Genomic DNA, 54,774 nt, shown 5'->3' with positions numbered 1-54,774 from the left:
GGTTCACGGTGACGCCTTTGACGACGAATTCCTGCCCGACCACGATGATATCGGTGGTTTCAGGCAGACCGTCGATCCAGACACCTTGGGCCGTGTCGCGCAACACGCGGACCGGCATGAAATCGACCACATCGCCCGCGCCGACGGTGCGCACGCCCAACTGCCCCTCATTGCTGAGGGTCAGGGCTGATTGCGGCAGCAGATGCGCCTTGGCCCCCTCGGCTGAGATACGGATTGTCGCTGTCTGGCCATCGCGAATGGTCAGGTCTTCATTCGGCACGGTGATCTCGACCTCGAAGGTGCGGGTCGTCTCATCAGCCGAGCGGCTGAGGAAGGTCACGCGGCCTTCGACCTGACGACCTGTGACCAGCTGGGCCGAGGCCAGCGCCCCGACCTGAACGCGGTTAACTTCGGTCTCGGGCACGAAACCTACCAGCTTGATCGGGTTCAGCTGGATGATCGTAGCGCAGAGCGTCCCCGGCTGCATCAGGCTGCCCAATTCGGCGGTGTCGCTTTCCAGCAGGCCCTGAAACGGAGCGGTGATTGTCAGCCGATCCATTTCACGCTGTGCGGCCTCAACTTCGGCGGCTGCAGATTCGATGCCGGCGCGGGTGGCCTCCAGCCCGGCCTCGGCGGATTTGATGCCAGCCTCGGCGGTGCTCATCGCGGCCTCGGAGGAGACGCGGCGGGTTTCCGAGCCAAAACCCGTCTCGGACAATTTGCGGGCCGCTTTCAGGTTGATATCGGCCTCGGCCACAAGGGCATGTGCCTCTTCCAAGCGCGCCTCGGCCTCGGGGATGCGGCTTTCGGCCTCCAGCTTGCCTGCCTTGGCTTCGGCCAGACCGGCGGGGCGGGTGCCGGGATCAAGTTCACACAGCAGATCGCCTGCCTCAACAAAGGCACCACGGCGTTTGGGCTCCGAGGTCACGGTCGAGGTCGTCTCAGCCAGCACTTCGACCTGTCGGTTGGCTTTGGTCTGGCCGCGCAGCAGGACGGCGCTGTCAATCTCACGCGCGACCGAGCGCAGGGCGACCACGCGCACAGCATTTTCATCGGCCAGCGAAACGGCGGCCCTTTCGGCCTCGGGCGGGTTGCTTTCCTCGACGTCACCTCGGCCAGCAAAGGCAAAAAGCGAGTCACGCTCAAAAACAAGGAAGTACAGCGCGACAATCACCAAGGCGGCATTGATGAATGAAATCAGACGCATAAAGCTGGTCTCCTTGAAAAATATGCCCACGTGGACCGGACCGGTATTATGAAAGATGGGCGTCGGTTTGTATAATTTCTACGCTAAACTGATTAGTTCGGTTTATTTTTTTTCGCAAGGGTGCAGACAGTCGGCGAAAATGTGCAAAAACCGGCCCTTGGCTTGGACGTGGTGCCGGGGTATGACATGGCCCACCAAAACAGGATACACAGCCCGGGGGCAGGTATGAGCGATACCGACAGTTTCATTGATGAGGTCACGGAAGAGGTGCGGCGCGACCGGCTGTATCTGCTTTTGCGGCGCTGGGGCTGGGTCGGTGTTGCTGCCGTTGTGCTGATCGTCGGTGGGGCCGCGTTCAACGAATACCGCAAGGCGCAGGATACGTCGCAGGCCCAGAAGCTGGGCGACGAGATACTGGCCGCGCTGGCAGAAAACGACACGACTGCGCGTGTGGCTGGCCTAGAGCAGGTAGACGTGTTGTCGCCGGGCGGTGAGGCTGTGCGCAACATGCTGCTGTCCGCCTCGCAGCTGGATGCTGATTCCCGGCAGGACGCGGTCGACAGTTTGAATGCGGTGGCCGTTCAGGGCGATTTGCCCGAGATTTACCGCGCCATTGCCAGCTTCAAGGCGCTGCTGCTTCAATCCGACACGATGCCTGCCGCAGATCGTCAGCAACAGTTCGAGGCGCTGGCCGCACCCGGCGCCCCGTTGCGCCTGCTGGCGCAAGAGCAACTGGCGCTGATTGACATCGCTGAGGGCGACGTCGACGCCGCGTTGGAGCGGTTGCAGGCGCTGCGTCAGGATGCAGAGGTCAGCGTGGATCTGCAGCAGCGCGCGGCGCAATTGATTGTTGCACTGGGCGCTGAGCCCGAGCCATTGGTCGCTCAGCAGGGCTGATCGGGCGGAACACAGGTTAATGACAGGCGAGTTCGGACTAAAATGGTAACAAGACTTTTCTCTCGCGTGGGACTGCCGATTGCGGTACTGGCCCTGACTGCTCTGGCCGCTTGTGAAGAACCCGAAAAGATCTTGCCGGGTGAGCGTGAGGATATCCGCCCCGTCTCGGATCTTGAAACGGTTGCCAAAACCGGCTCGCAATCGATTAGCCTGCCATCGCAAAGCGCCAATGCAAGCTGGCCGCAAAGCCCCGGCACGGCAGCGTTCCGCACTTCGAACGCGGCGCTACGCGCTGCACCTCAGCGTGTATGGTCGGCCTCGATCGGGGATGGTGATTCACGTAAGCAACGGATTACGGCCGATCCGGTTGTCGCGGGTGGGCTGGTTTACACGCTCGATGCGGGGGCGACGGTTTCGGCTGTATCACAGCAAGGGCAGGTTGCCTGGAGCACCAATCTGATTCCAGCAACCGACGGAGATTCGGACGCCACGGGTGGCGGCATGGCCTACTCGGAGGGTGTTCTCTATGTCTCTTCCGGATTTGGACGTCTGACCGCGCTGGATGCCAAGACAGGCGCGATCCGTTGGCAGAAACGCCTGAATGCAACCGGCAGCGGTGCGCCCTTGGTCAGCAACGGGTTACTGTACCTCGTGGCGGGGGATGAGACCGGCTGGGCCGTTGACACCAAGGATGGCCGTATCCAATGGCAGATCGACGGCACCCCAAGCGTCGGTAACGTTCTGGGCGCGCCTGCGCCTGTTGTGACCTCGGATCTGGCTGTTTTTGCCTTTGGATCGGGGGATATCGCCGCAACGTTCAAACGGGGCGGGATCAGCCGGTGGAATGCCTCGGTTGCAGGGGGGCGTCGTGGGCGCGCCACAGCTCAGATTGTCGATGTGACGGGCAGTCCGATGGTGGTGGGGAATACCATCTTCATCGGCAACCATTCGGGCCGTACCGTTGCGTTTGACGCGGGGACCGGCGAGCGTCGCTGGACTGCGGATGAAGGCGCGGTCGATACTGTCTGGTCCGCAGGCAATAGCATCTTTCTGATCAGCGACCGCAGCCAGCTGGTGCGCTTGAACAGCGCCGACGGTTCGGTGATCTGGGCACAGGACCTGCCAGGTTTTGTCAAAGACAAGCCAAACCGCCGCGGTCCTATCGTCGCCCACTACGGCCCGATCCTGGCCGGAGGGCGCATTGTAGTCGCCTCGAATGACGGGTTCCTGCGGTTCTTCAACCCGGTGAACGGAGTGCTGGTGCATCAGGTCGAAGTTCCGGGAGGCGCGACCACCGCGCCAGTCGTTGCCGGGCAAACACTGTATGTCGTGTCGACCAAAGGTGATCTACACGCTTTCCGTTGACCGAAAGATGCGCTAAAGGGCGCGTCTGAGTCTTGAAAGTTGAGTATCATGTCGCTGACCCTCGCCATCGTGGGCCGCCCGAACGTGGGCAAATCCACTCTGTTCAACCGCCTTGTGGGCAAACGTCTGGCCTTGGTCGACGACCAGCCTGGCGTGACGCGCGACCTGCGCGAGGGCGAAGGACGGCTGGGCGATCTGCGGTTCACCGTGATCGACACGGCGGGTCTTGAGGACGCGACCGATGACAGCCTTCAGGGCCGCATGCGCCGCCTGACCGAGCGCGCGGTGGATATGGCCGATGTTTGCCTGTTCATGATCGACGCCCGCACCGGTCTGACGCCGACAGACGAGATGTTTGCCGAGATTCTGCGCAAACGTTCCAAACACGTGATTTTGGCCGCCAACAAGGCCGAAGGTTCCGCCGCTGACGCTGGTGTTCTTGAGGCCTATAACCTTGGCCTTGGCGAACCCGTCCGCCTGTCGGGCGAGCATGGCGAGGGGATGACCGACCTTTACGCCCAGCTGATGCCTCTGGCGGATGCGGCTGAGGAAGAGGCCGAAGACGACGCCCCCGTAGTGGATATTGAGCTGGACGAGGATGGAGAGGGCGAAACCCCTCTGATCACCGCCGCGAAGCCTTTGCAGGTTGCTGTTGTCGGTCGCCCGAACGCGGGTAAATCCACCCTGATCAACAAGATCATGGGCGAGGACCGTCTTTTGACCGGTCCCGAAGCCGGAATCACCCGTGACGCGATCAGTATTCGGGTCGATTGGGCAGATCCGGAAGGCGACAGCACTCCGATGCGGATTTTCGACACGGCTGGGATGCGCAAAAAGGCCAAGGTGCAGGAGAAGCTCGAAAAGCTCTCGGTCTCGGACGGTCTGCGTGCGGTGAAATTCGCCGAAGTGGTTGTCGTCCTGCTGGATGCCGCCATTCCGTTCGAGCAGCAAGACCTGCGCATCGCCGATCTGGCCGAGCGGGAAGGCCGTGCGGTCGTGGTTGCCGTCAATAAATGGGACGTTGAGGAACACAAGCAGGAGAAGCTGCGCGAACTCAAGGAGTCCTTCGACCGGCTGCTGCCGCAACTGCGGGGCGCGCCGCTGATCACCGTGTCGGCCAAAACGGGTCGGGGGCTGGAGCGTCTGCGCGCCGCCATCCTGCGTGCGCATGATATCTGGAACCGCCGGGTGCCCACCGCCGCGCTGAACCGCTGGTTGACCGCCATGCTCGAACAGCACCCGCCGCCAGCCCCGCAAGGCCGCCGCATCAAGCTGCGCTACATGACCCAGGCGAAGACGCGCCCACCAGGCTTTGTCGTAATGTGTTCGCACCCCGACAAGATGCCCGCCAGCTATACCCGCTATCTGGTCAACGGCCTGCGTGAGGATTTTGACATGCCCGGTTCGCCGATCCGCCTGACGTTGCGCGGGCAAGGTGATAAGAATCCTTACAAGGGGCGTCGCAAGAAAAATGCGGGTGCCTTGGCCAAACACCTCAAGGGACGCGCGTAACTGCGCCAATTTTCAGCATTTTCGGTGCAAGGGCGTGACAGCGCCCTTTCTGCACGCTAGCATTCGGTAGCGTGCATTTGTTTCCTGTGCGCGGCCTGTCCTGCGGCGGGTCTGAATTCCTTTTGCATCTCATTTAACCGGGCCATCGTGGGAGAGGGCTTGATGAATCTCAGAGACTACACACGGCAATACGCGGTTCAGGACAACAGGCTTGCAGCCCTGAGCTATTTCGGAACCTTCGCCGTTTATTTCGCTTCGCTTACACTCGCTATCGTCAATGTGGACCACTGGTATGTCATGATCCCGGCCGGGGTCGTCTTCGCGTTTTCGGCCGTGCGGCTTTACGTTCTGCAGCATGATTGCGGCCATCATTCCCTGTTTGAAACGCGCCAGCAGAATGAATGGGCAGGGCACGGCGTGTCGCCTTTCACATTTGCCCCCTTTGAGGTCATGAAACAGAACCACAACCTGCACCATTCCGGCATTGGCAACCTTGAGCATCGGGAGACTGGTGAAATCCATACCATGACCTTGCGGGAATGGAACGAGGCGGACTGGCTCAAGCGTCTTGTCTATCGCCTGTACCGCAACCCGTTCATTCTGGTGCCGGTGGGCGCTCTGGTCACGTATTTCATTCGTTACCGGTGGCCCAAAAACACGATGCGGTTTGGTGTGAAGGGGGTCCTGCTGCACAACCTCTCGATCGTCGTTTTTCTTGGATTGGTTTACATGATCGCCGGGATGACCGGTATTCTGGTCTGGCTTGTGTTTTCTCTGCTGGGCGGAATGCTGGGCGTGTTCCTCGTCTACCTGCAGCACAATTTCGAGGACACATATTGGGATCGTCGCCCGGATCTGGACCCGCAGATTGCGGCGCTTCAGGGTTCGTCCGCGCTGGATTTCGGGTGGTGGTTCGATAACGCGGTGGCTTGCATCACCTTGCACGACATTCACCATTTCAACGCGCGTATCCCGTCCTACCGGTTGCGTGAATGCCACTATAACCTGCCGCCCGAATACACGCCGCGTCGGATCAAATTCCCCGAAGCCGTGGCCGCATTGAACCTGAAATTATGGGACGAAGACGCCAAGCGGCTGGTGCCTTTTCCGAAAAAGGGGCAGGCGGCTGATCTGGCCCATGGATCGTCATAGTCGCAACCATGCTTGAAGATCGTATATCTTGTGTATATACAAGCATTCAGGCAGACCAGAGAAAGGACCCAGAATGACCGCATTGACCGAGATAAAAGGTGTTGGCGAAACACTTGCCAAAGGTTTGGCTGAAAACGGTTTCAAGACCGCCGAAGCCGTTGCGAAAGCGAAACCGGAGGATCTGGTCAAGGTCCCCCGTGTCGGTGTGGCGCGCGCAGCCGTCCTGATTGCCGCTGCAAAAGAGGCGACCGCTGCGAAACCGGCGGCTGCCAAACCAGCCCCGCGTCGCGCAGCGACCCGCAAGCCTGCTGCCCCAAAAGCTGCAACGCGTAAACCCGCAGCCCGTCGCCCTGCGGCACGCAAGACAGTTGTTGCTGCCGCGGCCGAGAAACGCGCGGCTGAGGCTGCGCGCAAAGCGGCCGAGGAAAAAGCTGCTGCAGAAGCCGCAGAGGCGAAGGCAAAGAAAAAGGCCAAGGCAAAAGCCAAGGCTGAGAAAGCCGCGAAAAAGCGGGCCGAGATGGAGGCTGCATTCTCAAAGGCCAAGGACAAGGTGAAGGCCAAGTCCAAGAAAGGGAAGAAGTCCAAGAAGGACGATAAGTCCAAAAAGGCCGACAAGAAGAAAGATTCTGGCAAAAAAGATGCAAAGAAGTCGGACAAAAAAGCTGACAATAAGAAGGATAAGAAAAAGGCGAAGAAGTAACCCTTCCTCGCCCTTTCAAATGTTTCGGACCGGCACCGCGCAACGCGGATGCCGGTTTTCTTATGCCAGTGTTCCGTCCAGCTGCAGCGTAAGCTTGCCGCCCAGATAGGGGGCGAGGACATCGGGCAGGGTGACCGTGCCATCCGCGTTCTGACCGTTTTCCAGCACGGCGATCAGGCAGCGACCCACCGCAAGGCCCGAGCCGTTCAGCGTGTGGACATATTCCGGCTTGCCACCACCTTCGGGCCGGAAACGTGCATTCATGCGGCGGGCCTGAAAATCACCACAGGTTGAGACCGAGCTGATCTCGCGATAGGTGTCCTGACCGGGAAGCCATGCCTCGATATCAAAGGTGCGGCGGGCGCCAAAGCCCATGTCTCCGGTGCACAGGATCACAGTGCGGTACGGCACGCCCAGTTTTTCCAGAATGCCCTCGGCGCAGCGCACCATGCGTTTCTGTTCGTCATCCGAGGTCTCGGGATGGGTGATCGAGACCATCTCGACCTTTTCGAACTGGTGCTGACGCAGCATCCCGCGGGTGTCTTTGCCCGCAGAACCGGCCTCGGACCGGAAGCAGAGGGAATGCGCGGTATAGCGGCGGGGTAGGTAGCTTTCCTCGACCAGCGTGTCGTTGACGATGTTGGTCAGCGAAACCTCGGAGGTCGGGATCAGCCACCAGCCTTCGCGGGTCTGATAGCTGTCCTCGCCGAATTTCGGCAGCTGGCCGGTGCCCTGCATCATCTCGGACAGAACCAGAACCGGGCCGTTGACCTCGGTCAGGCCGTTTTCGTTGATATGCGTGTCCAGCATGAACTGCGCCAACGCGCGGTGGATGCGGGCAACGCCACCAGACAGCAGCACAAAGCGCGAGCCAGAGAGTTTGGCGGCGGTTTCGAAATCCATACCGTTTTGAACGGCCTCGATCTCAAAATGTTCTTTCGGGGCAAAGTCCAGCTCGCGCGGGGTGCCCCAGCGGCTGACTTCGACATTGTCATCCTCATCCGCACCTTCGGGCACATCCTCGGCCGGCAGGTTGGCCACGCCGATCAATTGATCTGTCAGCAGAGCGTCCAGATCCTTGGCCTCGGTCTGCATCCGGGCGATTTCGGCCTTCTTTTCGGCCACCAGCGCACGCAGGCGTTCAAATTCGGCCTCATCACCGCGGGCTTTGGCAGCGCCGACCTCTTTGCTGGCCTTGTTCTGTTCGGCCTGCGCGGTTTCTGCGGCCAGAATCTTGGTGCGGCGGCTTTCGTCCAGGCGCAGCAGGTCTGACGACACCGGCGCGTCCCCGCGGCGCGCAAGTGCGGCGTCGAAAGCGGCTGGGTTTTCGCGAATGGCGCGGATGTCGTGCATAGTTCAGATCCTTGAATGCAGTGAATCACTGCCACTGCTTATGCACCATATATCGCGGAGGGTGTAGCGCTGGTTAACCAAACTGCACCTAACTGTCCGGCGCCTCATCGTGATGAGCCAGATGTCCGTCCCATTCCCCGGGCGGGATCTTTGGTTCGGGCGGATCCGCGATGTATGAGGGGGTCATGATCTGTACGTTGTTTTCGTTGAATACCGCCACAATGTTGCGATGCAGATCTGACCGGATCCTGGGAATGATGCTGCCCCGCGTTGTGTATCCGTTGATCTGGTAGTTGATCGCGTAGTCGGCCAGCGCGGTCCACAGGACAAAGGGTTCAGGCTTGGACTTGATCCCCTTGGTGCGATTGGCGGCTTCGATCAGCATTGCCTCGATCTTTTCGGGCGGCTCTTCATAGCCGATCCCGACCGTTGTATGGAGCAAAAGCCCACTGCCATCGGTTTTCTTCGAGAAATTCACCACGTCCGAATTCATCAGTTGCGCGTTGGGGATCGAGATCAGTTCGTTCTTGATGGATTTCAGGTGCGTTTCCATCAGCTTGATCTGCACCACGTCACCGATGTGATCCCCGATCTGAATCCGGTCCCCGATCGAGGTCGAGCGGCGATAGATCACGAACAGCCCGGCCAGCATGTTCGACACGACCGAGTTCGCCCCCAGTGACAGCATCGCACCGACCAGAATGGTCAGGCCCTGAAACGCCGCCGAATCCGAGCCGGGAATGTAGGGCACGGCAAAGACCAACGCGATCATGATCGTCACGACGCGGGCAATGTTGAAGGTCGGATTGACCCAGTGTTTTTCGAAATCGCCCATTTCAAATGACCCGGCTTCGACCGCGTCAAAGAACACTCGCATCCCGCGAATGATATAGAGCGTGATCCAGGTGATCAGCGCCAGCATGATCATGTTGGGGATATAGCTGACAACGCCCCTGACGATCTGCAACACGGGTTGCGTCAGGTAGGTCAGCAAAAGCTGCGCGAAATAGCGGGTTTCGGCAAAGGCCAGCAGAACGAAGGACAAGTAGTAGTAGAACCCCAGAAAGAAGAACGCCAACAGTACGAAGTTCAGCCCATAACGGATCAAGGCAGCGATCGCCTCGGCCTGAACGCTTTTGGCGGTGACGGTTTCCACATCTTTCAGGTAGCTCGTTACAAAATTCAGAGTTCTGCGCCGGATATGGCGGTGCAGCCAGAGATTGACCAGAATGAACAGGATGAACCCAACGGTCCATGCCAGTGCCTCAAGCGCGCCCGAGACGCGCGCCTCTTCTGTGCGGTTCGCGCGATAGGATTCGATGGCTTGCTTAATTGCATCGCCATGCAACAGGCTCAGGACTTCCAGGTCCAGCTGCTCCAGTTCCGCATCGGCGTCGGTGACCAGCGACACATAGAAACCATCGACCAGAATCTCGGTTCCCAGTTCAGTTTGTTCAAAGGTGATTTCAACATTTGGCGTGTCCGAGGATTCAGCGGATTCGATGATCCGGTTCTGGACCTCCTCGGCCCGCTCATTGGCGGGCAAAGCGCTGGCCCCGCGCAACCGAAAGAGCGTGTCGCCATCCACAATGACCGGGGCTTTGAAAATCTCTGCGTCCATCTCGGATGCGGCAGGCGCGTCAGAGGGCGCGTCCTGCGCCAGAACCGGCATGCACAGAAGCGCAACCAAAAGGCCAACCGCCGATAAAAGAGTCAGCCTCTGCAAGGGTTTGTGTAGATACGTCATAGCCCCTCCTGTGTGCTGACTATACCGCAGTTGCTGTGACAGCCTAGGACATATCTGCAACGGTTGGGACGATGTTTTTCTTCCCCGGTATTAACTTGGCCGGACACATTGCCCCCATTGCTTGCAAACAGGCATATCAGCGCATAGGTTCCCGCCAAATTTGCGGAACGATGCCGCAGGTCAAAGAAAAAGGAATATCCCATGGAAGGTGGCGCAATCGCCCAGTTTCTCCCGCTGATCCTGATCTTCGCGATCATGTATTTCCTGCTGATCCGTCCGCAGCAAAAGAAGATGAAAGAACATCAGGCCATGGTCGAAGCCGTGCGCCGGGGCGATCAGGTCGTCACTCAGGGCGGTCTGATCGGCAAGGTGTCGAAGGTCAAGGAAGGCGAAAACGAGATCGAGGTCGAGATCGCCGAGGGCGTCAAGGTTCGCGTGGTCAAGTCGACCGTTGCTCAGGTTCTGAACAAGACCGAACCTGCGAAGTAACTTCGCCTTACAATCCCTTGAAAAGGCAGGGTTATGCTGCAAATTGATACCTGGAAGCGGGTTCTGATCTGGCTGGTCTGTGTGACCGGCCTGCTCTTGGCTCTGCCGAATGCGTTTTACACGCGGGTCGAACAATCCAACGACGCCAAGGCCGCGATTGAGCTGGGTGCGGACACACCCGAAAATCAGGCCGAGGCGGCGCAGTGGCCAAATTGGATGCCGTCCTCTCTGGTCAATCTGGGCCTCGATCTGCGGGGCGGTGCGCATCTGCTGGCCGAGGTCAAGGTCGAGGATGTCTACGAATCCCGGATGGAGGCGATGTGGCCCGAAATCCGCGATGCCCTGCGGGATGAGCGTTCCACCGTCGGCACGATCCGCCGTCAGGACTCCGACCCCGATCAGATTCGCGTCCGCATCAGCCAGCCCGAAGGGATGGCGCGCGCACTGGAGACCGTTCGCGGTCTGGCCCGTCAGGTTCAGACAGTAACAGGTGTCGGCGCGACCGATATCGAAGCTTTTGCCGATGGCGACACAATCGTCGTGCAACTGTCCGAGGCGGAGAAGCTGGCCTCGGATGATCGCACCGTACGTCAATCGCTTGAGATCGTGCGCCGCCGGATCGATGAGGTCGGTACGCGTGAACCGACCATTCAGCGTCAGGGCGCCGACCGTATCCTCATTCAGGTTCCCGGCATCGGCAGTGCAGGTGAGCTGAAAGAGATCATCGGCACCACGGCGCAGTTGACCTTCAACCCCGTTGTTGGCCGCGGCACGGACCCGGATGCCGCTGCAGGTATCGGTGAAGACGTGGTACCGTCGATTGACGAAAGCGGGGTGTATTACACGCTCGAAACCGCTCCGGTCGTGACCGGAGAGGAACTGGTTGATGCACAGCCCTCGTTCGATCAGAACGGACGTCCCGCGGTCAGCTTCCGGTTCAACACCTCAGGCGCGCGGAAATTCGGCGATTATACGCTGGAAAATATCGGCGCGCCTTTTGCAATTGTGCTGGATGATGAGGTGATCTCGGCCCCGGTGATCCAAAGTCATATTCCCGGCGGCTCAGGCATCATCACCGGTAACTTCACGGTCGAGGAAAGCACCAACCTTGCGATCCTGCTACGGGCAGGGGCCTTGCCGGCCGAGTTGGAGTTCCTTGAAGAACGTACTATTGGCCCCGAACTGGGTCAGGACAGCATCGACGCCGGTAAAGTCGCCACCATCGTGGCCTTTGTCGCGGTGCTGGTGTTCATGGCGCTCAGCTACGGTTTGTTTGGTCTCTTTGCCAACGTTGCCTTGATCATCAACGTGGGCCTGTTGTTCGGTCTGCTATCGCTGATCGGTGCGACGCTTACCCTGCCGGGTATCGCGGGTATCGTTCTGACGGTCGGTATGGCCGTTGACGCCAACGTGCTGATTTTCGAACGTATCCGTGAAGAACTGAAATCCGCCAAGGGCCCTGCACGCGCGATTGAGCTGGGTTACGAAAAGGCCCTGTCGGCCATCGCGGATGCCAACGTGACCACGTTCATCACGGCGGTGATCCTGTTTGCCATGGGCAGCGGCCCCGTGCGCGGGTTCGCCATCACTCTGGGCTTGGGTATCCTGACCTCGGTCTTCACCGCGATCTTCGTGACGCGCCTGATGGTCGTCATGTGGTTCGAACGCCGCCGTCCGAAAACGATCGAGGTTTGATCATGAGACTGAAACTCGTACCCCAAAGCACCTCGTTCGATTTCTTCAGCCGCTGGAAGGTCTGGCTGGGCATTTCGTCCCTGATGATGGTTGTGGCCTTCGTGTCCTTCATGTTGCAGGGCCTCAACTTCGGCATCGACTTCCGGGGCGGTACAACGATCCGTACCGAAAGCACGCAGCCGATTGATGTGGGTGTCTATCGCGACGCAATTGCACCGCTTGAACTGGGCGATGTCTCGATCACCGAGATTTTTGACCCGACCTTCGGGCCGGAAGACAACGTCGCAATGATCCGTATCCAAGCGCAGGCAGATGCTGAAGCGGTCGAAGCCTCGACCATCACAGCTGTTGAAGGTGCGTTGCAATCTGTGATCCCCGATATCCAGTTCGTATCGGTGGAATCCGTTGGCCCGAAAGTCTCGGGCGAGTTGATCCAGACAGCGGTAATCGCCATCGCTTTGGCCATCGGAGCAGTGCTTGTCTATATCTGGCTGCGGTTCGAATGGCAGTTCGCCCTTGGCGCAGTTGCGGCGCTTGTGCATGACGTGATCCTGACCATCGGCATCTTCTCCGAGCTTCAAATCCGCTTCGATCTGGCCATCATCGCGGCGCTTCTGACCATCGTGGGTTACTCGCTGAATGACACCGTGGTCGTGTTCGACCGCGTGCGTGAGAACTTGCGGAAGTATAAGAAGAAAGACCTAAAAGAGGTTCTCAACATCTCGATCAACGAAACCCTCAGCCGGACGGTGATGACCTCGGTCACGACCCTGCTGGCGCTGATCTCGCTCTATGTGCTGGGCGGGGACGTGATCCGGGGCTTTGTTTTCGCGATGATCTGGGGTGTGATCGTGGGGACCTATTCGTCGGTCTTCGTAGCCTCGACCATCCTGTTGTGGCTGGGCGTCAAGCGTGACTGGTCCAAACCTTCCAATAACGCGGGCAACCAGTTTGCCAACGTAGATGCCTGAGATCTTCGGCCAGTCCCCACAGGGTCTGGCCGTTGTCTTATTTGCAGCCTTTCTTGGGGGCGTCGTTCGCGGCTTTTCGGGGTTTGGTACCGCTTTGGTTTTCCTGCCCATCGCCACCCCATATCTCGGCCCGTTCGGAGCGCTGATCGGCCTGACGATCATGGATATCTTTGGCCCTCTGCCGAATCTGCGCCGGGCATGGAGTGCCGTGAACAAGGGCGATCTGACGCGCCTACTGCTGGGCTGCGCAGTGGTTCTTCCGCTGGGACTGTGGGTGCTGACGCAGGTCGCGCCCGAGGTTTTCCGCTATGCGGTCAGCGGTCTGGCCCTTGCGATGCTGGCCATTCTGATCCTCGGCCTGCGCTATCACGGTCATGTCAGCCGCATGATGGTCACAGGTATTGGCGGGGCCGCCGGATTTCTTGGTGGCGTCGCCGGGCTACCCGGTCCGGCCGTCATCCTGTTCTACATGTCGCGCCCACTACCTGTAGATGTCATTCGCGCAACGATCCTGTTGTTTCTGTTCGGGTTCGACTTCCTGCTTCTCGGCTACCTGACTGGCATGGCGCAGGTTACCCTTGCGGCTGCAGGGCTGGGGCTTCTTCTGGCGCTCCCCAACCTGCTGGGCAATTGGCTGGGCGGGTGGCTTTTCCATCCGGACCGAGAACGCCTCTACCGTGCAGCCGCCTATCTGGCGATTGCGCTGGCAGCCTTGTCTGGCCTGCCGTTTTGGGGGTAAACCCAGCGCATGCGATTGAATGAGATCACCTACACCAACGCCGAACCCGTTGACGGGTACGGCCCCGGCTTTTTCCGGATCGGAGGGCACGTTCATCAAGGCCCAGTGCTGACCGGCCCGACAGGAACGCAGGCGTGGGGCGGATACACAGACGACGCGCCACTGCGCGACCTGTCCGAAGTGGTCGACGTCCTGTTCATAGGAACCGGAGCAGAGCTGGCACACATCCCGCCAGAGCTGCGCCAATCTCTGGAATCTGCGGGGATCGGTGTCGAGATCATGAACTCCCCCGCCGCCTGCCGCACCTACAACGTCCTGCTATCCGAGGGTCGCCGTATCGCGCTCGCTCTGATCCCGGTCTGACGGGATCCTCTTCATCTGGCTAAAAATATCCCGGGGAGCGCGAGGGGCAGCGCCCCTCGCATTCTAGTACCCCAGACGCACCGCCCCCATCTCTCTGCGTCAAATCCAACCTTTTGCCCGCGTCCCTGATCGGATAAGCGAGTCTCATGACACTATCCGTTTCCGATCTGACAATCACCCGTGGTGGCGTGCCCGTGCTCGAGGGGTTGAGCTTTAAACTCACCCCCGGTCAGGCGCTCATTTTGCGGGGGCCAAACGGGATCGGTAAAACAACGCTGCTTCGTACTTTGGCGGGGCTACAGCCTGCCTTGGCCGGACAGGTCGAAGGGGCAGAGGACCAGATCGCCTACGCCTCGCATTCCGATGGTTTGAAGCCGACGCTGACGGTGGTCGAAAATCTTGCCTTCTGGGCGTCGGTCTTTGGCACCCATGACATTCAGCCGGCACTGGATGCCTTTGCGCTGAATGACCTGTCCGACCGCCACGCGGGCAACCTGTCGGCAGGGCAAAAGCGCAGGCTGGGTCTCGCACGGATGCTGGTCACCGGGCGGCCCATCTGGATGTTGGACGAACCAACCGTCTCGCTCGACAAAAACGCCGTTCAGATGTTCGCCGACGCCGTACGCGGGCATCTGGGGCAGGGCGGCTCGGCCTTGATCGCCACACATATCGACCTCGGCCTCGACGCAGAGGTTCTGGACGTCGGTCCTTACAAAGCCAAACCGCAACCCATTGATGACTTTGACGGAGGCTTCCTGTGATCGCCCTGTTGCTGCGCGACCTGAAGCTGGCCTTCCGCGCGGGCGGAGGGTTCGGCTTGGGCCTGGCCTTCTTCCTGATTGTCACGGTTCTGGTGCCCTTTGCCGTCGGCCCGCAATCGTCGCTGCTCTCGACCATCGCACCGGGAATTCTGTGGCTGGGCGCGTTGCTGGCCTGCCTGTTATCCCTCGACCGTCTTCTGGCGCTGGATTGGGAGGACGGCTCGCTGGACCTGCTGGCCACCGCGCCTCTGCCGCTTGAGGCTGTGGTTTCGATCAAAGCGCTGGCGCATTGGATCACCACCGGCCTACCTTTGGTTCTGGCGGCACCGTTTCTGGGCATCTTACTGAACCTTCCCGCGCCGGGGTTCTTCTGGCTAGTGATCTCGCTCCTGCTCGGCACCCCCGCCATGAGCGTCATCGGCACCTTCGGCGCAGCCCTGACCGTCGGCCTAAAGCGTGGCGGCTTGCTGTTGTCACTGCTGGTTCTACCGCTCTACGTCCCAACACTGATCTTCGGCGCAGAAGTCGCCCGCCGGGGTGCCGTCGGGATGGAGACCCAAACCCCACTTCTGATGCTGGCGGGGATCACGATGGCCACGATTGCGCTGCTGCCCTTTGCCAGCGCGGCGGTCCTGCGCATCAATCTGCGGTGAAGCGCCACAACTTTGAGCAAGGTCAATTGAGAATGAACCCGAGTCGGACTAAATAACGGCCATGTCTATCGCAGCCAAAGCCAACGCCCTCTGGGAATATGCCAACCCGCGCAAGTTTCTTGCCACCACCGAGCGTGTCTTGCCCTTTTTCTGGATCACCTCCGCGGTTTGCATCGTGGTCGGGCTGGTCTGGGGCTTCTTCTTCACGCCGGACGACTTCCGGCAGGGCTCGACAGTCAAGATCATCTACCTGCACGTCCCATCGGCCCTGATGGCGATCAATTGCTGGCTGATGATGCTGGCGACGTCGTTGATCTGGCTGGTGCGGCGCCATCACGTCAGCGCCCTGGCCGCGCGGGCCGCCGCACCTGTGGGCATCGTGATGACCCTGATCGCACTGGCGACCGGAGCGATCTGGGGCCAGCCGATGTGGGGCACCTGGTGGGCTTGGGATCCGCGCCTGACCTCGTTCCTGATCCTGTTCCTGTTCTATCTCGGCTACGTCGCCCTGTGGGAGGCGATCGAGGACCCGGACACCGCCGCCGACCTGACCTCGGTCCTGTGTCTTGTGGGGTCGGTGTTCGCGATCCTCAGCCGCTATGCGGTGAATTTCTGGAATCAGGGGCTGCACCAGGGCGCCTCGGTCATGCGGGCCGGAGCGGTCACGGGAACGGATACCGAAGAGAAAGTCAGCAACGTGTTCTTCTATCCGCTGCTGGTCTGCATCATTGGTTTCGTTCTGCTGTTCATCGCATTGGTTCTGTATCGCACCGGCACCGAAATCCGCGCACGCCGGGTCAAAGCGCTGTTGGCACGGGAAAGGGTGGGCGCATGATGCCTGATCTTGGAAAATACGCAGACGCTGTCCTGTCGTCTTATGCGGCTTCGATCTTGCTGATCGTGGCGCTGGTCGTCTTAAGCGTGATCCGGGGACGCAAAGTGCGGGCCGAGATGGAGAAAATCGAACAAAGGATGTCGCGCAATGGCTAAAATTTCGCCTTTGATGGTCGCGCCGCCACTGATCTTCGGTGCTTTTGCCGTTTTGGCCGGGATCGGAATGTTCCGAGACGACCCCAACGCCCTGCCATCCGCCCGCGAAGGGCAACCCGCCCCTCCGGTCGTCCTGACCGAGTTTCCGGGCAAAACACCTTTCGACGACGCGACCCTGCGGGATGGGCAGGTCAAGCTGGTCAACTATTGGGCCAGCTGGTGTGCCCCCTGTCGGGCAGAGCATCCAAACCTAGAGGCGCTGTCGAACGAAGGCATCCCGATCTACGGCGTCAACTACAAAGACAAGTTGGACAATGCGCAAAGCTTTCTGACTGAATTGGGCGATCCCTATACCGGCATTGGTCGCGACGAACAGGGTCGCATGGCGCTGGATTGGGGCCTCTACGGCGTTCCCGAAACCTATGTGATCGACGGGGAGGGCACCGTGATCCTGCGTTTCGCCGGGCCGATCACCCAGCGTGTGATCGAAAGCACGATCCGCCCGGCCCTTGAAAAAGCGGCGGGTGGTTAGAGCCTGTACCCACCGGTCACAGCCAAGGTCTCACCCGTGATGAATGCGGCGTCGTCTGATGCCAGAAACCGTACGGCCTTCGCGATATCGTCGGGCCTCCCGATCCGCCCTACGGCCGTGTTCTCGACGAACAAGGCGGTCAAGTCTTCCGAGCGCGGGTCTTCAGGGATGTTAATCGCCCCCGGTGCCACAGCATTGACCCGGATACCCTGAGGTCCCAGTTCCTTTGCCATCCCGCGTGTCCAAAGGTTCAGGGCCGCCTTGCTTGCCCCATAAATCACCGCGTCTTTCGGCGGCAAAACAGCATTCATCGAGGAAATGCTGACAATCGCTGCGCCCGGATGCAAATGGGGCAGGGCAGCCGCCAGCAAAGCAGCAGGGACCAGCAGGTTCAGATCCACAATCGCGCGATGATCCTCGCGGTCAAAAACCTCTTTCGGAGTAGACCGGACCAAACCTGCATTGTTCACGATAACGTCCAACCGCCCGAAACGTTCGACAACGTCGTGCATAACCGCTTCAGGCTGTCCGTCCTGCGTCAGGTCGGACTGTATCGGCTGCAAACCTTCCCCGTCCAACACCGGATCGGGTTCGGTGGACAGCCATGTGAAAGCAACCCTATGATCGCGCCTCAGGTCCTCAACGATGGCGCGCCCGATACCCCGCGCGCCGCCGGTCACCAAAGCCACTTTGTCCATACTGACCTCCCACACACAGCCGATAGACTGCTCAAGACGCAATCAACTTCTTCTGTTCAAAAATACCTCGGAGCGCGAGGCAGAGCCTCGCAAAAAAGAAAGGACGCCAATCGGCGCCCCTCTCAGTCCCTTGAACAACACCACGTCAACCCGCCTTCGCGAGGTTGCGCAGCACGTAGTGCAGAACACCGCCGTTCTCGATGTATTCGATCTCGGGGGCCGTATCTATCCGGCATTTCAGGGTGATGGTCTTCTCGGCGCCATCCCCGTAGGTAATATCGCAAGACACCTCCTGCAGCGGCTCAATCGTGTCCAGACCGTGGATCGAGACCGTCTCATCCCCTTTCAACCCAAGCGTTTTGCGGGTGTCTCCGCCGGTGAATTCAAACGGAATCACGCCCATGCCCACGAGGTTCGAGCGGTGAATACGCTCAAAACTCTCGGCAATCACAGCTTTGACACCGAGCAGAGCCGTCCCTTTCGCGGCCCAGTCACGGGACGAGCCCGCGCCATATTGCTCACCTCCAAAAACGACCAGCGGGGTGCCGTTCGCCTGATACGCCATCGACGCGTCGTAGATCGAGGTCTGCGCGCCATCCGGCCCCTTGGTGTAACCGCCTTCGACCCCGTCCAGCATCTCGTTCTTGATGCGGATATTGGCGAAGGTGCCGCGCATCATGACCTCGTGGTTGCCTCGGCGCGAGCCGTAAGAGTTGAACTCACGCGGCTGCACCTGACGTTCGATCAGGTACTGACCGGCAGGCGAGGTCGTGGCAAACGATCCAGCTGGTGAGATGTGGTCGGTCGTAACCATATCGCCCAGGATCGCCAGTACTTTGGCCCCCTCGATATTCGAGATCGTGCCCGGCTCAGCCCCCATGCCCTGGAAGTAGGGCGGGTTCTGGATATAGGTCGAGGTCGGTGGCCAGTCATAGGTTTCCTGCTGTGGAACCTCGACCTCGCGCCACTTCTCATCCCCTTTGAAGACGTCGGCGTATTTCGACTGGAATGCCTCGCGGGTGACGGTCGCCTCGACCAATTCCGCAATCTCGCTTTGGGTCGGCCAGATGTCTTTCATATAGACGTCGTTACCGTCCCGATCCTGACCGATCGGCTCGGATGTCAGGTCGATGTCCATGGTGCCTGCCAGCGCATACACAACGACCAGAGGCGGCGAGGCCAGATAGTTGGCACGCACATCCGGCGAGATCCGACCTTCGAAGTTGCGGTTGCCCGACAGAACCGAGGTGGCGACAAGATCGCCTTCGGAAATCGCCTCGCTGATTTCTCGCTGAATCGGGCCGGAGTTGCCGATACAGGTGGTGCAGCCATAGCCCACAAGGTTGAACCCGATCTTGTCCAGATCATCCTGCAGGTCCGCGGCCTCAAGATAGGCGGAAACCACCTGCGATCCGGGCGCAAGCGAGGTCTTCACCCATGGCTTGCGATCCAGACCCAGCGCGGCGGCTTTGCGCGCTACCAGACCGGCTCCGATCATCACATATGGGTTCGACGTGTTGGTGCAGGAGGTGATCGAGGCGATCACGACCTTGCCCGACTCCATACCGAAATTCTCGCCTTTGACTTCGACCTGCTTGCCCATCGGGCGTTTGAAGGTCTTCTCCATCTCGTTCAGGAACGCGGCCTTCGCATCCGTCAGCGCCACGTAGTCTTGCGGGCGTTTTGGTCCCGAGATCGCAGGCACAATGGTGCCCATATCCAGCGAAAGGGTGTCAGTATAGATTGGCGCGTAGGTCTCATCACGCCACAGCCCGTTTTCCTTGGCATAGGCTTCGACCAAGGCCAGGCGGTCTTCGTCGCGCCCGGTATTGCGCATGTAGCGCAGGGTTTCGCCGTCGATTGGGAAGAAGCCGCAGGTCGCACCATATTCGGGGGCCATATTGGCGATCGTGGCACGGTCAGCCAGCGGAAGGCGATCCAACCCTTCGCCGTAGAATTCGACGAATTTACCAACCACGCCCTTTTCACGCAGCATCTCGACGACTTTCAGCACAAGGTCAGTACCAGTAGTGCCCTCGACCATCGCGCCCGTCAGTTCAAAACCCACAACCTCGGGGATCAACATCGAGATCGGTTGGCCGAGCATCGCGGCCTCAGCCTCAATCCCGCCGACGCCCCAGCCCAGAACGGCCATGCCGTTGACCATAGTGGTGTGGCTGTCGGTGCCCACGAGGGTGTCGGGATAGGCGACCTCTTCTCCGTTCTGATCGGTATCGGTCCAGACGGTTTGGGCCAGATATTCAAGGTTCACCTGATGACAGATGCCGGTGCCAGGCGGTACGACGCGGAAGTTGTTAAATGCGTTCTGACCCCATTTCAGGAACTGGTAGCGTTCCATGTTACGCTCGTATTCGCGGTCTACATTCATCTGAAACGCGCGCGGATTGCCGAATTCGTCGATCATGACCGAGTGGTCGATGACCAGATCCACCGGGTTCAGCGGATTGATCTTTTGCGCATCGCCCCCAAGCGCCTTGATGCCGTCGCGCATGGCCGCCAGATCAACCACGGCAGGCACACCAGTGAAATCCTGCATCAGTACGCGGGCAGGGCGATAGGCGATCTCACGCGGGTTCTTACCTCCGTTCTCACCCCATTCCGCAAAGGCCTTGATGTCGTCGACCGAGACGGAAAACCCGTCATCCTCAAAACGCAGCATGTTTTCCAGCACCACTTTCAGCGCGGCGGGCAGCTTGGAGAAATCACCCAGTCCAGCCTCTTGGGCGGCGGGGATGGAGTAGTAGGAGATGGTTTTGCCATTCACGCTCAGGCTGCGGCGTGTTTTGGCGGTATCCTGTCCGGTTTTGATAGGCATCCTGTGGCCTCCCTTTCAAATAACTTGGAAAATGGGATTCGCTGCGGTTTATCTTGATCACGTTTGTCTGGGGTTCAAGCGTCAGTTACTGACAAGATGAAAGTGTATACTGTGGTATGCAAATTCAAGGGCGGGGAACCGCCTCGTCTCAAGAAACCTTGATTGGAGCTTGAAGAGCAAAACGTTTATCCGTTTTGCAAGTATTTCATGCCGAGGGGACTCATGTTCAAATCTGCCCTAGCAGCCGCCTTTCTATCTGCCTGTGCCGCCTTTTCAGTATCGGCGCAAGAGGATCCGGTTGTGATCGAGCTGTTCACCTCGCAAGGGTGTTCGTCCTGCCCGCCTGCGGATCGGCTTTTGCACGAGTTGGTCAAGCGCGATGACGTGATAGGGCTGGCGTTGCATGTGGACTATTGGGACTACATCGGTTGGAAAGACGAATACGCTGATCCTGAACATACGCTGCGCCAGCGGGCCTATGCCCGCAACGGTGGCCGGTCGATGATCTACACGCCTCAGATGGTGATCAACGGGAGGCACGACGTCGTGGGTGCGCAGTTGCAGGAATTGAACCGGCTGATCAAGGCGCATCAGATCGCCCCACTCACGGCCGAAGTCGAGGCCGAGCGTTCGGGGCAAGAGGTGACGGTTCGCGTGACGCCAGTCGACTTGCCTGCTGAGGACTCCTATGACGTGAGGATCGTCCAGTACACACCACTGCGCCACGCCTCGATCCGGCGCGGAGAGCTTGCGGGCCAAGAATTCGATTATGCCAATGTGGTGGAAAGCTGGCAGATTGCCGGGCGCTGGGATGGGGTCAATGAGCAGGCGTTTTCAGCACAGTTGGATTCGGACCTACCAGCGGTTGTTCTGGTGCAGCGGGCAGGTCACGGGCCAATCATCGCAGCTGCGCATGTGAAGTGATCAGGGCATATCTTCGGGTTGCACGCCCAGTCCGTTCCAGGCCTTCCAGCGGCGGTGAATCCAGAACCATTGCCCCATATGCTGGCGCACCATCTGCTCCAGATCGTCGTTGATATACTGGGTCATGGTCTTCGGGTCGGAATGTGGCACCGGGTCGTGCATCACGATTTCGAAATCCAGACCGTTTGGTTGGCGCACGGCGTAGCAGGGGATCATGACCGCATTGTACTTCATCGCAAGTTCAGCGTTCAGAACGGATGTGACGGCGGGCTTGCCAAAGAACATCAACTCTTCCCCGCCGTGAACGTGCAGGTCCGAGACAATGGCGATCATCTCTCCGCCTTTGAGTGAACGTACCATTTCAACCATTCCGCGTCGGCCCTGTTCGAACATGGGCGCGCCGGTTTTGTAGAAGGCTTTTACATAGGCCTCGTTGAAATAGGGGTTGGCCATGCGGCGGTAAAGGCAGCCCAGCGGGCGACTACTCCGGGCCTGCAGCGCGATTCGCGTTGCCAGGTAATGGCCGAAATGCGCGGCGATGATCATGACGGGCCGCCCTTCGGCGGAGGCGGCATCAAAGGCGGCCACACCAGGGCCGGACAGCTTGGCGTTGCGTTGGCGCGCCGTGAACCCTTCGGGCGAGAAGTGCTCCATCAAGGCCCGGCCAGCATTGTCCGAGACCTCGGCCGCGATGCGGTTGATGTCACGCTCTGACAGCTCGGGGCAGGTGAGTTTCAGGTTGTTTCGGACCCGTTTTCGAAATCCGACCAGCGGGGCCAATCCGCGGACCAAGGCCCCCATCGCCGCGATGCGGGTTCCATAGGGCAGCAACCGCATGCCACCGATCACGCCTTTCAGGAACAGGCTGGCGACATAGTATTTTCCAAGCTCAAACCGGCTGAGCTCTGACTTTTCGACAGGCATGGAGGTGTCTCGCGGCGTGTTGCGTTTTGCTGGATCAGACATACAGGCCCGGATCGGCAAGCTCAAGCACTCAGCCGGTTGAGGTCAGTCTTCCTCGTCTTCTGGTTCGACCAATGTCAGCGTACCTTCGTCCACCAGCGTTCGGATCGCGCCGACGATCTCGGTCATGGCTTCTTCGGCGTCAGACTGTTTAACGCGCCCGCGCTCGGCCATTTCTTCGCGCAGATTGTCGGCCATTCGGGCAGAGATATTGGACAGGATAAATTCGACCGAGGCCTTATCATCATCGGCGGCAGCGCCGGCCAGTGCGGTGACGAGGCTGGTCTGATCCACCCCACGCAGAATGGTGGGCACATCGCGTGTTGGGATACGGGCCGGAATATGGGCGAAGGTGAAGATGGATTGGCGCACGATATCCGCGAATTCGGCATCCTCTTCGTTCAGGGCCGTCAGCAACCCGTCGCGGGTTGAGGCCGCCGATTGATTCAGAATGGCCCCAACCCGCGCGCCTGGGTCATCAGCAAACGCTTGCGAAGGACGTTGATCCAGTTGCGCCGCCAGCGACCAGCCGATCCGTTCCACCGCTTCGGGGGTCACATTGGCCGTTTGGGAAATCGCATAGGTGATGCGTCGCGCGATGGGGCCGGGCAGGTGCCCCAATAGTTGCGCGGCTTTGGCCGTGTCGAGCTTGGACAGCATCACGGCGGCCACCTCGGTGCTTTCTGCCTGCGCCATCTGGGCCAGATCCTCGGCCGAGATCTCTCGCAATCGTTGCCATGGGTCGCCGATCTGACGCACGCCGGCGATCTTGCGCAATCTCGCTGCGGTGGCGGGGGCAATCTTGCCGTTCACCGCGTCCAGCGCCCCCGCAAGGCCATGGGGAAAAGCCAGGCCCACGCTATCGAGCGCATCGCCAAATTCCTGCGCAACCGCATCCAGCGTCACACGGTCCACCAGACCCATCTGGCCCAGTTGGTGCGTGAGTGTTTCCTGCAAATCGTCAGGCAGTTCCTCTAGTGGAATGTCCGCCCCTTCATTCAGCAACAGACGCACCACTATAGCAGCCTTTTGACGATTGCTGAGTGTGCGCGGGACAACGCGGGGCGCGTCGTTCGCCTGACCTGCGCCCGAGGGCTGCGCCCCCGGTGCCACCTGAACCAAAGTATTCATATCCTGCATCTGCCTGCGGTGCCAAAGTTCTGTTCCACAGGCAGGTTAGCGGGAATCAGGTAAAGAAAGGCTGAACCTTAATAGTTATAGGTCAGCCCGGTCTTGATGGCCTCGCGCAGAGACGCCTCGGCCCAGGTGCCTTCGCCGCCGCGAGCCTTGATTTCGCGCCATTGGACGATGGCCAGGTCTGTTTTCCCTTCGGAAACATAGCCTTGAGCCATATAGCTGCGCGCCAGAAGGTTGTCTGGATTTGTTGCGATGGCCTGCTCGTAATAGGCATTCGCCAGCTCAATGTTGCCCATCTTACGGTGTGTGAAGCCCCAGTAGGTCAGGACGCGGTCATCACTTTGATCGCTCATGACGCGCAGGATGTTCTGGGCGTTTTCCAGCTGACCATCATAAGCCAGCTCACGCACGGCCTCATAGAGGTCCTCATCGGTGAAGTTTGTCGCGCTCGGTTTGACGCAACGCCCGCGGTCTTCGCTCCAGACCCGGCCGAACAGGCATTTCTTGGTCGTGTTGGTGGGTTTTGGGGGATTGGCGCTGCCGCCACCGGCCGCGTGGGCTGCGATGGGGGAAAAGGCGAAAGAGGTCAGTGCAATCGCGGAAGCAAGAAGAATGCGCATAGTTTTAACTCCGTGGACAGATCTGCTCATTAAAATCATAGTGTGATCTTCAAAAAAGCTAACACCGGAGCTTTTCGTTTTATTCACAAAGCAGACAGAATTTTTGTTCACGAAGTGCGTGAGGATGCAAAAAGCGCCCGGTTGATGAGGGGCCGGGCGCTTTTCTGGGATGGTTTATTCGCCGAAGACACGTTCGAAAATCGTGTCGACATGCTTGGTGTGGTAGCCCAGATCGAATTTCTCTTCGATCTCTTCCACGCTAAGGGCGGCGGTCACTTCGGCGTCGCCCAGCAGTTCGGTTTTGAAGTCCTTGCCTTCTTCCCAAACCTTCATCGCGTTGCGCTGCACCAGACGGTAGGCATCTTCGCGGCTGACACCGGCTTGGGTGAGGGCCAGCAGCACGCGCTGGCTCATGACCAGACCGCGGAACTTGTTCATGTTGGCCAGCATGTTTTCCGGGTAAACGACCAGCTTGTCGATCACGCTGGTCAGGCGCGACAGCGCGAAGTCCAGAGTGACGGTGGTATCGGGGCCAATATTCCGCTCGACCGACGAATGCGAGATGTCACGCTCGTGCCAAAGGGCCACGTTCTCCATTGCGGGCACAACGGCCATACGGACAAGACGGGCCAGACCGGTCAGGTTTTCGGTCAGAACCGGGTTGCGCTTGTGCGGCATCGCCGAGGAACCCTTTTGACCTTTCGAGAAAAACTCTTCGGCCTCAAGAACCTCGGTCCGCTGCATGTGGCGGATTTCGATGGCGATGTTCTCGATGCTGCTGGCGATGACGCCCAGCGTGGCAAAGAAGGCTGCATGACGGTCGCGCGGGATGACCTGAGTGCTGATCGGCTCGGGCACCAGTCCCAACTGGTCGCAGACATGCTCTTCAACGCGGGGGTCGATATTGGCGAAGGTGCCGACCGCACCGCTGATCGCGCCGGTGGCGATTTCGGCGCGCGCGTCGCGCATACGGGACAGGTTGCGGTCCATTTCGGCGTAGAAGCGGGCAAAGGTCAGGCCCATCGTTGTCGGCTCAGCGTGGATGCCGTGGCTGCGGCCGATGCGAACCGTGTCTTTGTGTTCGATGGCCCGGCGTTTCAGAGCGCCCAGCAACCCTTCGAGGTCCGTGATCAGAATATCGGCGGCGCGGGTCAGCTGTACGTTGAAGCACGTGTCCAGAACATCCGAGCTGGTCATGCCCTGATGCACAAAGCGGGCCTCGTCACTGCCGACATGCTCGGCCAGGTGAGTCAGGAAGGCGATGACGTCGTGCTTGGTGACGGCCTCGATTTCATCAATACGGGCCACGTCGAATTCCACGTCCTTGGCTTTCCACACCGCGTCGGCGTTTTCACGCGGGATCACGCCCAGATCAGCCATGGCTTCGCAGGCATGCGCCTCGATCTCGTACCAGATGCGGAACTTGGTTTCGGGCGACCAGATGGCAACCATCTCGGGGCGGGAATAGCGAGGAATCATTGGCAGCAGGACCTTATTGTGATTTGGCAGAGAGCGTTGCGGCGGGGTTTAGCGCCGTAGGCGTATGGGAACAAGGCATGAGTGCCCGATTGCGGCGATCTGGCCGGGATAGTGGGAATGACGAGCGTACCAACAACATTGTCCGATTTCGAAGGGCGCTGGCGTCTGACGCGCACGATCCACGATGCGCGGGCCGGGCAAGTTATGCAGGCTAAGGGAGAGGCCCTGCTGCTGCGATCCGAGGACGGGCTGATCTATACCGAAGAGGTCACGCTCAGCATCCCCGGCCAGCCTCCGATGAAAGGAACCCGTAAGTATCTTTGGCGCGACGGCGGGCATCGCGTGTTGATCCATTTCGACGACGGGCGGTTTTTCCATGCCTTGACGCTGGGCGGGCCGAGTGCCTCGGACCACCATGATTGTGCGCCAGACAGTTACGATGCGGTTTATGATTTCAACGACTGGCCCCGCTGGTCGGTGCAATGGACGGTGTCCGGACCTCGAAAATCCTACAAAATGTCCACAGACTATGCTGCGATAGCGTAATCATGTTGCAGTTTGGGGCCTGACAAGGCATTGCTGGGGCAGAAATCTTGGTCCGAATTGGGAGAAGTTAAGATGAATGTAAACGTTCTGGCCAATGCGTTTGGCCCGCGTGAAGGTACGGCGCTACTTGTAAAGCAGGTTGTACTGGTCGCTCTGGGCATCGTGGCCCTGGCGGTTGCTGCGAAAATCAAAGTGCCGATGTGGCCTGTTCCGATCACCATGGGCACCTTTGCCGTCCTGACCATCGGCACCGCCTATGGCGCACGTCTGGGTCTGATCACCATGCTGGGCTACCTGCTGGTCGGCGCGCTGGGCTTTGACGTATTCGCAGGTTCCTCGGCCGAGAAATTCGGTCTGACCTACATGATGGGCGGCACTGGCGGCTACCTGGTCGGTTACCTGATGGCCACCGTTCTGCTGGGCGCTCTGGCTGCGCGCGGCTGGGACCGCTCGGTTGTTAAACTGGCACTGGCGCTGTTGCTGGCCAACGTTCTGATCTACGTACCGGGCCTGCTGTGGCTGGGTCAGCTTTACGGTTGGGACAAGCCGATCCTGGAATGGGGCCTGACACCGTTCCTGCTGGGCGACGCCATCAAGCTGGGTCTGGCGGCCCTGCTGATCCCCGCCGTTTGGAAACTGGTCGGAGATGCGCGCAGCTAAGCGCCTGAACCTGCTGAAATTCTAACCCGCGCCCCGAGATCCGAGGCGCGGGTTTTTTCTTTTCCAGACAGGGCGGTGCTGGACAAGACCAGCCGTGACGGGCCAATCTGCGGTCAGTGAAACAATTAGGCAATTGAGATATGCGTATTCGTTTAAAGACGGCTCTGGCGGCCTGCGCGGCCCTTTGGGTCGGGGCGGTTGTGCCAGCTGCCGCAGATACCCCGGTGACTTATACCGACGCCGGGCGTGCGCTCTTCAGCTTTGCGGTGCCGGATTTCTGGGTGCTGCGTACAGGCGGGCCACGCGATATTGAAGACACGGAGCTGGGCGACCCCCGCGCTGTGGCGCGTGTGATGGGGTTCAAGCCGGTCACGGATGACTCGGTCTGGATGGGCTTTGTCTCGCCGGCAGGAGTTAACAGCATTCAGGACGGGTTGCGGTATCTGGATGATATCGACAAGTTTCTGGTGAATGATCCCACGGTGACCAGCACCAGCGACACTCGGATAGCAGGGCTGCCCGCCAAGGTGATCCGAGGCACTGGCACGCGGGACGGAGGCGTGAATTTCACCGCCACCATCATTGATCTGCCCCGTGGGCGCGTTGCGATTGCCGTGACAATCCTGCGCAATGGGGCTGATCCTGCCTATGTGGATGATCTGAACGCCGTGTTCGCGTCGTTCCGGTCGGTGCAATAGGGGGCTCAGATGACACGTAAATTGATGAAACGATCCGTTCTTGTGTTGGGTCTGGGGATTTCAAGCTTGACGCTGGCGGCCTGTGACGGCGTCAGCGTGGGGGTGGGTGTCGGATACGGGTATGATCCGTTCTACGACTCGATGCTGTGGAACGACTATTACCACGATGTGGATGTCGATATCGACGTAGACCGCCCCGACCGTCCCGACCGGCCACCGATCAACAAACCTCCGGCACGTCCGAAGCCGCCGATCGCAAAGCCTCCGGCGCGGCCGCGTCCTCCGGTTGCGCGACCGCCGGCGGCACGACCTCCGATCCACCGTCCAGCGCCACGCCGGCGCTGAGCGACGTCTGCTCAGGGGAGGAGTTCGGTCGTGATATGCGCCGAGCCCTCCAACGTGCGATGCACCGGGCATTTGTCGGCAATTTCCAGAAGGCGGTCGCGCTGGGCCTGATCCAGCGACCCCTCAAGCCGGATCTTGCGGCGGAACAGATCGACCTTGGCGTCCCCGTTCAGCCCGGCATCCTGTGCATGAACCTTGTTGTGGCATACATCCACCGACACCCTAGTCAGCGGCCACTTCTTGCGCCGTGCATACATGCGGATGGTCATCGACGTGCAGGCCCCAAGCCCGGACGAGACAAACCCGTAAGGCGACATGCCCCGATCCGTGCCACCATATGAGGCGGGCTCGTCCGCGACGACGTGATGGCGCGGTCCGGCCTGGATATCTTGCAGGAAGCCGTTGGGATCGGCCTCGGTCACCCGGACAACACCCTCGGGCGCCCCCGGTGGCGGGGCAGGTGGGCGGAGGTCGATATAGCGCGACACCCATGCTGAAATGACGTCAGCGGCATATTCAGCATCGCTTGCCCGCGTGATCAGGTGATCGGCATCGTCGAGGGTCACGAAGCTTTTAGGGTGTTTGGCAGCCATAAAGAGCGTGCTGGCATTGTCGATGCTCACCGTCTCATCCCGCGGCGCGTGCAGGATCAAAAGCGCTGCCTTGAGGTCGGCGACCGAGGGGGTCAACGCGGCCTCCGAGATATCATCGACAAAGGCCTTGCCAATGCGGAAGGGGCGACCGCCCAGAGAAACCTCGGCGCTGCCTTCTTGTTCGATCTCGGGCAGGGCCTGTTCGAAATGGTGCGAGACGTGCCCCGGATCAGCTGGCGCCCCAAGCGTGACCACCGCCTTGACCGAAGGGATGCCTGCCCGGGCCCGTAGAACCGCAGCACCGCCCAAGGAATGGCCGATCAGCAGCGAAGGGGCCATGTTTCGGCCCGCAAGGAAATGCGCGGCAGCAATCAGGTCTTCGACATTCGAGGAAAAGGTGGTGTTCGCAAACTCACCCTCAGAATGGCCCAACCCGGTGAAATCAAAACGCAAAACGGCAATGCCCATCGCCGCCAGCCGGGCCGAGATCCGACGCGCTGCGGGAATGTCCTTTGAGCAGGTGAAGCAATGTGCAAACAGAGCGGTCGCCAGGACAGGTCCTTCCGGTAGGTCGAGGCGCGCGGCCAGACGGCCGCCGTCGTGACCGGCAAAAGTGATGCGTTCGGTTGGCATGGCTGTTCCTTAGATATCGGTATGGGACCAATAGTGTGCAGTTGTGCCGGATGTCTCAACCCCATTGTAGGAAGCGTCACGGGAAGGTGAGCAAAAACCAGTGAATATTTCTATATTCAAAAAATGTGATGATATACGCATCAAATATTCGTTTTCATAATTGATCTCTTCCTCCCATCTTGCAGCTGTCACACCAAACAAGACAAGGAGACCGAGATGACACATACGGCATGCGCCCCGCGCCAGCATAACCTCCGCGCTGATCTGCTGATCCTTATCGCGCTCAGCGGGGTATTGGGCTTTTCGCTAGGCCAGAATTTGGAAAGGGCGACCCCGACCAGTGTCGAAGCCGCCCTTCCATCCGAGGATTGGCACGGGAATGTCCGACGCTCGACTTGGTCGGACTGAGTGCTTATTCCAGCCCCATCAAGCCGGCATCAAACGGGTATTTGGTCAGGTTCTCATAGCCGTCTTCGGTGATCAGAACCTGATCCTCCAGCTTGATCGAGAAGTCCCCGCCAACCTCGCCAACAGCGGCCTCGACGCACAGGACCATGCCGGGTTCGAGCGGGTAGTCATAGGCGCCCTCGACCGCTTGGTCCGGGTACGCGACCAAAGGCCATTCATCGCACAGACCGACGCCATGCATCAGGCAGCCGTATTTCTGGGCCTGAAACTTGTCATCCAGCCTGTGCGCATTGGCGGTTAGCTCAGGGATCATGACGCCGGGTTTCAGCATCTCCATGTTGGTCATGATATGTTCATGCGCGTGCTGCATGGCATAGATCATGTCCGGGCGCGGCTTCTGGTCACCGATCCACCATGTGCGCGAGATGTCGATGCAGATCCCGTAAGAGCCGACCAGATCGGTATCAAAGGCGATGATCTCGTTCTGTTGCGTGATGCGTGGGCCGCATTCCTGAAACCACGGGTTGGTGCGCTGACCCGAAGCCAGCAGGCGGGTTTCAATCCACTCGCCACCGCGGCGGATGTTTTCGGCATGCAAAACCGCCCAGATGTCATCTTCCGATGTCTTGCCGTCCCCAACATTGGCGCGGGCGAATTTCTCCATCTCGGCCACGGCTGTTTCACAGGCGTGGTTGGCACAACGCATCGCCAGAATCTCATCCGGGCCTTTGATGGCGCGGGTTTTCTCGGTCAGTTCTTCGCCTTCCACAACCTCGAATCCTTGCGCCTCAAGCGCGCGCAGACCGTGCAGCATGATCTTGTCAACTGCCAGACGCTTGTTGCCGCCGCTATGTTCCTCGATCAGGATACGTACCTCGTTCGAGAACACATCCGCCGCGATATCGAGCTTGTCGCCGCGATCAAAGTAGAACAGATCCGCGCCCGAGCGCTGTTCGCGCACCAGGGGGTTGAATTCCGACAGAAAGGGCGAGTTCTTATAGTCCCAGATCACCATATACCCGTCGGCACACAGCAGCACGGCGCGGAACGGGTTGTGGGTGTTCCACAGCTGCATGTTGGTGCTGTCGGTCGCATAGCGGATGTTGAGCGGGTCGAAGACGAGAAGCCCGCCATAGCCACGATCCACGATGGCTTGGGTCAGACGCTTCCAGCGATGTTCCCGCATACGTTCGAGGTTGGGCAGGGCCAGCCCGGCTGAGGCCCATTCCTCAAAGGCAAGCTGGGTGGGCCCGATTTCGATTCGGTCATTGTCATTCGGTGTACCATCGCCGAGAGTTGCGCCTTGGGATGGGTCGATTTTGCGCGTATCGCGGTAGTGTTTGTTCATGACTGGCCTCTGCTGGTTCACACCAGAGGTATCAAGCGCCCGTCCGGGGTGTCCCAAAAAAATGCGACGGTTTCTTGGTCGCTTTTTGACCGACAAGGGGGCAGGCTGATGGTAAGTGAATGGGATGGTTGTTATTTTACAGTCCTCTATCCCATACGACCCGCGCCACACCCGCGCCTTGCCGGGCATTCAGCCTGTCGAGATGGCGGAATGGTTGCATCAGGACGATGCATTCGCCGCGCAGATGGCCCACCGTGCATTCCTGTTGGAAAACCGGCGTAGCGACGTTCTGGCCCTGTCCCCCGAGGCGGAACCTGCCGCGCAGGAGCTGTTGCAGCTCGTTCTGCGCCAAACCTACCCAGAGGCGACTGACTGCGCATTGCGCCCGGACGGCGCCCGCGTACCGATTGATTTTGCAAACCCGCTGGATACGCTGTGCAATCTGGTGCAAGAAGATTTCTGCATCCTCCAGAAACACGAGGATGAGCATGTTCTGACCGGAGCGATCCTGTGCTTTCCGGCCAGTTGGCGGCTACATGAAAAGTTCATGCGGCCTTTGGTCGGAATTCATGTTCCTGTGGACAGCTATGATGACAACATCGCCCGTCGCGTGCAGCGTCTGTTTGACGGGATACAGCCGGGGCGACCGCTCTGGCGGTTCAATGCCCTATGGTATGAAGACCCCGAGCTTCACCAGCCCCGCAGCGCCAGCAATCCGCGTGAAATCCGCGATCGTGGTCGCGCCCGATATTTGCGCAGCGAACGCCAAACCCTTCTGCGCCTGCCGGAAACGCGTGCAGTGGTGTTTTCGATCCATACTTATGTTCTGGCCGCAGACCAGTCGCCGAAAATGGAAAACCCCGCCTGATGGCGGGGCCTCCAAGGAGGGTCTTCGGTAATAAGGTTACATGCCTAGTGCGGTGGCGACATCGGCAAAGGCGTTGCTGGCGTTCAACGCCACGATTGCAAAGGTAAAGACCAGAACCTGCGTGTTCAGGCGGAAATCCTCGCCCCGGATCAGGTTGACCGCGGCCATCGACACAGCAATCGGGGCCGACATGCTGGCGACGACACCTGTAAGGCACCAGCTGCTCAGCCTCAGGGCGTCGCTGGGGCGGTCGGATGAGTCCTCTTGCGGATCAGGAGTAGCCTGCGCCACCGGGTCATCTTCAGTGCGAAACGCAATGCTCAGCAGCTGCTCATCGGTCAGTTGGATCGGCCGGGGGGCAATCTCGGGCTCTTCAGGTTCCGGAAATTTCGTATCAGCAAATTGCCCAGTCACGGCCTGAAAGATCTGCTTGCGGCTTCTGGGTCTGGTCGGCGCGAACGTGTCAAAGGCACCTATGAATTGTTCGACGGTCAGAACTGTATGGGGTGACAACCATTCCACCCGCTGGGATGAGCAGATGTCGACCATGCGATACAGAGTGACCGCGAGCATCAGCTCTGAGATTTCGGAATCATCCAGCAAGGGAGACACCGGCGAGATCGTGACGATCAGGCGGTTGCGAGGGCGTGACGCAGATGGCTTGACCAGTGTCTTCAACCCGGCCGCACGGTCCAGACGCTCGTGCCGGTCGTCGGTCTGGAGATCCTCGGACTCGAGCGCCAGACGCACGAGGTACTGGCTGGAGACGATGCTGGCCTCGGTATCGCTCAGCAGGGCCTTACGCTCAACAAGGTGGCCGTAATCTTCCAGAGTCGTGGCGACAATCGTTCCGAAACGCTCGACCGCGTTGTCGGCATCACCTTCAAACTGCAAGCCGCCATGATAGCTGTGCTTTTTGGTCACTGCGCATTCCTTTGTCGCAAGTCGTCTGACCACCATTCTACCGTGGGAACTGGGGCAGAATTTGGCAAAAATGCAAAAAAATCGAAATTTGGATAGATTGACTACGCTTTGGAAACCAAGTGATTGAGGCTTTTTTCGCACAACTATGGCGAGATTGTGGCTGAACTGTGGGGGATGGGCGGTCGGATCGCGGCCAGGCTATCCATCGATTCGAGCAGCCATTATCGCGATAGATTGCTGGTAGACCGAGGCCGCGTTCCACTGTTGGATGACCTTGAAATTAGGTTGCCCCTGCTGATATCCGCGACCGGGTTTCCAGCCTTTCTTGCGCAGGAAATTGGCGGTTGAGGCCAGTGCATCTGTCATGTTGTAGAAGTCGACGCGACGGTCCCCCGTGGCGTCGACACCATAGGTCAGCGCGTTGCCGGGCAGAAACTGCGTATGGCCAAGCTCGCCATGTTTTGCCCCTTTTGTGGCCATGGTGATACTGCCCTGATCGACCAGTTTCAGCGCCCCAATTGCATGGGGAACAAAGAACTCGGATCGGCGACAATCATAGGCCAGAGTGGTTATTGCTGACACAACCTGACTGTCGCCCATAAACCCCCCAAAGCCGGTTTCCATGCCGTGGATGGCGATCAATACCCCTGCTGGCACACCATATTGGCGTTCCAACGCGGCGTAGAAATCCGGGTTTCTGGCCTTCCGTTTGCGCCCCTGCGCAACGATGGTATCGGCCCCGCGCACCCGCATGAATTTATCAAGCGAGTATTTGAAGCTTTTCTGGTTGCGATCCGCGGCAATGGTGCGGGTCGCATATTGCGTCTGCGCCAGGGCTTGCAGGCCTTTCTTCTTCACCCCGGATTTTTTGGCCTGCTTGGCAAAGTCGGCTTTCCAGGCCTCGAACCCGGCACTGGTATTGCCGCAAGGGGCCGCGAGGCCAAGCGTCGGTGCAGACAGGGCAAGCGTCAGGATTAGAATGCGCAACATCAGGTCAATTCCTTCATACAATCTGTACCAAAGCTAAACGCCACCCCTTGCTTGGAAAAGGGTTTTTAATGCAAATCCAGCTCTCCGGCATGCCTGAGGTCTTCGAACCATTCATCGGGTGACATGCGCCCTCTCCCAGCTTGTTTTGACGGCCAGCTTGAAAGACCGCTCTGAACAAAACAAGGGCGCCCGAATGGACGCCCTTGGAAGGATCAGTCTGCAGCTGGGTTAGCAGCTGTAGTACATGCCGTATTCTACCGGGTGCGGCGTGTGCTCGTATGTTTCGACTTCTTCCATCTTCAGTGCGATGTAGCCGTCGATCTGGTCTTTGGTGAACACATCGCCCTGCAGCAGGAAGTCGTGATCGGATGCCAGAGCTTCCAGAGCCTCACGCAGCGAGCCGCAGACGGTCGGGATGTCGGCCAGTTCTTCGGCAGGCAGGTCGTACAGGTTCTTGTCCATGGCTTCGCCCGGATCGATCTTGTTCTTGATGCCGTCCAGACCGGCCATCAGCAGCGCAGCAAACGCCAGGTATGGGTTCGCAGCCGGATCGGGGAAGCGGGCTTCGACGCGCTTGGCTTTCGGGCTTTCGGTCCACGGAATACGGACACAACCCGAACGGTTGCGAGCCGAGTAGGCGCGCAGAACAGGGGCCTCAAAGCCCGGGATCAGACGCTTGTAGCTGTTGGTCGCCGGGTTGGTGAAGGCGTTCAGGGTCTTGGCGTGCTTCAGGATGCCGCCGATGAAATACAGGGCTTCGTCCGACAGGTCTGCGTATTTGTCGCCAGCGAACAGAGGCTTGCCGTCTTTCCAGATCGACATGTTCACGTGCATGCCGGTGCCGTTGTCACCTGCGATCGGCTTAGGCATGAAGGTAGCCGATTTGCCGTAGGCGTGTGCAACGTTGTGGATGACGTATTTGTACTTCTGCAGCTCGTCCGCTTGCTTGGTCAGGCTGTCAAAGATCAGGCCCAGCTCGTGCTGACAAGACGCAACCTCGTGGTGGTGCTTGTCCACTTTCATGCCGAGACGCTTCATGGTCGACAGCATTTCCGAGCGCAGGTCTTGTGCTTCGTCGATCGGGTTGACCGGGAAGTAACCGCCCTTGACGCCCGGACGGTGGCCCATGTTGCCCATCTCGTATTCGGTGTCGGTGTTCCACGACGCGTCGGTCGCATCAACTTCGTAGGATACTTTGTTGATGCTGTTCGAGAAACGGACGTCGTCGAACAGGAAAAACTCAGCTTCGGGGCCCATGTATGCGACATCGCCGATACCGGATGCTTTCAGGTAGGCTTCGGCTTTCTGAGCGGTGCCGCGCGGGTCACGTTCATAGGCTTCGCCTGTGTCGGGTTCAACAACCGAGCAGTGAACGCAGATAGTTTTTTCCGCATAGAACGGATCGACATAGGCACTGTCAGTGTCGACCATCAGCTTCATGTCCGATGCTTCGATCGACTTCCAGCCTGCGATGGACGAACCGTCGAACATAAAGCCCTCTTCCAGGAAGTCTTCGTCGACCTGTTCGGCCATCAGTGTCACGTGCTGCAGCTTGCCGCGCGGGTCGGTGAAACGGACGTCGACGTATTCGGCGCCTTCGTCTTTGATCAGCTGAAGAACTGCGTCCTTGCTCATTCTCTTGGTCCTCTGATTTGAGTGTGTTTTGTTACAGGGCGTCCGAGCCGGTCTCGCCGGTGCGGATGCGGATCGCTTGTTCGACGGGCGAGACAAAAATCTTGCCATCGCCGATCTTGTCGGTTTTCGCGGCAGAGACGATGGCCTCGATGGCGGCATCGACCTGATCGTCATCCAGCACGACCTCTACCTTTACCTTGGGCAGAAAGTCGACGACATATTCCGCGCCGCGATACAGTTCAGTGTGGCCTTTCTGGCGACCAAAGCCTTTGACTTCTATAACGCTGAGACCCTGGACACCAACGTCTTGCAGCGCCTCTTTAACTTCGTCCAGTTTGAACGGCTTGATGATCGCTTCGATCTTTTTCATTCCGGCTCACCTTGCATGGTTGTCTGGAATGCAGTGATCACGTCTAAATGAATGCAGCAATCCGATTGCGCGCCTCAGCGCGATCTGGTGCATTGAAAATGGGTGTCTGGTCAAATTTTGACCAGCTTGCACAAAAAGTAATCAAAATTGAATCGCGTGAGGATCTGAGATGGATGATTTGCTGACGGCGGCGCAAATGAAGGCGTTTGAACAGGCAGCGATCGTCTCGGGCGAGGTGACCGGGCTGGAGTTGATGGAACGCGCGGGGCAGGGCGTTGTGGATGCGATTTTTGAGGAATGGCCAGAGTTGAGGGATCGAGGGACCAGCCCCTCGAGCTCCCCGGGATATTTGAGGCCAGATGAAGGGGATCCTTTGCGTGCCACGGTGATGTGCGGACCCGGGAACAATGGGGGCGATGGGTTTGTGGTGGCCCGGTTGCTTCGGCAACTGGGGTGGACAGTTGAGGTGTTCCTGTATGGTGATCCGGCGAAACTGCCTGAGGATGCGCGGACGAACTATGAGCGGTGGGGCGGGTCGACGCGAAAGGCCGCGGATTTGGCCGTCGGGGGTCTGCACCAACCGGATGTGTCGATTGATGCGTTGTTTGGAACCGGTTTGGCGCGGCCAATCGACGATCCTGTTCTTTGGGAACATCTTTGGGCGCAAGATGATGCAGCAGAGGCCTGGGTTTTGCGGCGGCAGGGGGGCGGTACAGATATCGTGCCGCCGCGGACGGTGGCGATTGATCTGCCCTCGGGGCTTTGTTCGGATTCGGGAAAGGTTTTGGGGGGCGCGTTTCTCACGCATGGCCGGAGGTGTGCCCGCGCGGCCCTGACGGTCACGTTTCATTCACGCAAGCTTGGGCATGTTTTGGAGGATGGGCCATCGTTTTGTGGGAAGCTGGTCGTGAAGGATATCGGGTTGGGTGGTAAGCCGAGCGCGCCTGAGGTGGTGGTAGAAGTGCAACAGCCACCCTGTGGCGAATTGGTCAAAGATGCGCCGGGTCACAAATACGCACATGGACATGCGCTGATCCTGACAGGCGGATTTGGAAAAACCGGAGCTGCGCGCCTTTCAGGGCGGGGGGCTTTGCGGATCGGGGCAGGGTTGGTGACACTTGGCGTACCGCCTTCGGCGCAGATGGAAGTGGCCTGTCAGATCACTGCTTTGATGATGAAGCGGGTCGAGGGGGGCGACGACCTGCGCGACATTCTGGCGGATCAGCGACTGAGCGCAATGTGCCTGGGTCCTGGGTTGGGGGTTGAGCGGGCCGTGGAGCTGGTTCCTGTCGCCCTTGCCGCACGGCGGGCGACGGTGTTGGACGCGGATGCGCTGACGGCGTTTGCCGATGATCCCTCGGCCTTGTTTGGTCAGTTGCATGAGACCTGTGTTCTGACGCCTCACGGAGGTGAGTTCGCGCGGCTTTTCCCTGATATTGCTGAAAAGCTTTCGGTTCTTCCAACCCAGGGCCCGGCGTTTTCCAAGGCAGATGCATCGCGCGAGGCCGCCAAGCGTGCGGGCTGCGTGGTGCTGTTCAAAGGGCCTGACACGGTGATCGCAGCCCCGAACGGGCGGTGTTCGGTCCACTCGGCGCAATATGAGCGCGCGGCCCCCTGGCTGGCGACGGCAGGATCGGGCGACGTACTGGCCGGTTTTGTCACAGGATTGTTGGCCCGGGGGCTCGACGCGATGGAAGCGGCGGAGGCGGCGGCGTGGCTTCACGTGGAATGCGCGCGCCGGTTCGGCGATGGATTAATTGCTGAAGACCTGCCTGAAGTCTTGCCTGATGTTATTAAGTGTATGAATATGTGATTGCGTCTTGCGCGACTTGGGTGCGAAAATCACATCTGATCGCGCGTCCGTTACAGGAATTTCCCTGTGTGCATAGCGGCTATACGCTGCGCTCATGAGAAGCTGTCGGATTTTTCTTGAGGGCAGCCCGTTATTTTCGCGGGAATGCAGTTAAGTAATTGAATTAAAATAACTTGTCTTAATTGCAACAAGATCGTCTGTTGCGGATTCGCCACCTTCTTTCGGCGTGGGACGCGCCCCATTGGAACGGCTCGGTGCGGTGAGCATGTGAGCAGGACCTTATACAAACCCTTTCAAGGTGAGTGACATGACCCTTAACCTGAAAACCTCGTCTGTAGCGGCGCTTTTGGCGGCGACCACGGCCATTCCAGCTGCGGCTGAGCTGAAATACGAAAACAACAGTGGCGGATATGTAGAGCTCTACGGGCAGTTCAACCCGGCGCTGATCTCCGTCGATGACGGACAGGAGACCGAGACCCGTGTGCTGGACAATGACCTGTCCAACAGCCGTGTCGGGCTGCGCCTGTTGCAACCTTATGGCAACAATGAGTTCACCTTCCGGTTCGAAACTGCGCTGGGCCTGCCGAACTCGGCTGAGGCAAACCAGTTGGGAACGAATTCCAGCGGCTGGACCAGAGAAGATATCCGGCACGTGGATTTTGCACTGAAGGGCAGCTATGGGCGGTTCTCGGCGGGGCAGGGCAGCATGGCCTCGGACGGCGCAGCTGAGACGGATTTGTCCTATGTTGGAACGGCGCTCTATTCATTTACCAACGACGAAAACGCGGGCTTTTTCTTTCGCGGAACAGATGGGGTGCTCAGCGACGTTACGGTCGGCGACTCCAGCAGTAACTTTGACGGCAGCCGCCGCACGCGCGTGAGGTACGATACGCCTGACTTCAACGGGTTCAGCGCCGCGGTCGCCTATGGTGAAAACGCCTTGTCCAGTAGCGACGATGACACGTATTACGACTTTGCGATCGCGTATAACAACACCTTTGCGGGTGGCATCGAGTTTGCTGCTAGCGTGGCCTATGCCGTGCGGGACTTCGACAATGTGTCTGGTGAGCGCAAGGATACCATAGGGTCTGCCTCGGTTCTGTTGCCCAGCGGGTTCAGCTTTACGGCTGCTGCGGGGTCGCGGGATGACACCGCAAGTGGCGCATCGGATCCAAGTTTCTGGTACACAAAAATCGCCTACGAGGGCGATTGGGTAGCCTGGGGTAAAACCGGTGTGGGCGTCGACTACTACGATGGCTCAGACTTCGACAGCGATGGGTCGGACACCAAAGCCTGGGGTATCGCGGTGGTGCAGCGGATCGACTCGATCAACACGGATGCTTACCTGAAATATCGCAACCACGATTTCGACGATGGCACTTCGTTCGACGACAACGATGCCTGGGTCCTGGGCGCGCGCTGGCGGTTCTGATCGACGTTTGACCCCGTCACAAACGCCCCGGTCCGATCCGGGGCGTTTTTTTCAGCCAGAGAGGGTAAAACCGGGGTGATCCGGGCATTGCCCCCTTGCACGTGGGCGGCTGGGCAAATAGAAGGCGTCAAATTTGCCCGGCGCGCCGTTTTGCGCGCCCCGAAATCTATGGGGACTACCATAATGCAGGTTACCGAGACGCTGAACGAAGGTCTGAAACGCGGCTACAACATCGTTGTGACCGCAGCCGAGCTGGACGACAAGGTCAACGAAAAGCTGACCGAAGCGCAGCCCGAAGTCGAGATGAAGGGTTTCCGCAAAGGCAAAGTGCCGATGGCGCTGCTGAAAAAGCAGTTCGGTCAGCGTCTGCTGGGCGAAGCGATGCAGGAAACCATCGACGGTGCGATGAACAAGCATTTCGAGGACAGCGGTGACCGCCCTGCGCTGCAGCCCGAGGTCAAGATGACCAATGAGGACTGGAAAGAAGGCGACGACGTCGAGGTCGCAATGTCCTACGAGGCGCTGCCTGAAATCCCGGAAGTTGACCTGAAATCAGTCGAGCTGGAAAAGCTGGTTGTCAAAGCTGACGACGCAGCCGTTGAAGAAGCGCTGGCCAATCTGGCTGAAACCGCGCAGGACTTCAAAGCGCGTCGCAAAGGTTCGAAAGCCAAAGACGGCGACCAGATCGTGTTTGACTTTGTCGGCAAGGTTGATGGCGAAGAATTCGAAGGTGGCGCGGCCGAAGATTACCCGCTGGTTCTGGGCTCCAACAGCTTCATCCCCGGTTTCGAAGAGCAGCTGGTTGGTGTGAAGGCCGAGGAAGAAAAAGACGTCAACGTCACCTTCCCCGAGGAATACGGTGCCGAGCATCTGGCCGGCAAAGACGCTGTCTTCACCTGCACCATCAAAGAAGTGAAAGAGCCGGTCGCAGCCGAGATCAACGATGAGCTGGCAACCAAATTCGGCGCCGAGGATCTGGAAGCGCTGAAGGGTCAGATCTCTGAGCGTCTGGAAGCTGAATACTCCGGTGCCGCACGTGCCGTCATGAAGCGTGGCCTGCTGGACGCGCTGGACACCAAGGTTTCGTTCGATCTGCCTCCGTCGCTGGTCGAAGCCGAAGCCAAGCAAATCGCACATCAGCTGTTCCACGAGGAAAATCCGGATGTGGAAGGCCACGACCACGGCGAGGTTGAGCCTTCGGATGAGCACAACAAACTGGCCGAACGCCGCGTGCGTCTGGGCCTGCTGCTGGCAGAGCTGGGTCAGAAGGCCGAGGTTGAAGTCACCGATGCCGAGATGACTCAGGCGATCATGAACCAGGCGCGTCAATACCCGGGTCAAGAGCGTCAGTTCTTCGAGTTCGTTCAGCAGAACGCACAGATGCAGCAGCAGCTGCGCGCGCCGATCTTTGAAGACAAGGTCGTCGACTACGTGTTCGAACTGGCGCAGGTGTCTGACAAAGAAGTCAGCAAGGACGACCTGCAAAAAGCCGTTGAGGCACTGGAAGAGGAATAATCCTCTTCCCCCCTTTTCGGGGGCCCAAAAAAGAAGCGGAGCCGCCTGATCAGGGCGACTCCGCTAGGGTGGCTTTGTACTATGAGGTGAGGGGGTCAGGCCTCATGAGCAAAAGCACGGGGGGTTCGTAGCAGAGCGGTCTTTTGCTCTGGCGTGAAAGTGTCGCTCAGCGCTTCGATCAGACGCAGGACATCCTGACGTTCCGCCTCGGTTCGTGCTGCATGCATCTGTTCCACGAAATAGCGTTCAAGCTGCGAGAGTGGTTGGTGGTCAAAATTCGCAGTGGGCAGTTCCGATTTGCCGAGTGCGTGCAGTTCCAGCGCATTTTCTTCTGTCAGGAACACATCATGTTCGATCCCGGCATAGTCGCGAATGCCTGAAATTCGTTCATCCGAGCAATCCATAAGCGCTGCCATGGCCACGACCTTGCCCATGGGCTTGGCGGTTCCAAGATAGTCATATGGTGCGTTGCCGGACCGTTGCAGGACCCGGTTCATAACCGGATCAATTACCGCGATCGAGTCCAGAACACCGGCTTCTTGTGCGTATTCGAAGGATCCGATCATAACTTCGCTGGTGACATAGGAAACTGAGTTCTTTCCCCGTCCGCGTCCAAGCTTTTTGGTGTCGACGCAGAACCGTGTCGCTTCCCAAACCTGAGCGCTGCGAATTGGTGCTTCGCCGTCCAGGATTGAATGAAAGACATCCGAAAGCATGTGTGGCCCGGTTGTCTGCAAAAGCCGCATGCACCCAACGACGTCCCCTTCGTCGTTGATGCTGACTACGTGAGCTGGGTGCAGATCATCAAAGTGGTCACGCTCGCGCCCGTCTTTGATATTTACATCCCATCCCAGGCGATCGCCAAATACTCTTGCCCGCAGTTTAAAGACGTCGTCCAGAACATCTTTGAATTTGCACTGATTCATACCATCAATTACGATGATCATTTTCATCCCCCTACAGTCTGTGGTCTTGTTACCGTACCTTGGAACTTAACCAAGAATCAGCACAAAGCTATTGGGGGTTTCCCGTAATTTTGGAAAATTAATGACTATCCTGGGGCAATTAGGCCCATTCCGATGGCTCTGCCAATAGCCTGAGGCGTGGTCAAAGCCCCCAGTTTTTCACGGCCAGAGCGCATGTGGACCTCGACCGTGCGGTGCGAAATGGACAGAATGTCACCGATATCCTGCTGTGACTTGCCTTCGGCAGCCCATTGCAAGATCTCTTTTTCACGCGACGACAGCGCTGGCATGTGCAATGCCTTTGCCAAAAGGCCGGATTGCATGACCGTATCATGGGCATGGACCGCAGCCATCTGCAAATCGCCCATGACATGCTTTTTCAGCTTGGCCCATTCCGTGTCAGAACAATTCCGCGTCACGCTGAGAATGCCGCATTCGCCATATGGCCCTCTGATCGGAACAGTCAGTCCGCGGGCCGTAATTCCGAAATCATTGGCATCTCGAAACACCGAATTGAACTTTTCATCATGGTTGAATCGACCCCAGTCAACTGGCGCGATACTAAGGACGGATTGATAGATTGTTGGATCGAACTGATGAAAGCCCTGGCTGCCGTAGTGAATCTTCCATTCTTCGGGGTAGTTCGCGTAGCCTTGCACATCACCCTTGAGTGGGTTCATCGTGGCATAGGAGGCATAGTCAAAGCCCAACTCATCGCACACGGCGTCGATGATGTCGGAGGCCGTTTTTTCCTCTTGGTCGATCGCGGCCAGATCTATCAGTTTCACGAGTCAAACCCCTGCAGTGACACTCCTCGCCCCAAAGAAATGCCTCGTCCCATCTGTAACGTATAATACGTTGCGTCATTTTGGGTGGCCTGCGCAAGCGATTTGTGCAATTCGAATAGGCTTTATGCGTACTTAAAGCAACACAATGAACGAGCGCCGTATTGAAACATGGGTCTCATACTCAACATTGTCTTTGCATGCGGGCAGGCGGTCCCGGAGTCTATTCAGTTTTCAACCCGGTTTCTACAAGCATACCGCGGGCTTTTGCCTCGGGGTAGAACCCTTTTGCATAAAGAAAAATCGCGCGTTGCTGATCGCCATCTGACAAAAGCCAGGCGCCTCGCAGGTACTTTCCTGCGAATTCAAGATTGGTGTCTGCGTCCAGCAGGCCTTGTGCGTTACCGGTGTAGCCCATCGAGCGGGCCGTAGCTGGAAGGATCTGCAAAAGCCCATAATATGGCCGGTTTACGGCCCATGGCCGGTGCGTACTTTCGCGGATTGCCAGTTTGTGGACCAACTCGCGTGGGAGTTCGTAGTGATCGGCCCATTTGTTGATCGAAGCGCGAAGCTCGGGAGTTTCGTTGGGGTAGAGCGGAGGGTCGAAGGGATCAGCTTCGCCCCGTGAAACCTCGCCTCCGCCGCAGGCGGCGAGGGCAGACAGTGTGAGGAAAGCAATGATGCTGCGACGTGAAAATAAGGCCATCAAACTTCTCCGAACTTCAGGCGGTGATCATATGGATCACGGGTTTCGTCGCAACCTTAGCTTTGAAATCTGGCTGAATTTTGCTGGTCCCGACACGAAAAAGGGCCGCGCGATTGGCGCAGCCCTTCAAAATTCTTGGTTCAGCCAGATCAGGCTTTGGCTTCGTCTTCATCAGCCTGAGCAGCCTCGGGCGGCAGGTCATCGTCGTCAGACGCTGCCGAGCCGATGTCGTCGAACAGTTCGGCAATCTCGAATTCAGCAGCGGCTTCTTCTTCCGCAGCCAGTTCCTGGATCGATTTGCCGGATGCCTGCAGTTCAGCTTCTTCTTGCGAACGGGCAACGTTCATCTGGATTTCAACGGCGACCTCGGGGTGCAGGTTAACTGCCAGCGAGTGCAGACCCAGTTCCTTGATCGGCGCGATCAGGGCAATCTGTTTCTTGTCGACGGTGAAGCCTGCCTCGGTCGCTGCGTCTGCGGCGTCACGAGGGGTGACCGAACCGTACAGAGCGCCAGCATCCGATGCCGAGCGAATCACGATGAACTGCTGACCATCCAGCTTTTCGGCCAGCGCTTCAGCTTCTTTCTTGGTTTCCAGGTTGCGGGCTTCCAGCTGCGCTTTCTGGGCTTCGAACGACGCGATGTTGGCGTTCGATGCGCTCAGGGCTTTGCCCTGGGGCAGCAGGAAGTTGCGGGCGTAGCCGGGCTTGACGTCAACGACGTCGCCCATCTGACCCAGTTTCGCAACGCGTTCCAGAAGGATAACTTGCATGTCAGTCTCTCCTTACTTCACAGCGTAGGGCAGCAGGGCGAGGAAGCGGGCGCGCTTGATAGCACGAGCCAGTTCACGCTGCTTTTTCGCCGAAACGGCGGTGATGCGCGAGGGTACGATCTTGCCACGCTCAGAGATGTAGCGCTGCAGCAGACGGGTGTCTTTGTAATCGATCTTCGGCGCGTTGTCGCCCGAGAACGGGCAGACCTTGCGGCGGCGGAAAAATGGTTTTGCGGCCATGGTTTATGTCCTTTCGTCAGGCGTTGATCAACGGCGCTCGCGGCGGCCTTCGCGCTCGTCGCGCTTCTGCATCTGGACCGAGGGGCCCTCGGCATGCTCGTCTACCTTGATGGTCAGAACGCGCATAACGTCGTCATGCAAGCGCATCAGGCGTTCCATTTCCTGAACCGCGCCCGAGGGGGCATCGGTTTTCAGGAAGGCATAGTGGCCTTTGCGGTTCTTGTTGATCTTGTAAGCCATCGTCTTGACGCCCCAGTACTCGCTTTCGACGACGTTGCCGCCGTTGTCAGCCAGAACGGTGCCGAAATGTTCGACAAGGCTTTCTGCCTGCGCGTTGGACAGGTCCTGACGCGCGATCATAACATGCTCATACAGTGGCATGTGCACTCCTGTTTATATCAAGGCGCATTTCAAAGGCGGGGCCATCTGGTCCTTCGCGACCCTGCCACGAGAGGCTGCGCGATTCATAACTCCTGCGAAGGATGGCCCCGTATACACGTTTGAGCGGGCGGGGCAAGCCCTGCCACATATGCCTTTGTGAAGTCGCCCAATTTCCACTGCCGCGCCCAATTCCTGACGCTTTTCGCCCCGAAGTTACTAAGCAACCCGGAAATAACCGGATAGCACAGACTTACGACGGTAACCTTAACAAGGGTATGGATGTTATGACCGCGATTCAGACAAATACGCTCGACAATCAGGCGACGGGTACGAGCTTTGAACATTCCGTTCCGGTCATGATCTCGTTCAAGGCAAACTGGAGAGCCAGATTGGTTCTTGCCAGGGCTGTGGGCGCTTTTCTGATTATTTCCGCTTTTTCGATGTGGCTGATGCCCGGTTCGATGTTGGGGGCCGAGGTATGGCCAATCAAGATGGTGGCCTCGATGCTGTTTCTGATCGTTGGTGTAAGCCTGATGACGATCGAGGTGATGGACAGCCGCCCGGATGCCTATTTTGACCCCATCCGCCGCGAAGTGCGCGTTTTGCAGAAGAATGAAAACGGACGCCCTCAGACCGTTCTGCGCCGCAGCTATGACAGCCTGGGTGGTGCACGGTTCGAAGATGACGAGGTGCAGTTGTTCGATGTCGACGGCAGCCTGCTGATGAAACTGCCGCTTCAATCGGCGGATGTCAGCCGGGCGCTGAAGGGTCAGCTTAGCCAAAGTGTAACAATTTTCGCCTGAGATTTATTCTGTTCAACCAAGCACAGAAATTGTGAATCAAAAAGACTTGTGTGCTGCCCTTGGGCAGCACATTTTTGTTTCCGAGCAAACGCACTATGTTTGCGTAAAATCCACAAACCCGGAGACAGTCATGAAATCCACCCTCCTTGCTGCCGCACTTGCCCTTACGGCAACCACCGCTTTCGCCAGCGCCGAAAAGTATGTTCTAGACCCCAGCCACAGCCAGGTGCTTTTCAGCTATGACCACCTTGGTTTCTCGACCACTTACGGCATGTTCTCGGGCTTTGAAGGCGAGATCATGTTCGATCAGGAAGACCCTGCCGCGTCGAGCGTTTCGGTTTCCATGCCGGTTCTGGAGATGTTCACAGGCTGGAAGCCGCGTGAAGATCACTTCATGACCGAGGATTTCTTTGGCGCCGCCGAAGGGGACCTGATCACGTTCACCTCGACCGCGATCGAAGTGACCGGCGAAGATACCGCGAATATCACCGGTGACCTGACCATGAACGGCGTTACCAAATCGGTCGTTCTGGATGCCACGCTGAACAAGGCCGACAGCCACCCGATGGCAAACAAGCCCTGGGCAGGCTTCAACGCAACTACAACGTTGGTGCGTAGCGAGTTTGATCTTGGCCAGTTCGCGCCCTTCGTTGGTGATGAAGTCCAGGTGCAGATCTCTGTCGAGGCTCAGAAAGCCGAGTAAGTCTGCGCTGATCCATTGGATCACAACCGCCGGGAGCCAAACCCCCGGCGGTTTCTTTTTTACTCTGAACGTTTCGCCGTCATGTCAACGGAGACCGTGACGTTGAAGCCCAAGGAGTCCTCGGTGGGTTGGGATGTGCCCACATCGAACGCCATGCGGTTCAGCTGCAATGCGCCGGACATGGTTGCCGTGTTGTCCTCGAGTTGCAGGGTGAAAGGCAGTATGACGTCCACCGATTTGTCGCGAATGGTCAGGGGGCCTCGGGCTTCGTAGCCAGTGTCTGTTTTGAACAGGTCAGCTTTGAACTGGGCCGTTGGGAATTGCGCGCTGTCGAAGAAATCAGCGCCCATGGCTTGATCCGTGACCGTCCCGAGGCTGAGCGACGCGATGGCGATGGTCACATCCACCGATCCGGCAGGGCCCGGTTGGGCGGGGTCTTCGAACGCGATGGCGGCCGTCCACTCGCCGAAGCTGCCAATGACGGGGCTGCCCAACTGCGAGATAGTGATCGACAGGGTGCCTTGTTCGACGCTCCAGTCGGATTGCACATCGCCAAGCTCTGCCGCGTCCACGGCGCCTTTTGCGTGATCCTCGAACACGCCGATGGACCAACCACCGACCAGAACGGCACCCCAGATGGCCAGGGCTGCAATTGCAGGTACGGGTGAGTGGTGCTGGGCCGGAGGCTCGGGCGCGTCAGCGCGTCCCGGCAACATCCGCCGCAGGGTGCTGTCCTTGTCCACGACGTGATGTTTCAGCGCACCGGCGATGTGCAAGACCAGTGACCCGACAAGAACCCAGATGAACAACCAATGCAGGTTTGCCGTCACCTCGGACAAATAGAGGGATTTGGGCACGAAGGGCAGGTTTTGGCCGAAGGGCCACCAGATGGGCGCAAAGCCTTGGGTCGCGGCGTGGTGAATCCAGCCGGTCAGGGGCACCAGAACCAGCGAGGCGTAGAGCATCCAGTGAACGGTCTCGGCGGCGAAGGCCTCGGGTTTGTTGTCGGCATTCAGCAGGCCGGGTTTGGTTTGGGTCAGCGCCCACAGGATACGCGCCAGCGCCACGAAGAACACGCTGACACCGACAGTTTTATGCAGGGAAAACAGTGTTGCGGTCCGCGCGATGTCGGATTCGCTGGTCGGGATATTTGGATCGTAGATGGCATGCGCCAGATCATTGGCAAACCAGCCCAAAGGCAGGGCGGTCAGGATCAGCAGGGCCGTTAACCAGTGGAAAGTCTTGGTCACGCTGCCATAGCTTGAAAAGGTATTGGTCGAAGGCATCTTTTGCACACTCCGGATTCGATTGGCCAACTTGAACCTAAAGCCAGTAGGATTTGGCACAAGCCCGACCCGCGCACAGGTGCGGTGCCCGAATGCAGAACGCAGGCCCTACTTGTGCCGCGTCGTCACACGGTTTACACCCCGCCGCAACCTAACGTCATCCAAGAGGTTGCAATGACACGCGCATTCGTTTTCCCGGGGCAGGGTGCCCAGACCATCGGCATGGGCAAAGCACTGGCCGAGGCATACCCGGCAGCTCAGGCCATCTTTGATGAGGTGGACGACGCGCTTGGTGAAAAACTGAGCCAGCTGATCTGGGAAGGCGATATTGCCGATCTGACCCTGACGCAGAACGCGCAACCGGCGCTTATGGCAACGTCGATGGCGGCGATGCGCGCGCTTGAGGCCGAAGGTGTTTCGGTCACCGATGCCGCTTTTGTGGCCGGGCATTCTCTGGGTGAGTATTCCGCACTGGCTGCGGCTGGCGCGTTGACGGTGGCAGATACCGCCCGTTTGCTACGCACTCGTGGGCAGGCCATGCAAAGCGCCGTGCCGGTGGGCGAAGGCGCGATGGCGGCAATTCTGGGGCTGGATCTTGAGGCCGTGCGCGCCGTGGCCGAAGAGGCCGCGCAGGGCGAGGTCTGTCAGGCCGCGAATGACAACGATCCGACACAGGTTGTAGTGTCCGGCGCAAAGGCTGCCGTTGAACGCGCGGCTGAGATTGCCAAGGAAAAGGGCGCAAAACGTGCTGTTATGTTGCCGGTCAGCGCCCCGTTCCATTGCGCGCTGATGCAACCCGCTGCGGATGTGATGGCCGAGGCACTGGCCGCGGTTGAGATCAAGGCTCCGGCCGTTCCTCTGATCGCCAATGTGCGGGCAGAGGCTGTCACTGACCCGGATTTGATCCGTCAATTGCTGGTAGAACAGGTCACAGGTTCGGTCCGGTGGCGTGAAAGCGTGCAATACATGGCGGCGCAAGGTGTCACCGAGACATGGGAAATTGGCGCGGGCAAGGCGCTGTCGGGTATGATCCGCAAGATTGACCGGGCAATTGCGGGCAAGGCCGTCAGCACGCCAGAGGATGTTCAAAAGGCCTTACAGGCCGAATCGTAAGCATAGAACGCGCCCTCCGGGGCGCCTCACGAGGGAAATAGTATGTTTAATTTGACAGGTAAGAACGCGCTGATCACGGGCGCTTCGGGTGGTATCGGAGGAGATATCGCACGGGCCTTGCATGGCGCGGGTGCCTCGGTCGGTCTGTCCGGCACACGGGTCGATCCGCTGCAGAAACTGGCCGACGAACTGGGCGAGCGCGCCCATGTGCTGCCCTGTAACCTGAGCGATGCCGAAGCGGTCGAAGCGCTGCCGAAACAGGCAGCCGAGGCGATGGGTTCGGTCGACATTCTGGTAAACAACGCCGGGATTACACGCGACAACCTGTTCATGCGCATGTCTGACGAGGATTGGCAGAGCGTGATTGACGTGAACATGACCTCGACCATGAAGCTGTGCAAGGGCGTGATCCGCAGCATGATGAAGGCGCGTTGGGGCCGGATCGTGAATATTTCTTCGGTGGTTGCGGCGACCGGCAATCCCGGGCAGGCGAACTACGCGGCCTCAAAGGCGGGGATGATCGGGTTCTCGAAAGCGCTGGCGCATGAGGTCGCAACACGTGGGATTACCGTGAACGCGGTGGCGCCGGGCTTTATCACAACGGCGATGACGGAAAAGCTGACGGATGATCAGAAAAAAGGTCTGTTACAGAAAGTTCCGGCCGGTCGTATGGGTGACCCTGAAGAAATCGCAGCAGCCGTTCTGTACCTGTCCAGCCCCGAGGCCGGATATGTGACCGGAACAACCTTGCATGTGAACGGCGGCATGGCCATGTTGTGACTGCGACCAAGGCGGTGCGAAAGCGTTTGCCTTGTGCGTCGACTATGCTATAGGCGGCGCATCTATGCTGGGGCCGGTCGTTCCGGTCGGCTCTCAATTTTCCCGGACAGCCGGGAGCCAAACCGCCCGGAACGGGCAAACCAAGTCCATCCCGAGCGGGCAAGGGCAGAACCGGGCGGATCGCCCTGAAGAAAGAATGAGGAATAGACATGAGCGACGTCGCAGATCGCGTGAAGAAGATCGTTGTTGAACACCTGGGTGTTGAAGAAGACAAAGTAGCGGAAAACGCTTCGTTCATCGACGATCTGGGTGCAGACAGCCTGGACACCGTTGAACTGGTCATGGCCTTCGAAGAAGAGTTCGGCATCGAGATCCCCGATGACGCAGCCGAGACCATCCAGACCTTTGGCGACGCAGTCAAATTCATCAGCGAAGCGTCCTAAGCGTATCGTATTGATAGAAAAGCGGCGCTTCCGGGCAACGGAGGCGCCGCTTTTTTGTGCCCGCTTTAAATTCAGGGTTGCACGAGGCGATTTCGATTCGCACTGTTTCCACTGAGGCACAATTCAAGGTGGGCAGGACATGATAAGATCCACCCCGATGATAAATACGGCGCGTCTGACACTCTGTGCGATGCGTCCTGAGGATTTTGAACGGTTCGCCGAGATCTGGCGCGACCCATGTGTGACGCGCCATGTCGGTGGCAGCCCACGATCTCGCGGTGAGGCCTGGGACTCGTTTCTGCGCAATGCAGGGCATTGGCAGATGGCCGGGTTCGGGCAATGGGGTGTGCTGCAGCAATCGAATCGCAAGCTGATTGGTCAGGCCGGTTTCTTCTATGGAAACCGTGCGATGGGCGAGGATTTTGACACTTATCCCGAAGCCGGTTGGGTTCTGGCGCCCGAAGTACAAGGGTTGGGTCTGGGATATGAGGCCGCTCAGGCCGCCCATGATTGGTTTGATCGGATCATGCCGGGCCGATTGGTGGCGATGGTGAACGCAGCCAACGCCTCGTCGCAAAAGCTGGCGAAAAAGCTGGGCTATGTCGTGATGCGTGAGGCCGAGTACAACGGCACCCCTGTTCATCTTCTTCGCCGCAATGGTCCCCCGGCGCGGGCGTAATTCCGCCAACACACAGCAATGCCGCAAACAGCGCAAACAATGCCGATCCTGGTCGCAGCAGGCTCGGATGTGAGGGTGTATGTTACTATGAGACTTTAGGGCGCTTGGGCGGAGGAGAAAGCTCATGAGAATCTACCCCACAATGGAACTTCAGAACGGTCGCTGTGTCACCTTGGACAAAGGGCGTCTGGAGGATGCGATGATCTGGCATGTGAACCCGGTCGAAACCGCGCGGGGTTGGGCCCAGGCCGGGGCCGAGTGGATGCATCTGACAGACTTCGATGCCGTAGAGGGCCGTGATACCAACTCGGAACTGGTGGAAGAGATCATTCGGTCAGCAGAGATCCCCGTGCAATTGGCTGGGGGTATGCGCAACCGCGAACAGGTTGAATATTGGATCGACAAGGGGGCGGGTCGTGTTGTGATCGGGACGCTTGCGGCGCGGGATCCGAATCTGGTGAAGGAACTGGCAAAGCTTTACCCGGATCAGATCGTTCTGGCCGTTGATGTCTGGCAGGGGTTTGTCATGACCGACGGTTGGCGCAGCCAAAGTGCGTTTACGGCCGAGGCGTTCATTGACGCCTTCGACGGCACGCCTTTCGCAGCCATCGTTGTGACCGATATTGACAGTGACATGGAGGATGTCGAGGCGCAGCTGGGCTTGATCTCCGGCCTGGCGCAGCATTCGCGGACGCCTGTCATTGCCAGTGGCGTGGTGCGTACTGCGGACGATATCTCGCGGCTGTCCTATATCCCGAACATTGCGGGCGCGATTGTCGGCAGAGCTTTGTTCCGGAAAACAGTCGATCTGTCCGAGGTTCTGAGCGTTGCCGCTGCCGCGCGTGAGCCTGTGGCGCAGTTCCAGTAACTGGACCAATACCGAAGCCCTCGTGCCCTCTTACGTTGGTAGGGCGCGAGGACGTTGCAGGCGCATGGTCGCGCAAAATCAAGCTGAAACCGCAAGATGCAGACAGGGAATGGAGCGCGGCCCTTGCCCCCGCACCCCGGGCCGGGGTATGAGCGGTTCGCATAACAGTAAGCAGGCAAGAGGCACTTCATGCGCAGAGTCGTCGTAACCGGTCTGGGGTTGGTCACTCCTTTGGCCAGCGGAACCGAAGAAACCTGGTCGCGTCTGCTGGACGGAGAGTCCGGCGCAGGGCCAATCACACGTTTCGATGCCGAGGCAAGCGGGGTCACCACGACCTATGCCTGCGAGGTACCGCGTGGAGATGGAACAAACGGTACGTTCAATCCTGACGACTGGATGGCCCCGAAAGAACAACGCAAGATCGAGGACTTTATCCTTTACTCGATCGCTGCGGCGGAAATGGCTTGCAAGGACGCAAGCTGGACGCCTGAGGGCGAAGAAGATCGCCTGCGTACTGGCGTTCTGATCGGCTCGGGTATTGGTGGGCTGGGATCGATTGCGGATACGGCCAACCTGATCCGCGACAAGGGCCCGCGCCGTGTATCACCCTTCTTTATCCCTGGTGCGCTGATCAACCTGGCATCCGGTCAGGTGTCGATCCGCTTTGGGTTTAAAGGGCCGAACCACTCGGTTGTTACGGCGTGTTCGACAGGTGCCCATGCGATTGGTGACGCAAGCCGCATCATCCGCGCAGGCGACGCCGATGTCATGGTCGCCGGTGGTGGCGAGGGCTGCATCTGCGAGATCGGTATCGCGGGTTTCAACGCCTGTAAGGCGCTTTCGACCAAATATGCAGACGATCCGAAGAAAGCCAGCCGCCCTTACGACGTTGATCGCGACGGTTTCGTCATGGGCGAGGGTGCAGGCATCGTCGTTCTGGAAGAGTACGAACACGCCAAGGCGCGCGGCGCGAAGATCTATGCCGAGGTGCTGGGCTATGGCATGTCGGGCGACGCCTACCACATCACTGCACCATCCGAGGATGGCGACGGGGCCGAACGTTCGATGAAAGCCGCGCTGCGCAGCGCGGGGCTGGAACCGAAAGACCTAGACTATATCAACGCGCATGGCACCTCGACCATGGCGGATACGATCGAACTGGGTGCTGTTGAGCGTCTGTTGGGGGATCACGCCGCCAGCGCGACCATGACCTCGACCAAATCGGCCACCGGGCACCTGTTGGGGGCTGCGGGTGCGATTGAGGCGATCTTCTCGATCCTTGCGATCCGCGATCAGGTGGCGCCTCCGACCATCAACCTCGATAATCCAGCGGTTGAGACGTCGATTGATCTGGCTCCGAACGCAAAGCGCGAGCGTGAGATCAACGTGGCCCTGTCAAACTCGTTCGGGTTCGGTGGTACCAATGCCAGCGTGATCTTCGGAAAGGCCAGTTAAATGTGGCGGGCCATTGCATCGAACGCGCTGACCATTCTGGTGGTCGGCCTGTTCCTGATGGGCGGTCTGATCCTTTGGGGCCAGACCCAGTATCAGTCAGAAGGCCCGCTGGAAACCGCGATTTGCCTTCGGGTGGAAAGCGGTTCGAACATGACGCGGGTCAGCCGCGAGCTTGAGGATCAGGGCGCGATCTCCAGCGCCACGATCTTCCGTATGGCCGCAGACTACACCGACCGGGCACAGCAGTTGAAAGCGGGCAGCTTCCTGGTGCGTGAAGGCGCGTCGATGGAGCAGATCATCGACGAGATCACCAGCAGCGGGGCGAGCACCTGCGGCTCGGAGATCGAATACCGCATCGGCGTGACCCGCGCCCAGACCCGCGTGCGTGAGTTAAACCCAGCCACGCTGGAATTCGACGAAATCGCCGAGTTTGATATGGCCGAGGAAGAAGAAACCCCGGCGGCCTATCAGGAGAAGCGCCAAGAGGCAGACACGCGCTATCGTGTCTCACTAGCCGAGGGCGTGACCTCGTGGCAGGTGGTTGAGGCGTTGAAGGCTTTTGAAGCGCTGAGCGGCGAGATTTCCGAGATTCCTGCCGAAGGCTCGCTTGCGCCAGACAGCTACGATGTCGCTGCCGGTCAGGATCGCAACGACATCCTGAAAGCGATGCAGGACAAACAACAGCTTCGGATCAATGCTGCCTGGGAAAACCGCCAAGAGGGATTGCCGCTGGAAAGCCCTGAGGAAATGCTGATCCTTGCCTCGATCATCGAAAAGGAAACGGGTGTTCTTGGAGAGCGGGCGCAGGTCGCCAGCGTCTTTGTGAACCGTTTGAATCAAGGCATGCGTCTGCAGACAGACCCGACGGTTATCTATGGCGTTACTAAGGGTCAGGGCACGTTGGGCCGAGGTTTGCGCCGGAGCGAGTTGAACCGGCCAACACCTTGGAATACCTATCAAATCGACGGGCTACCGCCGACTCCGATCGCCAACCCCGGTCTGGCGAGCCTTGAAGCGGCCGTTGCGCCCGACAACACGAACTACGTGTTCTTTGTTGCGGATGGTACCGGAGGTCACGCGTTCGCCGAAACGTTGCAGGAACATAACCGCAATGTCGCGAAATGGCGCGAGATTGAGGCCGAACGAAACTCGGGTAACTAAGTCAAAACGAAAAACAGCGCCGCTTTTGGCGCTGTTTTTTTGATTAGGCTGCTGGTTTGCGACGTGGGCGCCGGCGCTTGTTTTGCCCGGGTTTCGCGCCTCCGTTCGCCGGTTTTGGCTTGAAGCGCCGGTTGTTCTGGCGACGCGCGCCGCGTTCGGCCTCGACTGGTTCCGGCTGTGTGCCGCTGGCAACCGGAATGTCGATCTTCATCAGTCTTTGGATCTGACGCAGCAGATCGACCTCTTCCGCCGAGCAGAACGCAATCGCCTCACCTTCGCGACCGGCGCGGGCGGTGCGGCCGATGCGGTGGACATAATTGTCGGGCACCTCGGGCAGGTCGTAGTTGATCACATAGGCCACACCGGGAATGTCGATCCCACGCGCGGCCACATCCGTCGCGACCAGCACGTTGATCTCTCCGGCGCGGAAGGCCTTGATGGCGCGGTCACGCTGTCCCTGGCTTTTGTTGCCGTGGATCGAAGCGGCGTTGTAGCCGTCAGCAACAAGCCCCTTCATCAGCTTCTCGGCCCCGTGTTTGGTGCGAGAGAAGACAAGGGTCAGCGCGTCCATGTCCTGCGACAGGATCTCACGCAGTTTGATGGGTTTCCCGGGTTTGCTGACGAAGTGAACCGACTGAGTGATCTTGTCCGCCGCCTTGCCCGGAGGCGAGACCTGCACCCGCTGGGGATTGGTCAGGTAGGCGCGGCTGAGCTCCTCCATCTGTTTTGGCATCGTGGCCGAGAACAGCATGGTCTGACGCGGTGTGCCCAGAGCAGGCGCGATTTTGCGCAACGCATGGATGAAGCCCAGATCGAGCATCTGGTCAGCCTCGTCCAGCACCAAGTGGCGAACCGATCCAAGGTCGACGGCCTTGCGATCCATCAGGTCGATCAGACGCCCCGGAGTGGCCACCAGAATGTCTGTGCCGCGCCCAAGAATTGCGATCTGTTTGTTGATGGACTGACCACCCACAACTGTCGCCACGCGCAGTTTGGTCTTGCCGGTCAGAACCCGTAGGCTGTCGGCAATCTGGTTCACAAGCTCACGCGTGGGCGCAAGGATTAGCGCTTTGGC

Annotated in this window: 57 protein-coding genes (2 of these 57 cut by a window edge); 34 read left to right on the top strand and 23 right to left on the bottom strand. The window is 59.0% G+C overall.

All coding sequences use genetic code 11. The annotated features are described in order from the left end of the window. A protein-coding gene (locus AC2FD8_RS04660) for an efflux RND transporter periplasmic adaptor subunit (protein ID WP_496854264.1) crosses the window boundary here: on the bottom strand, positions 1–1,207 show its 5' portion. The gene continues 26 nt to the left of window position 1, outside the view; only the first 1,207 of its 1,233 coding nucleotides appear in the window; its start codon is at positions 1,205–1,207; its stop codon lies off the left edge, out of view. Positions 1,208–1,432: 225 nt separating this feature from the next. Here AC2FD8_RS04660 and AC2FD8_RS04655 point away from each other — a divergent pair, with 225 nt between their 5' ends. The 5 genes from AC2FD8_RS04655 (at position 1,433) to AC2FD8_RS04635 (ending at position 6,833) form a co-directional block, all read left to right on the top strand. After that, positions 1,433–2,104 carry a hypothetical protein gene (locus AC2FD8_RS04655; RefSeq protein ID WP_496854263.1) on the top strand — a complete coding sequence of 224 codons (672 nt, stop codon included), beginning with the start codon at positions 1,433–1,435 and terminating at the stop codon, positions 2,102–2,104. A gap of 42 nt (positions 2,105–2,146) precedes the next feature. Beyond that, the gene (locus AC2FD8_RS04650; RefSeq protein WP_496854262.1) at positions 2,147–3,469 is read left to right on the top strand and encodes a PQQ-like beta-propeller repeat protein; all 1,323 of its coding nucleotides are present in this window, start codon (positions 2,147–2,149) and stop codon (positions 3,467–3,469) included. A 48-nt stretch (positions 3,470–3,517) separates the two neighbouring features. Then, a complete protein-coding gene (gene der, locus AC2FD8_RS04645; protein ID WP_496854261.1) occupies positions 3,518–4,981 on the top strand; it encodes a ribosome biogenesis GTPase Der in 1,464 nt (487 codons plus the stop codon). Between the two features lie 162 nt (positions 4,982–5,143). Then, positions 5,144–6,133, top strand: coding sequence for a fatty acid desaturase (locus AC2FD8_RS04640; protein WP_496854260.1), 990 nt, complete (start codon positions 5,144–5,146; stop codon positions 6,131–6,133). 73 nt (positions 6,134–6,206) lie between these two features. Continuing rightward, entirely contained in the window at positions 6,207–6,833 is a 627-nt protein-coding gene (locus AC2FD8_RS04635; RefSeq protein WP_496854259.1) for a helix-hairpin-helix domain-containing protein, read from the top strand. 60 nt (positions 6,834–6,893) lie between these two features. Here the strand turns inward: AC2FD8_RS04635 and serS are convergent, their stop codons facing one another. Next, complete coding sequence (serS, locus tag AC2FD8_RS04630) at positions 6,894–8,186, bottom strand: serine--tRNA ligase (protein WP_496854258.1); 1,293 nt, start codon at positions 8,184–8,186, stop codon at positions 6,894–6,896. A gap of 88 nt (positions 8,187–8,274) precedes the next feature. Further along, positions 8,275–9,933, bottom strand: coding sequence for a mechanosensitive ion channel family protein (locus AC2FD8_RS04625; protein WP_496854257.1), 1,659 nt, complete (start codon positions 9,931–9,933; stop codon positions 8,275–8,277). Between the two features lie 201 nt (positions 9,934–10,134). Between AC2FD8_RS04625 and yajC the strand changes: the two genes are divergently transcribed. The 10 genes from yajC (at position 10,135) to AC2FD8_RS04575 (ending at position 17,126) form a co-directional block, all read left to right on the top strand. Further along, entirely contained in the window at positions 10,135–10,422 is a 288-nt protein-coding gene (gene yajC / locus AC2FD8_RS04620) for a preprotein translocase subunit YajC (RefSeq protein WP_170686211.1), read from the top strand. Positions 10,423–10,455: 33 nt separating this feature from the next. Further along, positions 10,456–12,117 (top strand): protein translocase subunit SecD, encoded by a 1,662-nt coding sequence (secD, locus tag AC2FD8_RS04615; RefSeq protein WP_496854256.1) that lies wholly within the window; start codon positions 10,456–10,458, stop codon positions 12,115–12,117. A 2-nt stretch (positions 12,118–12,119) separates the two neighbouring features. After that, the gene (gene secF / locus AC2FD8_RS04610) at positions 12,120–13,088 is read left to right on the top strand and encodes a protein translocase subunit SecF (protein ID WP_496854255.1); all 969 of its coding nucleotides are present in this window, start codon (positions 12,120–12,122) and stop codon (positions 13,086–13,088) included. Beyond that, on the top strand, positions 13,081–13,827 hold the full coding sequence (locus AC2FD8_RS04605; protein ID WP_496854254.1) for a TSUP family transporter: 747 nt from the start codon (positions 13,081–13,083) through the stop codon (positions 13,825–13,827). The genes secF and AC2FD8_RS04605 overlap by 8 nt, the downstream gene beginning before the upstream one ends. 9 nt (positions 13,828–13,836) lie before the next feature. Beyond that, complete coding sequence (locus tag AC2FD8_RS04600; RefSeq protein ID WP_496854253.1) at positions 13,837–14,190, top strand: Mth938-like domain-containing protein; 354 nt, start codon at positions 13,837–13,839, stop codon at positions 14,188–14,190. Between the two features lie 146 nt (positions 14,191–14,336). After that, the gene (gene ccmA / locus AC2FD8_RS04595) at positions 14,337–14,951 is read left to right on the top strand and encodes a heme ABC exporter ATP-binding protein CcmA (RefSeq protein WP_496854252.1); all 615 of its coding nucleotides are present in this window, start codon (positions 14,337–14,339) and stop codon (positions 14,949–14,951) included. Beyond that, positions 14,948–15,604: a heme exporter protein CcmB gene (gene ccmB, locus AC2FD8_RS04590; RefSeq protein WP_496854251.1), complete on the top strand. Its 657-nt coding sequence runs from the start codon at positions 14,948–14,950 to the stop codon at positions 15,602–15,604. The genes ccmA and ccmB overlap by 4 nt, the downstream gene beginning before the upstream one ends. 61 nt (positions 15,605–15,665) lie before the next feature. Then, complete coding sequence (locus AC2FD8_RS04585) at positions 15,666–16,439, top strand: heme ABC transporter permease (RefSeq protein WP_496854250.1); 774 nt, start codon at positions 15,666–15,668, stop codon at positions 16,437–16,439. Then, positions 16,436–16,594, top strand: coding sequence for a heme exporter protein CcmD (ccmD, locus tag AC2FD8_RS04580; protein WP_496854249.1), 159 nt, complete (start codon positions 16,436–16,438; stop codon positions 16,592–16,594). Before AC2FD8_RS04585 ends, ccmD begins: the two co-directional genes overlap by 4 nt. Beyond that, entirely contained in the window at positions 16,587–17,126 is a 540-nt protein-coding gene (locus tag AC2FD8_RS04575) for a DsbE family thiol:disulfide interchange protein (RefSeq protein WP_496854248.1), read from the top strand. Before ccmD ends, AC2FD8_RS04575 begins: the two co-directional genes overlap by 8 nt. On the opposite strand, the gene AC2FD8_RS04570 is transcribed toward AC2FD8_RS04575, so the two are convergent. Together AC2FD8_RS04570 and acnA are read right to left on the bottom strand one after the other, a co-directional pair. Beyond that, positions 17,123–17,824, bottom strand: coding sequence for an SDR family NAD(P)-dependent oxidoreductase (locus AC2FD8_RS04570; protein WP_496854247.1), 702 nt, complete (start codon positions 17,822–17,824; stop codon positions 17,123–17,125). The genes AC2FD8_RS04575 and AC2FD8_RS04570 overlap by 4 nt on opposite strands. Before the next feature lie 145 nt (positions 17,825–17,969). Next, positions 17,970–20,660, bottom strand: coding sequence for an aconitate hydratase AcnA (gene acnA / locus AC2FD8_RS04565; protein WP_496854246.1), 2,691 nt, complete (start codon positions 20,658–20,660; stop codon positions 17,970–17,972). 222 nt (positions 20,661–20,882) lie between these two features. On the opposite strand from acnA, the gene AC2FD8_RS04560 reads away from it, so the two are divergent. After that, positions 20,883–21,584 carry a DUF1223 domain-containing protein gene (locus tag AC2FD8_RS04560; protein WP_496854245.1) on the top strand — a complete coding sequence of 234 codons (702 nt, stop codon included), beginning with the start codon at positions 20,883–20,885 and terminating at the stop codon, positions 21,582–21,584. Here AC2FD8_RS04560 and AC2FD8_RS04555 read toward each other — a convergent pair whose 3' ends face one another. The 4 genes from AC2FD8_RS04555 to purB all read right to left on the bottom strand — a co-directional run bounded on the left by AC2FD8_RS04555 (position 21,585) and on the right by purB (position 25,783). Continuing rightward, positions 21,585–22,508 carry a lysophospholipid acyltransferase family protein gene (locus AC2FD8_RS04555; RefSeq protein ID WP_496854244.1) on the bottom strand — a complete coding sequence of 308 codons (924 nt, stop codon included), beginning with the start codon at positions 22,506–22,508 and terminating at the stop codon, positions 21,585–21,587. Positions 22,509–22,592: 84 nt separating this feature from the next. Next, a complete protein-coding gene (locus AC2FD8_RS04550; RefSeq protein ID WP_496854243.1) occupies positions 22,593–23,687 on the bottom strand; it encodes a flagellar motor switch protein FliG in 1,095 nt (364 codons plus the stop codon). Between the two features lie 68 nt (positions 23,688–23,755). Then, positions 23,756–24,304: a tetratricopeptide repeat protein gene (locus AC2FD8_RS04545; protein ID WP_496854242.1), complete on the bottom strand. Its 549-nt coding sequence runs from the start codon at positions 24,302–24,304 to the stop codon at positions 23,756–23,758. Positions 24,305–24,478: 174 nt separating this feature from the next. Then, a complete protein-coding gene (gene purB / locus AC2FD8_RS04540; protein ID WP_496854241.1) occupies positions 24,479–25,783 on the bottom strand; it encodes an adenylosuccinate lyase in 1,305 nt (434 codons plus the stop codon). A gap of 117 nt (positions 25,784–25,900) precedes the next feature. Between purB and AC2FD8_RS04535 the strand changes: the two genes are divergently transcribed. From AC2FD8_RS04535 to AC2FD8_RS04520, 4 genes are all read left to right on the top strand, one after another. Beyond that, positions 25,901–26,329 (top strand): DUF6314 family protein, encoded by a 429-nt coding sequence (locus AC2FD8_RS04535; RefSeq protein ID WP_496854240.1) that lies wholly within the window; start codon positions 25,901–25,903, stop codon positions 26,327–26,329. Between the two features lie 72 nt (positions 26,330–26,401). Beyond that, complete coding sequence (locus AC2FD8_RS04530; RefSeq protein WP_496854239.1) at positions 26,402–26,989, top strand: biotin transporter BioY; 588 nt, start codon at positions 26,402–26,404, stop codon at positions 26,987–26,989. A 140-nt stretch (positions 26,990–27,129) separates the two neighbouring features. Further along, positions 27,130–27,687: a hypothetical protein gene (locus AC2FD8_RS04525; RefSeq protein WP_496854238.1), complete on the top strand. Its 558-nt coding sequence runs from the start codon at positions 27,130–27,132 to the stop codon at positions 27,685–27,687. 9 nt (positions 27,688–27,696) lie between these two features. Further along, on the top strand, positions 27,697–28,032 hold the full coding sequence (locus AC2FD8_RS04520; protein WP_496854237.1) for a hypothetical protein: 336 nt from the start codon (positions 27,697–27,699) through the stop codon (positions 28,030–28,032). 11 nt (positions 28,033–28,043) lie between these two features. Here the strand turns inward: AC2FD8_RS04520 and AC2FD8_RS04515 are convergent, their stop codons facing one another. Beyond that, entirely contained in the window at positions 28,044–29,258 is a 1,215-nt protein-coding gene (locus AC2FD8_RS04515) for a bifunctional alpha/beta hydrolase/OsmC family protein (protein ID WP_496854236.1), read from the bottom strand. Positions 29,259–29,474: 216 nt separating this feature from the next. On the opposite strand from AC2FD8_RS04515, the gene AC2FD8_RS04510 reads away from it, so the two are divergent. Continuing rightward, complete coding sequence (locus AC2FD8_RS04510; protein WP_496854235.1) at positions 29,475–29,666, top strand: hypothetical protein; 192 nt, start codon at positions 29,475–29,477, stop codon at positions 29,664–29,666. Between the two features lie 4 nt (positions 29,667–29,670). Here the strand turns inward: AC2FD8_RS04510 and dddP are convergent, their stop codons facing one another. Further along, on the bottom strand, positions 29,671–31,014 hold the full coding sequence (gene dddP / locus AC2FD8_RS04505; protein ID WP_496854234.1) for a dimethylsulfonioproprionate lyase DddP: 1,344 nt from the start codon (positions 31,012–31,014) through the stop codon (positions 29,671–29,673). A 124-nt stretch (positions 31,015–31,138) separates the two neighbouring features. On the opposite strand from dddP, the gene AC2FD8_RS04500 reads away from it, so the two are divergent. Continuing rightward, positions 31,139–31,882 carry a heme-dependent oxidative N-demethylase family protein gene (locus AC2FD8_RS04500; protein ID WP_496854233.1) on the top strand — a complete coding sequence of 248 codons (744 nt, stop codon included), beginning with the start codon at positions 31,139–31,141 and terminating at the stop codon, positions 31,880–31,882. Positions 31,883–31,918: 36 nt separating this feature from the next. Here the strand turns inward: AC2FD8_RS04500 and AC2FD8_RS04495 are convergent, their stop codons facing one another. The 4 genes from AC2FD8_RS04495 to AC2FD8_RS04480 form a co-directional block, all read right to left on the bottom strand. Continuing rightward, positions 31,919–32,806, bottom strand: coding sequence for a hypothetical protein (locus tag AC2FD8_RS04495; protein ID WP_496854232.1), 888 nt, complete (start codon positions 32,804–32,806; stop codon positions 31,919–31,921). A 198-nt stretch (positions 32,807–33,004) separates the two neighbouring features. Next, positions 33,005–33,796, bottom strand: a complete 792-nt coding sequence (locus tag AC2FD8_RS04490) for a lytic murein transglycosylase (protein WP_496854231.1) — start codon at positions 33,794–33,796, stop codon at positions 33,005–33,007. A gap of 228 nt (positions 33,797–34,024) precedes the next feature. Beyond that, on the bottom strand, positions 34,025–35,431 hold the full coding sequence (glnA, locus tag AC2FD8_RS04485; RefSeq protein ID WP_496854230.1) for a type I glutamate--ammonia ligase: 1,407 nt from the start codon (positions 35,429–35,431) through the stop codon (positions 34,025–34,027). 31 nt (positions 35,432–35,462) lie between these two features. Beyond that, positions 35,463–35,801 (bottom strand): P-II family nitrogen regulator, encoded by a 339-nt coding sequence (locus tag AC2FD8_RS04480; protein ID WP_050602105.1) that lies wholly within the window; start codon positions 35,799–35,801, stop codon positions 35,463–35,465. A 169-nt stretch (positions 35,802–35,970) separates the two neighbouring features. Here AC2FD8_RS04480 and AC2FD8_RS04475 point away from each other — a divergent pair, with 169 nt between their 5' ends. From AC2FD8_RS04475 to tig, 3 genes are all read left to right on the top strand, one after another. Continuing rightward, entirely contained in the window at positions 35,971–37,614 is a 1,644-nt protein-coding gene (locus tag AC2FD8_RS04475) for an NAD(P)H-hydrate dehydratase (protein WP_496854229.1), read from the top strand. A gap of 307 nt (positions 37,615–37,921) precedes the next feature. Beyond that, entirely contained in the window at positions 37,922–39,046 is a 1,125-nt protein-coding gene (locus AC2FD8_RS04470; protein ID WP_496854228.1) for a porin, read from the top strand. 183 nt (positions 39,047–39,229) lie between these two features. Beyond that, positions 39,230–40,561, top strand: coding sequence for a trigger factor (tig, locus tag AC2FD8_RS04465; protein ID WP_496854413.1), 1,332 nt, complete (start codon positions 39,230–39,232; stop codon positions 40,559–40,561). Between the two features lie 95 nt (positions 40,562–40,656). On the opposite strand, the gene AC2FD8_RS04460 is transcribed toward tig, so the two are convergent. The 6 genes from AC2FD8_RS04460 to rpsF all read right to left on the bottom strand — a co-directional run bounded on the left by AC2FD8_RS04460 (position 40,657) and on the right by rpsF (position 44,408). Further along, complete coding sequence (locus tag AC2FD8_RS04460; protein ID WP_496874288.1) at positions 40,657–41,487, bottom strand: acyl-homoserine-lactone synthase; 831 nt, start codon at positions 41,485–41,487, stop codon at positions 40,657–40,659. 125 nt (positions 41,488–41,612) lie between these two features. Beyond that, the gene (locus AC2FD8_RS04455; RefSeq protein ID WP_496854226.1) at positions 41,613–42,314 is read right to left on the bottom strand and encodes a helix-turn-helix transcriptional regulator; all 702 of its coding nucleotides are present in this window, start codon (positions 42,312–42,314) and stop codon (positions 41,613–41,615) included. Between the two features lie 220 nt (positions 42,315–42,534). Beyond that, positions 42,535–43,017 (bottom strand): transglycosylase SLT domain-containing protein, encoded by a 483-nt coding sequence (locus AC2FD8_RS04450; RefSeq protein WP_496854225.1) that lies wholly within the window; start codon positions 43,015–43,017, stop codon positions 42,535–42,537. Between the two features lie 149 nt (positions 43,018–43,166). After that, positions 43,167–43,787, bottom strand: a complete 621-nt coding sequence (rplI, locus tag AC2FD8_RS04445) for a 50S ribosomal protein L9 (RefSeq protein WP_496854224.1) — start codon at positions 43,785–43,787, stop codon at positions 43,167–43,169. 12 nt (positions 43,788–43,799) lie between these two features. Then, positions 43,800–44,027, bottom strand: coding sequence for a 30S ribosomal protein S18 (rpsR, locus tag AC2FD8_RS04440; protein WP_005982441.1), 228 nt, complete (start codon positions 44,025–44,027; stop codon positions 43,800–43,802). 27 nt (positions 44,028–44,054) lie between these two features. After that, complete coding sequence (rpsF, locus tag AC2FD8_RS04435; protein WP_068332653.1) at positions 44,055–44,408, bottom strand: 30S ribosomal protein S6; 354 nt, start codon at positions 44,406–44,408, stop codon at positions 44,055–44,057. Positions 44,409–44,683: 275 nt separating this feature from the next. On the opposite strand from rpsF, the gene AC2FD8_RS04430 reads away from it, so the two are divergent. Both AC2FD8_RS04430 and AC2FD8_RS04425 read left to right on the top strand, forming a co-directional pair. Further along, the gene (locus AC2FD8_RS04430; RefSeq protein ID WP_496854223.1) at positions 44,684–45,211 is read left to right on the top strand and encodes a hypothetical protein; all 528 of its coding nucleotides are present in this window, start codon (positions 44,684–44,686) and stop codon (positions 45,209–45,211) included. A gap of 130 nt (positions 45,212–45,341) precedes the next feature. Next, positions 45,342–45,914: a YceI family protein gene (locus tag AC2FD8_RS04425; protein ID WP_496854222.1), complete on the top strand. Its 573-nt coding sequence runs from the start codon at positions 45,342–45,344 to the stop codon at positions 45,912–45,914. A gap of 59 nt (positions 45,915–45,973) precedes the next feature. On the opposite strand, the gene AC2FD8_RS04420 is transcribed toward AC2FD8_RS04425, so the two are convergent. Continuing rightward, positions 45,974–47,200: a cytochrome b/b6 domain-containing protein gene (locus AC2FD8_RS04420; protein WP_496854221.1), complete on the bottom strand. Its 1,227-nt coding sequence runs from the start codon at positions 47,198–47,200 to the stop codon at positions 45,974–45,976. 174 nt (positions 47,201–47,374) lie between these two features. Between AC2FD8_RS04420 and fabD the strand changes: the two genes are divergently transcribed. The 7 genes from fabD (at position 47,375) to mltG (ending at position 53,699) form a co-directional block, all read left to right on the top strand. Continuing rightward, a complete protein-coding gene (fabD, locus tag AC2FD8_RS04415) occupies positions 47,375–48,313 on the top strand; it encodes an ACP S-malonyltransferase (RefSeq protein ID WP_496854220.1) in 939 nt (312 codons plus the stop codon). Positions 48,314–48,355: 42 nt separating this feature from the next. Beyond that, positions 48,356–49,093, top strand: a complete 738-nt coding sequence (fabG, locus tag AC2FD8_RS04410) for a 3-oxoacyl-[acyl-carrier-protein] reductase (protein ID WP_496854219.1) — start codon at positions 48,356–48,358, stop codon at positions 49,091–49,093. Positions 49,094–49,302: 209 nt separating this feature from the next. Continuing rightward, positions 49,303–49,536, top strand: a complete 234-nt coding sequence (locus AC2FD8_RS04405; RefSeq protein ID WP_008756330.1) for an acyl carrier protein — start codon at positions 49,303–49,305, stop codon at positions 49,534–49,536. Positions 49,537–49,675: 139 nt separating this feature from the next. Next, complete coding sequence (locus tag AC2FD8_RS04400) at positions 49,676–50,215, top strand: GNAT family N-acetyltransferase (RefSeq protein WP_496854218.1); 540 nt, start codon at positions 49,676–49,678, stop codon at positions 50,213–50,215. 124 nt (positions 50,216–50,339) lie between these two features. After that, complete coding sequence (locus AC2FD8_RS04395; protein WP_496854217.1) at positions 50,340–51,083, top strand: 1-(5-phosphoribosyl)-5-[(5-phosphoribosylamino)methylideneamino]imidazole-4-carboxamide isomerase; 744 nt, start codon at positions 50,340–50,342, stop codon at positions 51,081–51,083. Positions 51,084–51,272: 189 nt separating this feature from the next. Further along, on the top strand, positions 51,273–52,538 hold the full coding sequence (gene fabF / locus AC2FD8_RS04390) for a beta-ketoacyl-ACP synthase II (RefSeq protein WP_496854216.1): 1,266 nt from the start codon (positions 51,273–51,275) through the stop codon (positions 52,536–52,538). Next, positions 52,539–53,699, top strand: a complete 1,161-nt coding sequence (mltG, locus tag AC2FD8_RS04385; protein WP_496854215.1) for an endolytic transglycosylase MltG — start codon at positions 52,539–52,541, stop codon at positions 53,697–53,699. It begins immediately after the preceding gene. Between the two features lie 43 nt (positions 53,700–53,742). On the opposite strand, the gene AC2FD8_RS04380 is transcribed toward mltG, so the two are convergent. Beyond that, on the bottom strand, positions 53,743–54,774 hold the 3' portion of the coding sequence (locus AC2FD8_RS04380) for a DEAD/DEAH box helicase (protein ID WP_496854214.1). It continues 225 nt past the right edge of the window; 1,032 of the gene's 1,257 nt are visible here — the last part of the coding sequence; its start codon lies off the right edge, out of view; its stop codon occupies positions 53,743–53,745.

The organism is Ruegeria sp. YTSC192, assembly GCF_059609705.1.
This window is presented reverse-complemented; position numbering and strand designations above follow the sequence as displayed.

What these genes read in the sequence shown, in the direction of transcription:
- AC2FD8_RS04655 (WP_496854263.1), top strand. Translation starts at nt 1,433, where the DNA reads ATGAGCGATACCGACAGTTTCATTGATGAGGTCACGGAAGAGGTGCGG.
- AC2FD8_RS04650 (WP_496854262.1), top strand. Translation starts at nt 2,147, where the DNA reads ATGGTAACAAGACTTTTCTCTCGCGTGGGACTGCCGATTGCGGTACTG.
- der (WP_496854261.1), top strand. Translation starts at nt 3,518, where the DNA reads ATGTCGCTGACCCTCGCCATCGTGGGCCGCCCGAACGTGGGCAAATCC.
- AC2FD8_RS04640 (WP_496854260.1), top strand. Translation starts at nt 5,144, where the DNA reads ATGAATCTCAGAGACTACACACGGCAATACGCGGTTCAGGACAACAGG.
- AC2FD8_RS04635 (WP_496854259.1), top strand. Translation starts at nt 6,207, where the DNA reads ATGACCGCATTGACCGAGATAAAAGGTGTTGGCGAAACACTTGCCAAA.
- serS (WP_496854258.1), bottom strand. Translation starts at nt 8,186, where the DNA reads ATGCACGACATCCGCGCCATTCGCGAAAACCCAGCCGCTTTCGACGCC.
- AC2FD8_RS04625 (WP_496854257.1), bottom strand. Translation starts at nt 9,933, where the DNA reads ATGACGTATCTACACAAACCCTTGCAGAGGCTGACTCTTTTATCGGCG.
- yajC (WP_170686211.1), top strand. Translation starts at nt 10,135, where the DNA reads ATGGAAGGTGGCGCAATCGCCCAGTTTCTCCCGCTGATCCTGATCTTC.
- secD (WP_496854256.1), top strand. Translation starts at nt 10,456, where the DNA reads ATGCTGCAAATTGATACCTGGAAGCGGGTTCTGATCTGGCTGGTCTGT.
- secF (WP_496854255.1), top strand. Translation starts at nt 12,120, where the DNA reads ATGAGACTGAAACTCGTACCCCAAAGCACCTCGTTCGATTTCTTCAGC.
- AC2FD8_RS04605 (WP_496854254.1), top strand. Translation starts at nt 13,081, where the DNA reads ATGCCTGAGATCTTCGGCCAGTCCCCACAGGGTCTGGCCGTTGTCTTA.
- AC2FD8_RS04600 (WP_496854253.1), top strand. Translation starts at nt 13,837, where the DNA reads ATGCGATTGAATGAGATCACCTACACCAACGCCGAACCCGTTGACGGG.
- ccmA (WP_496854252.1), top strand. Translation starts at nt 14,337, where the DNA reads ATGACACTATCCGTTTCCGATCTGACAATCACCCGTGGTGGCGTGCCC.
- AC2FD8_RS04585 (WP_496854250.1), top strand. Translation starts at nt 15,666, where the DNA reads ATGTCTATCGCAGCCAAAGCCAACGCCCTCTGGGAATATGCCAACCCG.
- ccmD (WP_496854249.1), top strand. Translation starts at nt 16,436, where the DNA reads ATGATGCCTGATCTTGGAAAATACGCAGACGCTGTCCTGTCGTCTTAT.
- AC2FD8_RS04575 (WP_496854248.1), top strand. Translation starts at nt 16,587, where the DNA reads ATGGCTAAAATTTCGCCTTTGATGGTCGCGCCGCCACTGATCTTCGGT.
- AC2FD8_RS04570 (WP_496854247.1), bottom strand. Translation starts at nt 17,824, where the DNA reads ATGGACAAAGTGGCTTTGGTGACCGGCGGCGCGCGGGGTATCGGGCGC.
- acnA (WP_496854246.1), bottom strand. Translation starts at nt 20,660, where the DNA reads ATGCCTATCAAAACCGGACAGGATACCGCCAAAACACGCCGCAGCCTG.
- AC2FD8_RS04560 (WP_496854245.1), top strand. Translation starts at nt 20,883, where the DNA reads ATGTTCAAATCTGCCCTAGCAGCCGCCTTTCTATCTGCCTGTGCCGCC.
- AC2FD8_RS04555 (WP_496854244.1), bottom strand. Translation starts at nt 22,508, where the DNA reads ATGCCTGTCGAAAAGTCAGAGCTCAGCCGGTTTGAGCTTGGAAAATAC.
- AC2FD8_RS04550 (WP_496854243.1), bottom strand. Translation starts at nt 23,687, where the DNA reads ATGCAGGATATGAATACTTTGGTTCAGGTGGCACCGGGGGCGCAGCCC.
- AC2FD8_RS04545 (WP_496854242.1), bottom strand. Translation starts at nt 24,304, where the DNA reads ATGCGCATTCTTCTTGCTTCCGCGATTGCACTGACCTCTTTCGCCTTT.
- purB (WP_496854241.1), bottom strand. Translation starts at nt 25,783, where the DNA reads ATGATTCCTCGCTATTCCCGCCCCGAGATGGTTGCCATCTGGTCGCCC.
- AC2FD8_RS04535 (WP_496854240.1), top strand. Translation starts at nt 25,901, where the DNA reads ATGACGAGCGTACCAACAACATTGTCCGATTTCGAAGGGCGCTGGCGT.
- AC2FD8_RS04530 (WP_496854239.1), top strand. Translation starts at nt 26,402, where the DNA reads ATGAATGTAAACGTTCTGGCCAATGCGTTTGGCCCGCGTGAAGGTACG.
- AC2FD8_RS04525 (WP_496854238.1), top strand. Translation starts at nt 27,130, where the DNA reads ATGCGTATTCGTTTAAAGACGGCTCTGGCGGCCTGCGCGGCCCTTTGG.
- AC2FD8_RS04520 (WP_496854237.1), top strand. Translation starts at nt 27,697, where the DNA reads ATGACACGTAAATTGATGAAACGATCCGTTCTTGTGTTGGGTCTGGGG.
- AC2FD8_RS04515 (WP_496854236.1), bottom strand. Translation starts at nt 29,258, where the DNA reads ATGCCAACCGAACGCATCACTTTTGCCGGTCACGACGGCGGCCGTCTG.
- AC2FD8_RS04510 (WP_496854235.1), top strand. Translation starts at nt 29,475, where the DNA reads ATGACACATACGGCATGCGCCCCGCGCCAGCATAACCTCCGCGCTGAT.
- dddP (WP_496854234.1), bottom strand. Translation starts at nt 31,014, where the DNA reads ATGAACAAACACTACCGCGATACGCGCAAAATCGACCCATCCCAAGGC.
- AC2FD8_RS04500 (WP_496854233.1), top strand. Translation starts at nt 31,139, where the DNA reads ATGGTTGTTATTTTACAGTCCTCTATCCCATACGACCCGCGCCACACC.
- AC2FD8_RS04490 (WP_496854231.1), bottom strand. Translation starts at nt 33,796, where the DNA reads ATGTTGCGCATTCTAATCCTGACGCTTGCCCTGTCTGCACCGACGCTT.
- glnA (WP_496854230.1), bottom strand. Translation starts at nt 35,431, where the DNA reads ATGAGCAAGGACGCAGTTCTTCAGCTGATCAAAGACGAAGGCGCCGAA.
- AC2FD8_RS04480 (WP_050602105.1), bottom strand. Translation starts at nt 35,801, where the DNA reads ATGAAAAAGATCGAAGCGATCATCAAGCCGTTCAAACTGGACGAAGTT.
- AC2FD8_RS04475 (WP_496854229.1), top strand. Translation starts at nt 35,971, where the DNA reads ATGGATGATTTGCTGACGGCGGCGCAAATGAAGGCGTTTGAACAGGCA.
- AC2FD8_RS04470 (WP_496854228.1), top strand. Translation starts at nt 37,922, where the DNA reads ATGACCCTTAACCTGAAAACCTCGTCTGTAGCGGCGCTTTTGGCGGCG.
- tig (WP_496854413.1), top strand. Translation starts at nt 39,230, where the DNA reads ATGCAGGTTACCGAGACGCTGAACGAAGGTCTGAAACGCGGCTACAAC.
- AC2FD8_RS04460 (WP_496874288.1), bottom strand. Translation starts at nt 41,487, where the DNA reads ATGAATCAGTGCAAATTCAAAGATGTTCTGGACGACGTCTTTAAACTG.
- AC2FD8_RS04450 (WP_496854225.1), bottom strand. Translation starts at nt 43,017, where the DNA reads ATGGCCTTATTTTCACGTCGCAGCATCATTGCTTTCCTCACACTGTCT.
- rplI (WP_496854224.1), bottom strand. Translation starts at nt 43,787, where the DNA reads ATGCAAGTTATCCTTCTGGAACGCGTTGCGAAACTGGGTCAGATGGGC.
- rpsR (WP_005982441.1), bottom strand. Translation starts at nt 44,027, where the DNA reads ATGGCCGCAAAACCATTTTTCCGCCGCCGCAAGGTCTGCCCGTTCTCG.
- rpsF (WP_068332653.1), bottom strand. Translation starts at nt 44,408, where the DNA reads ATGCCACTGTATGAGCATGTTATGATCGCGCGTCAGGACCTGTCCAAC.
- AC2FD8_RS04430 (WP_496854223.1), top strand. Translation starts at nt 44,684, where the DNA reads ATGGATGTTATGACCGCGATTCAGACAAATACGCTCGACAATCAGGCG.
- AC2FD8_RS04425 (WP_496854222.1), top strand. Translation starts at nt 45,342, where the DNA reads ATGAAATCCACCCTCCTTGCTGCCGCACTTGCCCTTACGGCAACCACC.
- AC2FD8_RS04420 (WP_496854221.1), bottom strand. Translation starts at nt 47,200, where the DNA reads ATGCCTTCGACCAATACCTTTTCAAGCTATGGCAGCGTGACCAAGACT.
- fabD (WP_496854220.1), top strand. Translation starts at nt 47,375, where the DNA reads ATGACACGCGCATTCGTTTTCCCGGGGCAGGGTGCCCAGACCATCGGC.
- fabG (WP_496854219.1), top strand. Translation starts at nt 48,356, where the DNA reads ATGTTTAATTTGACAGGTAAGAACGCGCTGATCACGGGCGCTTCGGGT.
- AC2FD8_RS04405 (WP_008756330.1), top strand. Translation starts at nt 49,303, where the DNA reads ATGAGCGACGTCGCAGATCGCGTGAAGAAGATCGTTGTTGAACACCTG.
- AC2FD8_RS04400 (WP_496854218.1), top strand. Translation starts at nt 49,676, where the DNA reads ATGATAAGATCCACCCCGATGATAAATACGGCGCGTCTGACACTCTGT.
- AC2FD8_RS04395 (WP_496854217.1), top strand. Translation starts at nt 50,340, where the DNA reads ATGAGAATCTACCCCACAATGGAACTTCAGAACGGTCGCTGTGTCACC.
- fabF (WP_496854216.1), top strand. Translation starts at nt 51,273, where the DNA reads ATGCGCAGAGTCGTCGTAACCGGTCTGGGGTTGGTCACTCCTTTGGCC.
- mltG (WP_496854215.1), top strand. Translation starts at nt 52,539, where the DNA reads ATGTGGCGGGCCATTGCATCGAACGCGCTGACCATTCTGGTGGTCGGC.